The organism is Pseudoduganella guangdongensis (genome assembly GCF_009857475.1).
In the GTDB taxonomy this organism is placed as follows: Bacteria; Pseudomonadota; Gammaproteobacteria; order Burkholderiales; family Burkholderiaceae_D; genus Rugamonas; species Rugamonas guangdongensis.
This window is the reverse complement of record NZ_WWCJ01000010.1, coordinates 57,672-111,996: the sequence shown is the minus strand read 5'-3', so window position 1 is coordinate 111,996 and position 54,325 is coordinate 57,672. Positions and strand designations below refer to the sequence as shown.

At 64.3% G+C, this 54,325-nt stretch carries 58 protein-coding genes and 1 other RNA gene (2 of these 59 only partly in view); 34 read left to right on the top strand and 25 right to left on the bottom strand.

Annotated elements, in window-relative coordinates:
* Positions 1-478: the 5' portion of a 4-hydroxybenzoate octaprenyltransferase gene (gene ubiA / locus GTP41_RS15530; protein ID WP_161026616.1), read on the bottom strand. Its footprint begins 377 nt before the window's first position; 478 of the gene's 855 nt are visible here — the first part of the coding sequence; its start codon is at positions 476-478; its stop codon lies beyond the left edge, outside the window.
* A 30-nt stretch (positions 479-508) separates the two neighbouring features.
* Positions 509-1,447, bottom strand: a complete 939-nt coding sequence (locus GTP41_RS15525; protein ID WP_161026482.1) for a hydrogen peroxide-inducible genes activator — start codon at positions 1,445-1,447, stop codon at positions 509-511.
* A 96-nt stretch (positions 1,448-1,543) separates the two neighbouring features.
* On the opposite strand from GTP41_RS15525, the gene GTP41_RS15520 reads away from it, so the two are divergent.
* From GTP41_RS15520 to GTP41_RS15510, 3 genes are read left to right on the top strand one after another with little or no spacing between them, the layout of a single operon-like run.
* A complete protein-coding gene (locus tag GTP41_RS15520) occupies positions 1,544-2,734 on the top strand; it encodes a PilT/PilU family type 4a pilus ATPase (RefSeq protein ID WP_161026481.1) in 1,191 nt (396 codons plus the stop codon).
* On the top strand, positions 2,731-3,213 hold the full coding sequence (locus tag GTP41_RS15515; protein WP_161026480.1) for an adenylyltransferase/cytidyltransferase family protein: 483 nt from the start codon (positions 2,731-2,733) through the stop codon (positions 3,211-3,213). Before GTP41_RS15520 ends, GTP41_RS15515 begins: the two co-directional genes overlap by 4 nt.
* 9 nt (positions 3,214-3,222) lie before the next feature.
* Positions 3,223-3,477 carry a hypothetical protein gene (locus tag GTP41_RS15510; RefSeq protein ID WP_161026479.1) on the top strand — a complete coding sequence of 85 codons (255 nt, stop codon included), beginning with the start codon at positions 3,223-3,225 and terminating at the stop codon, positions 3,475-3,477.
* Here GTP41_RS15510 and GTP41_RS15505 read toward each other — a convergent pair.
* The 4 genes from GTP41_RS15505 to GTP41_RS15490 all read right to left on the bottom strand — a co-directional run bounded on the left by GTP41_RS15505 (position 3,474) and on the right by GTP41_RS15490 (position 6,317).
* The gene (locus GTP41_RS15505; RefSeq protein WP_161026478.1) at positions 3,474-3,932 is read right to left on the bottom strand and encodes a DUF421 domain-containing protein; all 459 of its coding nucleotides are present in this window, start codon (positions 3,930-3,932) and stop codon (positions 3,474-3,476) included. The two genes, GTP41_RS15510 and GTP41_RS15505, sit on opposite strands and share 4 nt — an antisense overlap.
* A 64-nt stretch (positions 3,933-3,996) precedes the next feature.
* Positions 3,997-5,010 (bottom strand): RpnC/YadD family protein, encoded by a 1,014-nt coding sequence (locus GTP41_RS15500; protein WP_161026477.1) that lies wholly within the window; start codon positions 5,008-5,010, stop codon positions 3,997-3,999.
* Between the two features lie 71 nt (positions 5,011-5,081).
* Positions 5,082-5,552, bottom strand: coding sequence for a tRNA (uridine(34)/cytosine(34)/5-carboxymethylaminomethyluridine(34)-2'-O)-methyltransferase TrmL (trmL, locus tag GTP41_RS15495; protein WP_161026476.1), 471 nt, complete (start codon positions 5,550-5,552; stop codon positions 5,082-5,084).
* 9 nt (positions 5,553-5,561) lie between these two features.
* On the bottom strand, positions 5,562-6,317 hold the full coding sequence (locus GTP41_RS15490; protein WP_161026475.1) for a ComF family protein: 756 nt from the start codon (positions 6,315-6,317) through the stop codon (positions 5,562-5,564).
* Positions 6,318-6,377: 60 nt separating this feature from the next.
* On the opposite strand from GTP41_RS15490, the gene GTP41_RS15485 reads away from it, so the two are divergent.
* The 7 genes from GTP41_RS15485 to GTP41_RS15460 all read left to right on the top strand — a co-directional run bounded on the left by GTP41_RS15485 (position 6,378) and on the right by GTP41_RS15460 (position 12,218).
* The gene (locus GTP41_RS15485) at positions 6,378-7,301 is read left to right on the top strand and encodes a methyltransferase domain-containing protein (RefSeq protein ID WP_161026474.1); all 924 of its coding nucleotides are present in this window, start codon (positions 6,378-6,380) and stop codon (positions 7,299-7,301) included.
* Positions 7,302-7,608: 307 nt separating this feature from the next.
* Complete coding sequence (gene coxB, locus GTP41_RS15480; RefSeq protein ID WP_161026473.1) at positions 7,609-8,829, top strand: cytochrome c oxidase subunit II; 1,221 nt, start codon at positions 7,609-7,611, stop codon at positions 8,827-8,829.
* A gap of 13 nt (positions 8,830-8,842) precedes the next feature.
* Positions 8,843-10,450 carry a cytochrome c oxidase subunit I gene (gene ctaD, locus GTP41_RS15475; RefSeq protein WP_161026472.1) on the top strand — a complete coding sequence of 536 codons (1,608 nt, stop codon included), beginning with the start codon at positions 8,843-8,845 and terminating at the stop codon, positions 10,448-10,450.
* A gap of 44 nt (positions 10,451-10,494) precedes the next feature.
* A complete protein-coding gene (locus tag GTP41_RS27415) occupies positions 10,495-10,605 on the top strand; it encodes a cytochrome oxidase small assembly protein (RefSeq protein WP_229502901.1) in 111 nt (36 codons plus the stop codon).
* A 1-nt stretch (position 10,606) separates the two neighbouring features.
* Entirely contained in the window at positions 10,607-11,143 is a 537-nt protein-coding gene (locus tag GTP41_RS15470; protein WP_371867361.1) for a cytochrome c oxidase assembly protein, read from the top strand.
* A complete protein-coding gene (locus GTP41_RS15465; RefSeq protein WP_371867360.1) occupies positions 11,140-11,325 on the top strand; it encodes a DUF2970 domain-containing protein in 186 nt (61 codons plus the stop codon). Before GTP41_RS15470 ends, GTP41_RS15465 begins: the two co-directional genes overlap by 4 nt.
* A gap of 29 nt (positions 11,326-11,354) precedes the next feature.
* The gene (locus GTP41_RS15460; protein WP_161026471.1) at positions 11,355-12,218 is read left to right on the top strand and encodes a cytochrome c oxidase subunit 3; all 864 of its coding nucleotides are present in this window, start codon (positions 11,355-11,357) and stop codon (positions 12,216-12,218) included.
* 108 nt (positions 12,219-12,326) lie between these two features.
* Here the strand turns inward: GTP41_RS15460 and GTP41_RS15455 are convergent, their stop codons facing one another.
* The gene (locus GTP41_RS15455) at positions 12,327-12,527 is read right to left on the bottom strand and encodes a DUF2909 domain-containing protein (RefSeq protein ID WP_161026470.1); all 201 of its coding nucleotides are present in this window, start codon (positions 12,525-12,527) and stop codon (positions 12,327-12,329) included.
* 40 nt (positions 12,528-12,567) lie between these two features.
* Between GTP41_RS15455 and GTP41_RS15450 the strand changes: the two genes are divergently transcribed.
* Genes GTP41_RS15450 through GTP41_RS15425 form a run of 6 tightly spaced genes read left to right on the top strand, consistent with a single transcriptional unit; the run spans position 12,568 to position 17,589 of the window.
* Positions 12,568-13,302, top strand: a complete 735-nt coding sequence (locus GTP41_RS15450; protein ID WP_161026469.1) for an SURF1 family protein — start codon at positions 12,568-12,570, stop codon at positions 13,300-13,302.
* A 37-nt stretch (positions 13,303-13,339) separates the two neighbouring features.
* Positions 13,340-13,891 (top strand): SCO family protein, encoded by a 552-nt coding sequence (locus GTP41_RS15445; protein WP_202419759.1) that lies wholly within the window; start codon positions 13,340-13,342, stop codon positions 13,889-13,891.
* A gap of 9 nt (positions 13,892-13,900) precedes the next feature.
* Positions 13,901-15,046, top strand: a complete 1,146-nt coding sequence (locus tag GTP41_RS15440) for a COX15/CtaA family protein (RefSeq protein ID WP_229502899.1) — start codon at positions 13,901-13,903, stop codon at positions 15,044-15,046.
* 2 nt (positions 15,047-15,048) lie between these two features.
* Complete coding sequence (gene cyoE, locus GTP41_RS15435) at positions 15,049-15,924, top strand: heme o synthase (protein WP_161026467.1); 876 nt, start codon at positions 15,049-15,051, stop codon at positions 15,922-15,924.
* Between the two features lie 5 nt (positions 15,925-15,929).
* A complete protein-coding gene (locus tag GTP41_RS15430) occupies positions 15,930-16,508 on the top strand; it encodes an SCO family protein (protein WP_161026612.1) in 579 nt (192 codons plus the stop codon).
* Positions 16,509-16,545: 37 nt separating this feature from the next.
* Entirely contained in the window at positions 16,546-17,589 is a 1,044-nt protein-coding gene (locus tag GTP41_RS15425; RefSeq protein ID WP_161026466.1) for an AI-2E family transporter, read from the top strand.
* 9 nt (positions 17,590-17,598) lie between these two features.
* Here the strand turns inward: GTP41_RS15425 and GTP41_RS15420 are convergent, their stop codons facing one another.
* Genes GTP41_RS15420 through GTP41_RS15410 form a run of 3 tightly spaced genes read right to left on the bottom strand, consistent with a single transcriptional unit; the run spans position 17,599 to position 20,703 of the window.
* A complete protein-coding gene (locus GTP41_RS15420) occupies positions 17,599-18,414 on the bottom strand; it encodes a substrate-binding periplasmic protein (protein WP_161026465.1) in 816 nt (271 codons plus the stop codon).
* Positions 18,401-19,738, bottom strand: a complete 1,338-nt coding sequence (locus GTP41_RS15415; RefSeq protein ID WP_161026464.1) for a hemolysin family protein — start codon at positions 19,736-19,738, stop codon at positions 18,401-18,403. Before GTP41_RS15415 ends, GTP41_RS15420 begins: the two co-directional genes overlap by 14 nt.
* A 35-nt stretch (positions 19,739-19,773) precedes the next feature.
* Positions 19,774-20,703 carry a LysR family transcriptional regulator gene (locus tag GTP41_RS15410; RefSeq protein WP_161026463.1) on the bottom strand — a complete coding sequence of 310 codons (930 nt, stop codon included), beginning with the start codon at positions 20,701-20,703 and terminating at the stop codon, positions 19,774-19,776.
* Positions 20,704-20,808: 105 nt separating this feature from the next.
* On the opposite strand from GTP41_RS15410, the gene GTP41_RS15405 reads away from it, so the two are divergent.
* On the top strand, positions 20,809-21,846 hold the full coding sequence (locus tag GTP41_RS15405) for a DUF475 domain-containing protein (protein WP_161026462.1): 1,038 nt from the start codon (positions 20,809-20,811) through the stop codon (positions 21,844-21,846).
* Between the two features lie 6 nt (positions 21,847-21,852).
* Entirely contained in the window at positions 21,853-22,551 is a 699-nt protein-coding gene (locus GTP41_RS15400; RefSeq protein ID WP_161026461.1) for a TIGR00266 family protein, read from the top strand.
* Positions 22,552-22,623: 72 nt separating this feature from the next.
* Here the strand turns inward: GTP41_RS15400 and GTP41_RS15395 are convergent, their stop codons facing one another.
* The 4 genes from GTP41_RS15395 to GTP41_RS15380 are packed head-to-tail and all read right to left on the bottom strand — an operon-like array spanning position 22,624 to position 27,083.
* Entirely contained in the window at positions 22,624-24,957 is a 2,334-nt protein-coding gene (locus GTP41_RS15395; protein WP_161026460.1) for a CPBP family intramembrane glutamic endopeptidase, read from the bottom strand.
* Positions 24,954-25,688: an ABC transporter ATP-binding protein gene (locus GTP41_RS15390; RefSeq protein ID WP_161026459.1), complete on the bottom strand. Its 735-nt coding sequence runs from the start codon at positions 25,686-25,688 to the stop codon at positions 24,954-24,956. Before GTP41_RS15390 ends, GTP41_RS15395 begins: the two co-directional genes overlap by 4 nt.
* Positions 25,685-26,356 (bottom strand): signal peptidase I, encoded by a 672-nt coding sequence (gene lepB / locus GTP41_RS15385; RefSeq protein ID WP_161026458.1) that lies wholly within the window; start codon positions 26,354-26,356, stop codon positions 25,685-25,687. Before lepB ends, GTP41_RS15390 begins: the two co-directional genes overlap by 4 nt.
* 49 nt (positions 26,357-26,405) lie before the next feature.
* Positions 26,406-27,083 carry an ArsR/SmtB family transcription factor gene (locus tag GTP41_RS15380; protein ID WP_161026457.1) on the bottom strand — a complete coding sequence of 226 codons (678 nt, stop codon included), beginning with the start codon at positions 27,081-27,083 and terminating at the stop codon, positions 26,406-26,408.
* Between the two features lie 77 nt (positions 27,084-27,160).
* Here GTP41_RS15380 and GTP41_RS15375 point away from each other — a divergent pair, with 77 nt between their 5' ends.
* Entirely contained in the window at positions 27,161-28,138 is a 978-nt protein-coding gene (locus tag GTP41_RS15375) for a cytochrome P450 family protein (protein ID WP_161026456.1), read from the top strand.
* Positions 28,135-28,479: an antibiotic biosynthesis monooxygenase family protein gene (locus GTP41_RS15370; RefSeq protein WP_161026455.1), complete on the top strand. Its 345-nt coding sequence runs from the start codon at positions 28,135-28,137 to the stop codon at positions 28,477-28,479. Before GTP41_RS15375 ends, GTP41_RS15370 begins: the two co-directional genes overlap by 4 nt.
* Here GTP41_RS15370 and ggt read toward each other — a convergent pair whose 3' ends face one another.
* From ggt to GTP41_RS15330, 8 genes are all read right to left on the bottom strand, one after another.
* On the bottom strand, positions 28,480-30,246 hold the full coding sequence (gene ggt / locus GTP41_RS15365) for a gamma-glutamyltransferase (RefSeq protein ID WP_161026454.1): 1,767 nt from the start codon (positions 30,244-30,246) through the stop codon (positions 28,480-28,482).
* 6 nt (positions 30,247-30,252) lie between these two features.
* On the bottom strand, positions 30,253-30,705 hold the full coding sequence (locus tag GTP41_RS15360) for a hypothetical protein (RefSeq protein WP_229502897.1): 453 nt from the start codon (positions 30,703-30,705) through the stop codon (positions 30,253-30,255).
* 160 nt (positions 30,706-30,865) lie between these two features.
* Positions 30,866-31,438 carry a PEP-CTERM sorting domain-containing protein gene (locus tag GTP41_RS15355; RefSeq protein WP_161026453.1) on the bottom strand — a complete coding sequence of 191 codons (573 nt, stop codon included), beginning with the start codon at positions 31,436-31,438 and terminating at the stop codon, positions 30,866-30,868.
* 197 nt (positions 31,439-31,635) lie between these two features.
* Positions 31,636-32,526 carry an RNA polymerase sigma factor RpoH gene (gene rpoH, locus GTP41_RS15350; protein ID WP_161026452.1) on the bottom strand — a complete coding sequence of 297 codons (891 nt, stop codon included), beginning with the start codon at positions 32,524-32,526 and terminating at the stop codon, positions 31,636-31,638.
* A 210-nt stretch (positions 32,527-32,736) separates the two neighbouring features.
* Positions 32,737-33,651, bottom strand: a complete 915-nt coding sequence (ftsX, locus tag GTP41_RS15345; protein WP_161026451.1) for a permease-like cell division protein FtsX — start codon at positions 33,649-33,651, stop codon at positions 32,737-32,739.
* Positions 33,648-34,307 carry a cell division ATP-binding protein FtsE gene (locus GTP41_RS15340; protein WP_161026450.1) on the bottom strand — a complete coding sequence of 220 codons (660 nt, stop codon included), beginning with the start codon at positions 34,305-34,307 and terminating at the stop codon, positions 33,648-33,650. The genes ftsX and GTP41_RS15340 overlap by 4 nt, the downstream gene beginning before the upstream one ends.
* A gap of 21 nt (positions 34,308-34,328) precedes the next feature.
* Positions 34,329-35,384: a signal recognition particle-docking protein FtsY gene (gene ftsY, locus GTP41_RS15335; protein WP_161026449.1), complete on the bottom strand. Its 1,056-nt coding sequence runs from the start codon at positions 35,382-35,384 to the stop codon at positions 34,329-34,331.
* A 50-nt stretch (positions 35,385-35,434) separates the two neighbouring features.
* Positions 35,435-36,370: a MerR family transcriptional regulator gene (locus GTP41_RS15330; RefSeq protein WP_308700856.1), complete on the bottom strand. Its 936-nt coding sequence runs from the start codon at positions 36,368-36,370 to the stop codon at positions 35,435-35,437.
* A gap of 372 nt (positions 36,371-36,742) precedes the next feature.
* On the opposite strand from GTP41_RS15330, the gene GTP41_RS15325 reads away from it, so the two are divergent.
* Together GTP41_RS15325 and GTP41_RS15320 are read left to right on the top strand one after the other, a co-directional pair.
* Complete coding sequence (locus GTP41_RS15325) at positions 36,743-37,822, top strand: porin (protein ID WP_161026447.1); 1,080 nt, start codon at positions 36,743-36,745, stop codon at positions 37,820-37,822.
* 61 nt (positions 37,823-37,883) lie between these two features.
* On the top strand, positions 37,884-38,339 hold the full coding sequence (locus GTP41_RS15320) for a hypothetical protein (RefSeq protein ID WP_161026446.1): 456 nt from the start codon (positions 37,884-37,886) through the stop codon (positions 38,337-38,339).
* 5 nt (positions 38,340-38,344) lie between these two features.
* On the opposite strand, the gene GTP41_RS15315 is transcribed toward GTP41_RS15320, so the two are convergent.
* From GTP41_RS15315 to GTP41_RS15305, 3 genes are all read right to left on the bottom strand, one after another.
* Complete coding sequence (locus GTP41_RS15315; RefSeq protein ID WP_161026445.1) at positions 38,345-38,521, bottom strand: hypothetical protein; 177 nt, start codon at positions 38,519-38,521, stop codon at positions 38,345-38,347.
* Positions 38,518-38,736, bottom strand: coding sequence for a hypothetical protein (locus tag GTP41_RS15310; protein ID WP_161026444.1), 219 nt, complete (start codon positions 38,734-38,736; stop codon positions 38,518-38,520). The genes GTP41_RS15315 and GTP41_RS15310 overlap by 4 nt, the downstream gene beginning before the upstream one ends.
* Before the next feature lie 133 nt (positions 38,737-38,869).
* Positions 38,870-40,567 carry a thiamine pyrophosphate-binding protein gene (locus tag GTP41_RS15305; protein WP_161026443.1) on the bottom strand — a complete coding sequence of 566 codons (1,698 nt, stop codon included), beginning with the start codon at positions 40,565-40,567 and terminating at the stop codon, positions 38,870-38,872.
* A 96-nt stretch (positions 40,568-40,663) separates the two neighbouring features.
* On the opposite strand from GTP41_RS15305, the gene rnpB reads away from it, so the two are divergent.
* The 12 genes from rnpB to GTP41_RS15245 all read left to right on the top strand — a co-directional run.
* Positions 40,664-41,003, top strand: an RNA gene (gene rnpB, locus GTP41_RS15300) — RNase P RNA component class A.
* A 137-nt stretch (positions 41,004-41,140) separates the two neighbouring features.
* The gene (locus GTP41_RS15295; protein WP_161026442.1) at positions 41,141-42,532 is read left to right on the top strand and encodes an alpha/beta hydrolase family protein; all 1,392 of its coding nucleotides are present in this window, start codon (positions 41,141-41,143) and stop codon (positions 42,530-42,532) included.
* 18 nt (positions 42,533-42,550) lie between these two features.
* Positions 42,551-43,699, top strand: a complete 1,149-nt coding sequence (locus GTP41_RS15290) for a sensor histidine kinase (protein ID WP_161026441.1) — start codon at positions 42,551-42,553, stop codon at positions 43,697-43,699.
* Positions 43,700-44,464: a LytR/AlgR family response regulator transcription factor gene (locus GTP41_RS15285; RefSeq protein ID WP_161026440.1), complete on the top strand. Its 765-nt coding sequence runs from the start codon at positions 43,700-43,702 to the stop codon at positions 44,462-44,464. It begins immediately after the preceding gene.
* A 3-nt stretch (positions 44,465-44,467) separates the two neighbouring features.
* Complete coding sequence (gene glpK, locus GTP41_RS15280; RefSeq protein ID WP_161026439.1) at positions 44,468-45,958, top strand: glycerol kinase GlpK; 1,491 nt, start codon at positions 44,468-44,470, stop codon at positions 45,956-45,958.
* Positions 45,955-46,725, top strand: coding sequence for a helix-turn-helix transcriptional regulator (locus tag GTP41_RS15275; protein ID WP_229502896.1), 771 nt, complete (start codon positions 45,955-45,957; stop codon positions 46,723-46,725). Before glpK ends, GTP41_RS15275 begins: the two co-directional genes overlap by 4 nt.
* A 103-nt stretch (positions 46,726-46,828) precedes the next feature.
* Positions 46,829-49,057, top strand: a complete 2,229-nt coding sequence (locus GTP41_RS15270; protein WP_161026437.1) for a M9 family metallopeptidase — start codon at positions 46,829-46,831, stop codon at positions 49,055-49,057.
* Between the two features lie 478 nt (positions 49,058-49,535).
* Positions 49,536-49,964: a division/cell wall cluster transcriptional repressor MraZ gene (mraZ, locus tag GTP41_RS15265; RefSeq protein WP_161026436.1), complete on the top strand. Its 429-nt coding sequence runs from the start codon at positions 49,536-49,538 to the stop codon at positions 49,962-49,964.
* A 12-nt stretch (positions 49,965-49,976) separates the two neighbouring features.
* Positions 49,977-50,942 (top strand): 16S rRNA (cytosine(1402)-N(4))-methyltransferase RsmH, encoded by a 966-nt coding sequence (gene rsmH / locus GTP41_RS15260; protein ID WP_161026435.1) that lies wholly within the window; start codon positions 49,977-49,979, stop codon positions 50,940-50,942.
* Positions 50,939-51,211 carry a cell division protein FtsL gene (gene ftsL, locus GTP41_RS15255; protein WP_161026434.1) on the top strand — a complete coding sequence of 91 codons (273 nt, stop codon included), beginning with the start codon at positions 50,939-50,941 and terminating at the stop codon, positions 51,209-51,211. Before rsmH ends, ftsL begins: the two co-directional genes overlap by 4 nt.
* Positions 51,208-52,998 carry a peptidoglycan D,D-transpeptidase FtsI family protein gene (locus GTP41_RS15250; RefSeq protein ID WP_161026433.1) on the top strand — a complete coding sequence of 597 codons (1,791 nt, stop codon included), beginning with the start codon at positions 51,208-51,210 and terminating at the stop codon, positions 52,996-52,998. The genes ftsL and GTP41_RS15250 overlap by 4 nt, the downstream gene beginning before the upstream one ends.
* A 9-nt stretch (positions 52,999-53,007) precedes the next feature.
* Positions 53,008-54,325, top strand: partial view of a UDP-N-acetylmuramoyl-L-alanyl-D-glutamate--2,6-diaminopimelate ligase gene (locus tag GTP41_RS15245; RefSeq protein ID WP_371867362.1) — the 5' portion only. The gene runs 215 nt beyond the window's last position; only the first 1,318 of its 1,533 coding nucleotides appear in the window; its start codon is at positions 53,008-53,010; the stop codon falls past the right edge of the window.

Below are 54,325 nucleotides of genomic sequence, written 5' to 3'. Positions count from 1 at the left end.
GCACCGTGCCCTGCACGGCGGCGAAGGCCATGGGCATGCCGAAGCCGAAGGCAATGCCAAGGTAGGCCTGCGGGATGGCGAAGAAGCGCTTGAAGTAGGGGTAAGTGCCGGCAATGATGAGGGCGGCCACGCTGAGCTGCTTGACCAGGGCGTTCAGTGGCTGGATCAGCAGGAAGGCGAGCAGCGCCAGGCCGGCGGCGATGGCCAGGGCTTCCTTGCCGCTGACGCGGCCGCTGGTGATGGGGCGCTCGGCGGTGCGCTTGACGTGCTTGTCGAAATCCTGGTCGGCGTAATCGTTGACGGCGCAGCCGGCCGAGCGCATGAGGAAGGTGCCGAGCGAGAAGATCAGCAGCAGCTTCCAGTCCGGCACGCCGCCGGAGGCCAGCCACAGCGCGGCCAGGGTCGGCCACAGCAGCAGCACGGTGCCGATCGGCTTGTCCAGGCGCACCAGGCGGAAATACAGTTCGAGTTTGCTCAGGGGTGGGGTGGTCGCTTCCATCCCGCCATTTTACTCTGCGTGGCTGTTCAGCATGCGGATGCCGGGCAGCTGGCAGTCGCCCACCGCTTCCACAATGGCGTCGATGGCGGCCTTGCGCGTAAAACTCTTGCGCCAGACGATGACCACGCGCCGGTTCGGTTCCGGGTTTTCGAAGTAGCGGAAGGCCAGCATACCGTCGCGCCCTTCCATATCCGGCACCGAGGCGCGCGGCAGCACGGTCAGGCCGATGCCGCTGGCTACCATGTGGCGGATGGTTTCCAGCGACGAGCCCTCGAAGGTGCGCTGCATGCCATTGCCGGGTGAGGAGAAGCGTGCCATTTCCGGGCATACTTCCAGCACCTGGTCGCGGAAACAGTGGCCATTGCCCAGCAGGAGCATGGTCTCGGTTTTCAGCAGTTCGGCCGGCACGCTGGTGCGGCCCGACCAGGGGTGGCTCTTGGGCATGGCCACCACGAACGGCTCGTCGTACAGCGGCTGCACGGCCATGCCGTGTTCCGGCAGCGGCAGCGCCATGATGGCCGCGTCCAATTCGCCCTGGCGCAGCATTTCCAGCAGCTTGACGGTGAAATTCTCTTGCAGGATCAAGGGCATTTGCGGCGTCTTCTCGATCATGCGCTTGACCAGCGGCGGCAGCAGGTAGGGGCCGATGGTGTAGATGACGCCCAGGCGCAACGGCCCGGCCAGCGGGTCCTTGTTTTGTTTGGCCAATTCCTTGATGGCGGCCGTCTGCTCCAGCACGCGTTCAGCCTGGGCCACGATCTGGGCGCCCAGCGGGGTGACGGAGATTTCCGCCCCGCCGCGCTCGAACAGGACGACGCCGAGCTCGTCTTCCAGCTTCTTGATGGCGACCGACAGGGTGGGTTGGGCCACGAAACAGGCTTCGGCGGCATGGCCGAAGTGTTTCGCTCTGGCAACGGCTACGATATATTTGAGCTCGGTCAGTGTCATGAATCCATTTGAACACAGGTGTATGCCTTGGTGCAATGCCGCGAATGGGGGATGGCGCTGGCTATAATGAGCAGCAATCAACCCAACGAGGCGAATATGTCATCCACACTAGGCCACGAAGAAGCCCAGGCGTATATCCATAAATTATTGACGGCGATGCACCAGGTCGGCGGTTCGGACTTGTTCATTTCGGCGGACTTCCCGCCCAGCATCAAATCCCAGGGTGCCATGCGGGCCCTCAGCCAGCAGCGCCTGACGCCGGACGTCACGCGCGCCCTGGCCTATGCCATCATGAACGAGAAGCAGCGGCGCGAGTTCGAGACTGAACTGGAATGCAATTTCGCCATTTCGCTGCCCAATGTGTGCCGTTTCCGCGTCAATGTCTTTGTGCAGCAGCAGGCGGTGGGCATGGTGATCCGTACCATTGCCTCGGAAATCCCGAATTTCCAGAAGCTGGATTTGCCGGATGTGCTGAAGGACGTGGTGATGACCAAGCGCGGCCTGGTGCTGGTGGTGGGCGGCACCGGTTCCGGCAAATCGACCACGCTGGCGGCCATGATCGATTACCGCAACCAGAATTCGGCCGGCCACATCATCACGGTGGAAGATCCGGTGGAGTATGTGCACAAGAATAAGAACTGCCTGATCACCCACCGCGAAGTGGGCGTGGACACCCTGTCCTGGCACCATGCGCTGAAAAACACCCTGCGCCAGGCGCCGGACGTGATCCTGATCGGCGAGATCCGCGATACGGAAACCATGGAGCACGCGATCGCCTTTGCCGAAACCGGCCATTTGTGCCTGGGCACCCTGCACGCGAACAATGCGAACCAGACCATGGACCGCATCATCAACTTCTTCCCGGAAGAGCGCCGCAACCAGCTGCTGATGGACTTGTCGTCCAACCTGCGCGCCATCGTGTCGCAGCGCCTGATCCGCACCGAGGATGGCAACGGGCGCAAGGCCGCGATTGAGATCCTGCTCAACACCCCGACCATCGCCGAGATGATCTTCAAGGGCAATTTCCACACCATCAAGGAAATCATGGCCAAGTCGCGCGAACTGGGCATGTGCACCTTCGACCAGGCCTTGTTCGAACTCTATAATAAGGGCTATATCGGCTACGAAGAGGCCTTGCGCAATGCCGATTCGACCAATGGCCTGCGCCTGCAGATCAAGCTGCACGGCAACCGTCCGCCGCCGGACGCCAGCGAGGCGGCGGCGCCGGTCAAATCGGGCGGCCTGAGCATGCAACTGGATGAAGAAGAGGAAGAAGACGGTCAATGATCGATTTTGAGAAGAAGATGTGTACGCGCGCCGAATTGGCGGCGCGCGTGGCGGCCCTGCCGAAACCGGTGGTGATGACCAATGGCGTGTTCGATATCCTGCACCGTGGCCACGTGACTTACCTGGCGCAGGCGCGCTCGCTGGGCGCCTCGCTGGTGGTGGCGGCCAATACCGATGCGTCGGTGAAGCGCCTGGGCAAGGGCGACGACCGCCCTTTGAACAATTGCGAGGACCGCATGGCGCTGCTGGCGGCGCTGGAATCGGTCAGCCTGGTGGTCCCGTTCGACGAGGACACGGCGCTGGAGGCGGTGCTGCAGGCGCGGCCGGAAATCTATGCCAAGGGCGGCGACTACGATATGACCGCGATTCCGGAAGGGCAGGCGGTGCTGGCCTACGGCGGCAAGGCGGTGGCCATCGATTTCGAGCACGACCGCTCGACCACCAAGCTGCTGGCCAAGGTGCGCATGTTTGGACAATAGGAGGCCGTCATGGCTTTTGGTGTGCTGCTGACCGATGAGGGCGTGGCGGAGCTGGGCGCCGTGCTCAAGGACTACTTGACTGATGGGCCATCCGGCAAGTATTTGCCGTGCAAGGAGGCAAATCCGGACCGCAGCTTCTTCCACCTCATCGCCGAGATGCGCAACGCGGACGGCGTTGCGGCGGAGCTGGAACTGTATGTCCCCAACCGCTACATCAAGCTGGTGATGTCGGGACTGGAGCGCAAGCACATCGGCTTTCTTTAATGCTGCAGGATGGTGATCTTGCCATCCGCTTCCAGGAAGGCGTATTTCATTTTCTCGCGCGGGCAGTCGGCTTCGCGCAGAGATTGTTCGAGTTCGCTTTCGGCGATGTGGTTGCGGCGCAGGGCGTCCATGAAGATCCTGCCGTCGCGGCCGAGCAGCACGGCAGTGCCCTCCACCAGGCTGGCGGCCTTGCGGCTGCGCGCCGTGATGGAGGCGATGCCGACGTTCAGCGCGACCAGGGTCAGCGCCACGATCAGGCCGCCCGCCAGCGATTCGTCGCCGCCGGTCAGGCCGGGTGAAACCGATTCACTAAGCAGCATCACCACCAGCAGGTCGAACGGCGTGAACTGGCCGATGGTGCGCTTGCCACTCAGGCGCACCATGACCAGCAGCGCCGCATAGGTGGCTGCGCCGCGCACGATATATTCCCACCAGGGCAGGTTGAGGTCGAACATGAACGCCTCCTTCCTGCCCGGTTATACGGTATTCCAGGCGTGCGCGCCCACACGCTACCTTGGGTCAATCCAACAGCTCGTCAATCGAGTTGGCTTGCCAAAAGCGCTCGAGCCAGCGCTGTAATTCTTCCGGTCTGGCTGAGTGGAGTCGTGCGGCGGCGCCTGCCGGCAGCATACCGAAGCGTTTTTGTGCCAAGTCAATTAGCATCAGCCGCTGGGCTTCCACACGGCCTTCTGCGCGGCCTTCTTCCCGGCCTTCTTCGCGGCCGGTTCGGAAGCTGTACGCAGTTGTGCGCTCAAGTATGCGACGAACGTGGTCGTGATGGAGTCGCTGTATGAGTGTCAACATATGTGTTCCTTTCATGTTTCTGATGTGTTCGCGATACTTTGCATCCAGTTTTGGCTGCAAAGGCATGATCCGGTCGAGCAGTTCGAGCATTTTCGCCAGGCGGGTTTCCGGCCAGCGAAAGTCGCACAGGATGCGGGTCAGCCTGCATTTGGCAGCGAGCCGCTCGAATGGTTCCCCTTTCGTTTGCATTATTTCGAGGTGGGCGGCAGCGAATAGTGCGAAGCCGTTGCCGGATTGCAGTAGCGCGGGAAGGGCGGGCTTCAGGTCGAGCAGCTTGACGGTGGCGAAGCTCAGGGTCAATTCGCAGCCGCCGAAGCCGTATTCGAAGTCGCACGGCCGCCACGTGGCCGATCCGTCTCCCAGGATTGCCAGGCTGATGACGGGAATCTTGTGCCGGGCGTAGAGGAGTGAGTGGTAAATGAACATGCGCTGGGCGAAATGCTCATCATGCTGGCATTGGACTTCGACATGCAGGCAGACGGCGTGCCCGTCGCGGGTAAAACACTGGTAGACGCGGTCGGCGTGGCAGGCGTTGCTGGTGGGGATGGTTCCGTCGCTCGGCTGGTGCAGTTCGCTGTCGAGGATGGTGAACGGGCGCGACAAATCCAACACTGCGGCCAGGGCGGGGAAGCAGGTGAGGATGCACTCCCCGATCAATTGGTCGAGCGCGCACTTCCAGGCGCTGTCGAGCTGGTCGGGGGCGTGGCTAGGAGCGGGGGAGTGGGCCATGCGCGTTGGAGCGCTGGCCGGGTGCCGGGTTCCGCGCCGGGCAGGGGCGGGGTTTGTGCTAGATCAAACTTTTACGCGCCGCCGGCGTAACCATGCTGGCGCCAGGCTTCAAACACCACCACGGCCACGGTATTGGACAGGTTGAGGCTGCGGTTGCCCGGCATCATCGGCAGGCGGATGCGCTGCTGCGTCGGGAAGGATTCGCGGAACGCGGGCGCCAGGCCGCGCGTTTCGCTGCCGAACACAAACACGTCGCCCGGCTGGAAAGCCAGTTCGGCGAACGGACGCGAGCCATGCGTGGTCATGGCAAACATGCGGCTGGTGTCCGGTTGCACGGCGGCCAGGAAGGCGGCCCAATCCTTGTGCACTTTCATTTCGGCGTATTCGTGGTAATCCAGCCCGGCGCGCCGCATCTTGGCGTCGTCCAGCGGAAAGCCGAGCGGCTCGATCAAGTGCAGCTGGGCGCCCGTGTTGGCGCACAGGCGGATCACGTTGCCCGTGTTGGGAGGGATTTCCGGGTTGACCAGCACTACATGAAACAAATTCTTCTCCTAATTAATAGTCGGCGGCGTGCGGGCGAACACATAGTTGGTCACCCGCGCAGCGCCGTGGCGCTTCAGCGTCGCGGCCAGTTCCTGCAGGGTCTGGCCGCTGCTCATGACATCGTCCACCAGGCCGATATGCCGGCCTTCCACCAGCGCCCGGTCGGGGATGGCGAAGGCGTGCGCGATATTGGCGTGGCGCGCGCCTTGCGGTGTGCTGCTTTGCGCGCGGGTGTCGCGCACCCGCACGGCCAGGCCGGTATGGAGCGCGATGCCAAGCTGCTTGCCAAGCGGGCGGGCGATCTCCAGCGACTGGTTATAGCCGCGCTCGGACAGGCGCTGCAGGCCCAGTGGCACTGGGCAGAGCAGGGCGGGGCGGCTGGCCCCGCTGTGCTGCACGGCGTCGGCCAGCAGGGTCGCGAACAGGCGCGCCAGCGCGAGCTGACCGGCGAATTTTAACTGAAGGACCAGGCGGTCCACCGGAAGCGCGTAGGCGGCAGCCGCGATGGTGGCGTCGAAGGCGGGCCGATCGGCCAGGCAGCGGCCGCACGCCAGCGTGGCGCCGGTGTCGCCCGCCGGCGGCGCGGCGGGTTGGTGGGCGGGGAGCGGCAGCGGATTGGCGCAGATCGGGCAGCGCGGCAGCCGGTCGCTGAAGAACTGGGCGCGGCAGCCGGGGCAGAGCAGGGACGCGCCGCTGGCGCTGCACAGCACGCAATTACAAGGCAGCAGGGCGGCCAGCAGGCCGCCGGCAAATGCAGAAGCCATCGCAAATTCCCGCGAGCGAGTAAACTGCTCGGATTATCCCACCCCAACACGCTATTAAATATGCAAGTCCCAGCAAAACCGCCGAAATTGAGCGCTCCCATTGACCTGGATCTAGTCCGTCAGCTGTTTGCCGACCCGGCCCGCGTGGCCGAGGCCGATTTCCTGCGGCGCGAGATCGCCAGCCGCATGCACGAGCGCCTGCAACTGGTAAAAGTGAACCCGCTGCGCGTGCTCGATGCCGGTTGCGGCACCGGCCCCGATTTGCCGGTCTTGCAAAAAAGCTATCCCGCCGCCCAGGTCCTGGGCGTGGACACCTCGCCCGCCATGATCGCCGCCGCGCGCGGCCAGGCCGCCAAGTCCGGCCTGAGCCAGCTGATTGGCAAACTGCTACCAGCAAAATCCGGCATTGACTACCTGTGCGCCGATATGGCCGACCTGCCGCTGGCGCGCCACAATGTGGACCTGGTCTGGTCTAACCTGGCCCTGCACTGGCACCCGCAGCCGGACCGCGTGTTCGCGGAATGGCACCGGGTGCTGAAGGTGGGCGGCTTGCTGATGTTCTCCTGCTTCGGCCCGGATACGCTGCAGGAGCTGCGCGCCGCCTTCGCCGAGGTCGACCTGGCGCCGCATACGCTGCCCTTCGTCGACATGCACGATTTCGGCGACCAGCTGGTGGAAGCCGGCTTTGCCGAGCCGGTGATGGATATGGAAAAGATCACGGTCACCTACGACCACGCCGACAAGCTGCTGGCCGACGCGCGCGCCCTGGGCGGCAACCCGCTGCAGTCGCGCCGCAAGGGTCTGCTGGGCAAAGACGCCTACGCGCGCCTGAAAGCCGGACTGGAGAAACAGCGCCGGGCCGACGGCAAGCTGGCGCTCACGTTTGAAGTGATCTACGGCCATGCCTTCCGGCCGGCGCCGCGGGTGACCAGCAGCGGGGAAGCGATCATTCGTTTTGATTTGCCACGGAAGCCTAAAAATTAGGCAAAAAACAGTGGAAATACAGTGGTTTACCACACCTCGGGGGTACTTTCCCTTGATGTAGGACATGTTCACTGATTATAATCATTGACTAATTTTGCCAGTATTTTGCCCAGACGAACGCATCCAGGCGCTCCCGGGCCGGCAACATAGCTACCGCTGATGTTAGGTCGTCGGCAGCGATTACAAGGTTCCAGCACAGTCGTTTCATGAATTTTTTCGTGAGGCACAGGCTCGGAACCTTTAGGTGTTTAGCGTGCGACGGGGACGAAGCACACCAATTTATTTTTTTTGGGTGGTTGGGGAAAACATGAAACTTGCGAAACGACTTCAATCGTTGATGCTCGGCTTGGCCGTCACCGCCGCGAACGCGGCGTGGGCTGGTCCCGCGGCAACAGCGGCTGTTGATTACAAGACCGCGACCGGCGGCACCGGCGGTCCGATGGTGAACCAGTTGAACCTGCAGGCGCCTGCAACGCAGATCGCGGCTGATATCTACAGCCTGCACACACTGATGATGGTCATCATCATGGTGATCTTCGTTGCCGTGTTCGGCGTGATGTTCTACTCCATCTTCAAACACCGCAAGTCGCTCGGCCACAAGGCCGCCACCTTCCATGAATCCACCGCCGTCGAGATCGCCTGGACCGTCGTCCCGTTCCTGATCGTGATCGGCATGGCGCTGCCAGCGACCAAGACCGTCGTGGCCATGAAGGACACCTCGAACGCCGACATCACCATCAAAGCCACCGGCATGCAGTGGAAATGGGGCTATGACTACCTGAAGGGCGAAGGCGAAGGCATCTCCTTCCTCTCCAATCTGTCGACCCCGCGCTCCCAAGTGGGCCAGCCGGGCGAAGCGCCAACCGAGCAGCGCGGCGAAAACTACCTGATGGAAGTGGACAACGAAGTCGTGGTCCCGGTCGGCAAGAAAATCCGTATCGTCACCACCGCCAACGACGTGATCCACGCCTGGATGATCCCGGCCTTCGGCGTCAAGCAGGATGCGATCCCGGGCTTCGTGCGCGACACCTGGTTCAAGGCGGAATACACCGGCACCTTCCGCGGCAACTGCGCCGAGCTGTGCGGTAAAGAGCACGCCTTCATGCCGATCGTGGTGCGCGTGGTGACCGCTGAAGAGTACACCGCCTGGGTCAATGGCAAGAAGAAGGAAATGGCTGCCCTGGCAGACGATCCGAACAAGACCTGGACCATCGATGAACTGAAGACCAAGGGCGAGAAAGTCTATACCGCCAACTGCGCCGTCTGCCACCAGGCCAACGGCAAGGGTGTGCCGAACGCCTTCGCGGCCCTGGACGGCTCGGCCATCGTGACCGGCCCGAAAGCGGAACAGATCAAGGTGCTGCTGCACGGCCAGAAGACTGGCAAGTTCCCATCCGAAATGCCGGCATGGAAGCAACTGTCCGACACCGATATCGCGGCTGTGATCACCTACACCCGCAACACCTGGTCGAACAAGCCAGCGGAAAACATCGTCCAGCCAGCCGAAGTTGTGGCTGCACGCAAGTAATTAGGAGCTTTAGATGAGCACTCACGATCACGCACACGATCACGCCCACGGCGGCCACGCCCACGACGATCACGCTCACGACCACCCACACGGCCTGAGCCGTTGGCTGTTCGCGACCAACCACAAGGACATCGGTACCCTGTACATGTGGTTCTCGTTCATCATGCTGCTGTCCGGCGGCGTGCTGGCACTGATGATCCGTACCGAACTGTTCAAACCAGGCCTGCAGTTCTTCCAGCCTGAGTTCTTCAACCAGCTGACCACCATGCACGGCCTGGTGATGGTGTTCGGCGCGATCATGCCGGCCTTCGTCGGCTTCGCCAACTGGATGATCCCGCTGCAGATCGGCGCCTCCGACATGGCGTTCGCGCGCATGAACAACTTCTCGTTCTGGCTGCTGCCGCCAGCGGCGATCCTGCTGGCCGGCTCGTTCTTCGTGCCGGGCGGCGCCACCGCCGCCGGCTGGACCCTGTACGCTCCGCTGTCGACCCAGATGGGTATCGGCATGGACATGGGTATCTTCGCCATGCACATCATGGGCGCGTCGTCCATCATGGGTTCCATCAACATCATCGTCACCATCCTGAACATGCGCGCGCCTGGCATGACCCTGATGAAGATGCCGATGTTCTGCTGGACCTGGCTGATCACCGCCTACCTGCTGATCGCTGTGATGCCGGTGCTGGCAGGCGCCATTACCATGACCCTGACCGACCGTCACTTCGGCACCTCCTTCTTCAACGCCGCCGGCGGCGGTGACCCGGTCATGTACCAGCACATCTTCTGGTTCTTCGGTCACCCAGAGGTCTACATCATGATTCTGCCGGCCTTCGGCATCGTGTCGCAGATCATCCCGGCCTTCTCGCGCAAGCAGCTGTTCGGCTACGCGTCGATGGTGTACGCCACCGCGTCCATCGCGATCCTGTCGTTCATCGTCTGGGCCCACCACATGTTCACCACCGGCATGCCGGTGACCTCGCAGCTGTTCTTCATGTACGCCACCATGCTGATCTCCGTGCCGACCGGCGTGAAGGTCTTCAACTGGATCGCGACCATGTGGAAAGGCTCGATGACCTTTGAAACCCCGATGCTGTTCTCGGTCGGCTTCATCTTCGTGTTCACCATGGGCGGCTTCACCGGCCTGATGCTGGCGGTGACCCCGGTCGACATCCAGCTGCAAGATACCTACTACGTGGTGGCGCACTTCCACTACGTGCTGGTGGCAGGCTCCCTGTTCGCGCTGTTCGCCGGCTTCTACTACTGGGCGCCGAAGTGGACCGGCCACATGGTCAACGAGACCATGGGCAAGGCGCACTTCTGGCTGTCGCTGATCACCTTCAATATCACCTTCTTCCCAATGCACTTCCTGGGCCTGGCCGGTATGCCGCGTCGTTACGCCGACTACCAGGCGCAGTTCACGGACTTCAACTCGATCGCCACCATCGGCGCCTTCGGTTTCGGTCTGTCGCAGGCGTTCTTCCTGTTCGCGGTGGTGCTGCCGACCATCCGTGGCGGCAAGAAAGCGGAAGCCAAGCCTTGGGAAGGCGCGGAAGGCCTGGAGTGGACCGTGCCGTCGCCGGCGCCGTTCCACACCTTCGAAACCCCGCCGACCGTCAAGTAAACCGTTTTAGGGGGCGGCTGATCCCGCCCCCAGGGAAGCAGCAAATGTCTGATCCGAAGAAACCGAACAACATGCGCCTGGCCCTGATCCTGGGGTCGGTGGCACTGGTGTTCTTCGCGGCAGTGATCGCGAAACGCTGGATCCTTGGGGCCTGAAGTGAGCACCGGGGATTCCAACCGCAAGATGCTGGGCAAGCTGCTGGTGATCGCGGTGATGATGTTCGGCTTCGGTTATGCGCTGATTCCGGTCTACAAGCACTTGTGCGAGGTGCTCGGCATTAACGTGCTGACGCAGCGCGACGGCGAAGCCGACCCGGAGAACACCCAGGTCGACAAAACCCGCAGCATTACCGTGGAGCTGGACAGCAACGTGCAGGGCACGCTGCGTTTCCGCCCCACCCAGAACAGCATTACCGTGCATCCGGGTGAAATGGTGACCGTGGTGTACGAGGTGGTGAATAGCTTGCCGCGCCTGGTGAAAGCCCAGGCCATCCCGAGCTATACCCCGCAAAGCGTCACGCCGCATTTCAGGAAAGTGGAGTGCTTCTGCTTCAAGGAGCAGACCCTGAAGGCGAACGAGGCGCGGCAAATGCCGGTCATGTTCTACATCGATCCGGCGGTGCCAAAGGAGATCAAGGTAATGACGATGTCTTACACCTTCTTCGAAATCGGTGGAATGGATAAGAAATCGTGAAGTCGTTCCTGTATTCGATGAAAGCAGTGCTGTGGTCGTTTGTCGGCCTGCGCCGCAAAGGCGATTTTGACCAGGATGAGCAGAAGCTGAGCATCTTCCACGTCATCCTCGCCGCCTTGCTGGGCGCGGCCCTGTTTATCGGCCTGCTGGTATCGATCGTCAAATTGGTAGTTCCAAAGTAAAATTTGCAAGAATAATTGGGGAGAACAAGATGAGCTCTAACAACGCCGCGGCACCGTACTACTTTGTGCCTGGTCCTTCCAAATGGCCGATGTTCGCAGGCATTTCCCTGCTGGTCACCATGACCGGCGCCTCCGCCTGGGTCAACGATGCCTCCTGGGGCATGGCGGTTTGCCTGGTCGGTATCGCCATGACCCTGGCCGTGCTGTACAGCTGGTTCGGCGACGCCATCGCCGAGTCGGAAAAAGGCCTGTACTCGCACCGTATCGACCTGTCCTACCGCTGGTCGATGGGCTGGTTTATTTTCTCGGAAGTGATGTTCTTCGGCGCCTTCTTCGGCGCCCTGTACTATGCCCGTTCCATCACCTTCCCGTGGCTGGCCGACCTCGACCACAAGCTGATCTGGCCGGACTTCAGCGGCGTCTGGACCAATGGTGTCGGCCCGGCCGGCACGGTGGAATCCTACACCCCGGTCGAGGCGTTCGGCATCCCGACCCTGAACACCGCGCTGCTGCTGGCCTCGGGCATGACCCTGACCATCTCGCACCACGCGCTGCAAGCGGCCAACCGCGCCAAAGCCATCACCTGGCTGGCGGTGACCGTGCTGCTGGGTGCCACCTTCATGGGCTTCCAGGCCTATGAGTACATGCACGCGTACAGCGACCTGAACCTGAAACTGACCTCGGGCATCTACGGTTCGACCTTCTACCTGCTGACCGGCTTCCACGGCTTCCACGTGACCATGGGCGCGATCATGCTGGCCGTTGTGCTGTACCGCCTGATCCGCGGCGACATGAGCGCCGAACACCACTTCGCCTTCGAAGGCGCGGCCTGGTACTGGCACTTTGTCGACGTGGTCTGGCTCGGCCTGTACGTCGTCGTCTACTGGATGTAAGACGCAGGTATAATTTAGCCGCATTAAAAAGCCGCATCGGCCAGAACGCGTCCTAGGTCGCGCTCTGTGCGGATGCGGCTTTTTGCATTTGGCGCGGACCCGGTCCGTTCAGCGGATGCCGGTCGGCTTGATGTAGCCCAGCTTGGCCAGCACCAGGATGGTGAGGAACAGGAAGATCGAGAAGCCAACGCGCAGCGCGAAAGCGCGCACCATCTTCGGGTTGGCCGATTTGCTGCGCATCATGCTGATGAAGGCCGAAGCCAGGCTGCCGATGATCAGCACGAAGGCGATGGCGACGAAGTATTTCATGGCAATTAAGTAGGAACTAAGGAAGATAAGGTCTCATTGTATGGCATTCCGCTTTCGGCTGATCCCCTTCCTGGCGACCGTGGTCCTGGTCGCCATTGGCGTTGCCGCCGGACGCTGGCAGGACGGCCGCGCGGCGCAGAAGCTGGCGCTGGAAGCGCGCCTGGCGGCCGGCAATGCGGCGGCGCCGCTGGCGCTGGGCGCGGCGCCGGTGGCGGCGGCCGAGGTTGAATTCCGCCGCGTGCGCCTGCAGGGCGAGTGGGTGGCCGGCTGGCCGCTCTACCTGGACAACCGCCCGCACGCGGGGCGCCCGGGCTTTTACCTGTTGATGCCTTTGCGCCTGGCCGGCAGCGAGATGCACGTGCTGGTGGCGCGCGGCTGGCTGCCGCGCGACATGGCCGACCGCAGCAAGCTGCCGGCGTATGCCACGCCGGCCGGGCCGGTGACGGTGGAGGGCATCGCGCGCCTGGCGCCGGGCCAGGTCATGCAGCTGGGCCAGGCGGCGCCGCTGGCGCCGGGCGCCATCGTGCAGAATGCCGACGCGGCGGCGTTCGCGGCAGCGACCGGATGGCGTTTCCAGCCGCTGGTGGTGGAGCAGGCGACGCCGGACGCGGCGGCCGGCGCGGGCGCGCCAGCGGAAGTGCTGCAGCGCGACTGGCCGGCGCCGGCGCTGGGCGTGGACAAGCATAAGGGTTATGCCTTCCAGTGGTATGCGCTGGCGGCAATGGCAGTTCTATTCTTTGTATTCACTGGGTTGAGGAAAAGTGCAAAACACTAATCAAGTCGAGAAGCAGCGCCGCCGTGGGCGCTGGAGCATGTTCGCGGTGCTGCTGGTGTGCGCGGCGCCGATCATCGCCTCCTACGTCACCTACCACTTCATCAAGCCGGAAGGGCGCACCAACTACGGCGACCTGCTCGACCCGCGCCAGCACCCGATCCCGGCCATGGCCAGCACCACGCTGGACGGCCAGCCGCAGAAGCTGGAAGATTTCAAGGGCAAGTGGATCATGGTCAAAGTCGGCGGCTCGGCCTGCGCCCAGGACTGCCAGGACATGCTGTTCAAGATGCGCCAGCTGCGCACCATGCAGGGCAAGGAGGCCGACCGCATCGAGCGCGTCTGGCTGATCACCGACAACGAGCCGCTGGAAACCTTCATGCTGCGCGTGAACGACGGCACCCGCTTCCTGCGCGCGCCGGCCGAGGCGGTGGGCAAGTGGCTGCCGCTGGCGCCGGGCGGCAGGGTGGAGGAGCATATCTACCTGATCGACCCGCTGGGCAACCTGATGATGCGCTTCCCGAAAGACGCCGACCCGTCCAAAGTGAAGAAGGACATGTACAAGCTGCTCAAGGCTTCGGCCATCGGCTAAGGCGGCGCAATGGACCACAACTCCCTCGCCCACATGGCAATCACGGCGCTGCTGGTGGCGGCGCTGCCGCTGTCCATCGTCTGGATTTCGCGCGACACGAACAAATACCGCAAGCTGGTCTGGATCTCGGTCTTCCTCACCTTCGACCTGATCGTGTTCGGCGCCTTTACGCGCCTGACCGACTCGGGCCTGGGCTGCCCGGACTGGCCGGGCTGCTACGGCGAAGCCAACCCCTTCATCGCGCACGAGCAGATCCGCGCCGCCGAAAGCTTGCTGCCAACCGGCCCCGTCACCATGGTGAAAGCCTGGATCGAAATGATCCACCGCTACCTGGCCATGGGCATCGGCGTGCTGATCGTGGCCATGATGGGCGTGGCCTGGTGGCGCTGGGCCGGCCGCCGCGGCAGCGGTGCCCCGTTCGCGCCGGCCGCGCGCGGCGTGGCGGCGCCGGGCTTTTCCACTTTCCTGTTCTTCTTCGTCTGCCTGCAGGGCGCTTTCGGCGCCTGGACCGTGACCCAGAAGCTGCAGCCGATCTTCGTCACCGGCCACCTGGTGCTGGGCATGTCGCTATTGGCCTTGCTGGCCTGGTTTGGCGGCCGCCTGGACCAGCTGCACGCGCCGCTGCCGCGCGCCGCCGGTTCCGAATCGGCGCGCCTGGGGCGCATCCGCCTGCTGGCGGCCTTGTCCGGCCTGGTGCTGCTGGTGCAGCTGGCGCTGGGCGCCTGGGTCAGCTCGAACTACGCCACCCTGGCCTGCATGGAATTCCCGCAATGCGGCGGCGCCTGGGTGCCGGAGATGGATTTCGAGCACGGCTTCCACCTGTGGCGCGACCTGGGCAAGACGGCCGCCGGCCACTACCTGCCATTCTCCGCCCTGACCGCGATCCACTGGGTGCACCGCAACTTCGCTGCCGTGGTGCTGCTGGTGCTGGGCCTGACCGCCTGGCAAGCGTGGCGCGTGGGCGGCCTGGCCAGCCATGCGCGCTGGCTGGCGGCCCTGCTTGCGCTGCAGGCGCTGAGCGGCGTGGCGACCATTTATTTCAACTTCCCGCTGGCCATCGCGGTGGTCCACAACGCGGGGGCGGCAGCCCTGGTGCTGGTGCTGACCATGATAAACTACCGGGCCAAGTACCTCGCTGCCCCCGCATACCAATAACAATGAAATCCTCCACCTCCCGCATGGCCCAGTATTGGGCGCTGACCAAGCCGCGCGTGACGCAGCTGGCCGTGTTCTGCGCCGTGATCGGCATGTTCCTGGCGACCGACGGCCTGCCCGACTGGCGCGTGGTGATCGCCGCCACCGCCGGTATCTGGCTCTTGTCCGGCGCCGCCTTTGCCGTCAACTGCCTGGCCGAACGCGAGATCGACGCGCGCATGGCGCGCACCGCGCGCCGCCCGATGGCGATGGGCGATATCGGCGTCAAACAGACCGTGGTGTTCTCGCTGGTGATCGGCGGCGCCGGCATGTGGATCCTGCACGAGCTGGTGAACCCGTTGACCGCCTGGCTGACCCTGGTGACTTTCGTCGGCTACGCCGTGATCTACACCATGATCCTGAAGCCGGCCACGCCGCAGAACATCGTGATCGGCGGCCTGTCCGGCGCCATGCCGCCGGCCCTGGGCTGGGCGGCCGTCGCCAACGACGTGCCGATGCAGGCCTGGCTGCTGGTGCTGATCATCTTCGTCTGGACCCCGCCGCACTTCTGGGCCCTGGCCATGTACCGCAAGGCCGACTATGAGCGCTCCGGCCTGCCGATGCTGCCGGTGACGCACGGCATGGGCTTCACCGCCTTCCATATCTGGCTGTACTCGATCATCCTGGCCGCCACCACCTTGCTGCCCTTCGCGGTAAAGATGAGCGGCCTGATTTACCTGGCCAGCGCCGTGGTGCTGAACGCGGTCTTCCTGTATTACGGCTGGCGCATCTACAAGCACTACAGCGATATCGTGGCGCGCAAGGCCTTCACCTGGTCCATCATCTACCTGTCGCTGCTGTTCGCGGCGCTGCTGGTCGACCACTACTTCAAGTTCTGACCATGATGAAAAAACTGTTTGCGGCGCTGTTCATGCTGGCGGCCCTGGCGGGCTGCGGCGAGCAGCAGCTCAAGTTCGAAAACACCGACCTGACCGGCCTTGGCTACGGCAAGGGCTTCGCGCTGAACGACCACAGCGGCAAGCCGGTCACGCTGGAGACCTACAAGGGCAAGGTGGTGGTGCTGTTCTTCGGCTTCACCCACTGCCCGGACGTCTGCCCGACCACCATGGCAGAAATGTCGGCGGTGATGAAGGAGCTGGGCCCGGATGCGGACAAGGTGCAGGTGCTGTTCGCCACCCTCGACCCTGAGCGCGACACCAAGGAGCTGCTGGCGCAGTACGTGCCCGGATTCGATCCGCGCTTTGTCGGCCTGGTCGGCACGCCGGAACAGGTCGCCGCCACCGCCAAGGAGTTCAAGGTGTTCTACCAGAAGGTGCCGGGCAAGACCGAGGGCAGCTATGTCATCGACCACACGGCCGGCAGCTATGTGTTCGACAAGAGCGGCAAGATCCGCCTGTTCCTGCGCCACGGCGGCGGTACCGCGCCCATCGTGCATGACCTGAAACTGTTGCTGGCTTCTTAAGGTCACACTAAGCTGAAATTTTGTTAAGCTGTGGGGCATGGAAAAACGATTTCAGCCCTATAGCCGGCTGGCAGCCATTGTCTTCCTCGTCATCGGCTGCCTCTACGTCCTGCGCCCCTTCCTGGCCGGCATCCTGTTTGCCGCCGCCATCGCCATTTCCTCCTGGCCGCTTTACCAACGCTTGCTGTCCCGCCTGAAAAACCGCCACACGCTGGCGGCCGCCGTGATGACGATATCGCTCATCATGCTGATCCTGCTGCCGCTGTCGCTGGTGACCTGGAATATCGCCGACAGCGTGACCCACTTCTACCATGGCGCGCGGGATGCGCTCGATTCCGGCCACCTTGAGCCGCCGGCCTGGCTGCGCGAGCTGCCGCTGCTGGGGGAGTCGGTCGACGCCTACCTGCGCCAGATCATGAGCAGCAAGGAAGAACTGGTGGCGCTGGCCAAGCGCTATATGGAGCCGGTGCGCGATATCCTGCTGAACAGCGGCATTGTGCTGGGCTCGGGCGTGGCGCAGGTCAGCCTGGCCGCTTTTGTCGCCTTCTTCCTGTACCGCGACGGGCACAATATCGTGGCGGCACTGGAAACGGGCATGCACAAGATCATGGGCGAACATGCGGTGGAGGTGGCGGAAACCGTGAGCCGCACGGTCACCGGCGTCATGTACGGCATGCTGGGCACGGCGCTGGCGCAGGCCGGGGTGGCGGCGATCGGCTTCCTGATCGCCGGCGTGCCGGCCGTGGCGCTGCTGTCGGTGGCGACCTTCATCTTCTCGCTGGTGCCGGTGGGGCCACCGCTGATCTGGGGCGGGGCCTCGATCTGGCTGTTTTCGCACGGTGCGACCGGCTGGGGCATCTTCATGCTGGTGTACGGCATGGTGATCATCAGCGGGGTCGATAACGTGGTCAAGCCAATGCTGATCTCGCGCGGATCGAGCCTGCCGTTCGCCCTGGTGCTGCTGGGCGTGATGGGCGGCGTGCTGGCCTTCGGCTTCGTCGGCCTGTTCATCGGTCCGACCTTGCTGGCGGTGGCCCTGGGCCTGCTGCGCAACTGGACGGAAGTGAAACCGCTGGCCTGACGGCCCGGCTTAGCGCGCCAGCATCACCTGGGCGCGCTCGTGGCTGACGTGGCGCTCCATGATGGCCTTGATGGTGCCGTCCTCGCGCATGGCGCGCAAGGCTTGCTCCAGCTTGGCGGCGTGCGCCTCGGCGACCAGGCGCGAAATCACCAGCGCGCCCACCACATTCTCGCGCGGTACCAGGTCCAGCACGCGGAAGCGGCCGGCCAGCGCCGTGTCGCGCTGCAGCGCGTCGATATTGCTGCTGAGCTGCAGGATGGCCTGCACCCGGCCATACTGGAACAGGCGCACCAGGGTGGCATAGTCGGGCGCCTCGTGGACGCGGCCTTGCTTGCGCAGGCGCTCCAGCCAGGCGTCGTAGGCGGCGCCATGCTTGAAGCCTTTGATCACGGCCACTTTCAGCTCGGGCTGGGCGGCGATCTGCTCCAGCGTGGCGGCGCCGCGCGCGGCGTCGTTGCGCAGCAGGAGCATATTGCGCGCCTGCAGGTAGGGCGTGAAGCGCGCAAAGCCCTCGCGTTCCGCGGTCGGGATGCCGGACATGGTCATGTCCAGCGTGCCTTCTTTCAACATGGTCCAGATGCGGATGCGCGAATCGCGCGTCATGCGCAGCTCGCAGCCGGTGCGGCGCGCCAGCTCGTCGACGATATCCTTGTCGATGCCGGCCCATTGCTCGCCCTGGCGGTAGTACAGGGCGCCATGCTCGTACATGGCCACCGTCAGCGGGCCGCAGGGCGCGGCCGCAGCGCGCCCCATGCCCGCGCTGCAAGCAAGGCCAAGGGCGGTGGCGGCAAGGGCGCGGCGCAGCGGCATATCAGTCCTGTTCATCCGATTCCAGCGGCAGGTGGCGCGGGATGACCTTGACCAGCAGGATGCGCGGGCCGTTCATCTTCTTCACCACCAGGTCGAAGGCGTCGAACTCGACGCGCTGGCCCTGTTTCGGGATGTCGCCCAGCTTGAGCATGATCAGGCCGCCCACCGACTCCACTTCTTCAAGGCCCATTTCCTCGTTCTCGATATCGACCCCCAGGGTGCGCTCGAGCGAGAAGATGGGCAGGCTGGCCTTGCCGACCAGGGAGCCATCGGGCTGCTTCAGCCAGTCGTTCTCATTGAGGCGGAATTCGTCGTGGATTTCGCCCACCATGGCGCCCAGCAGGTTGTCCAGGGTCAGGAAGCCGACCGGGCGCTTGCCCTTTTCGCCGATCAGGGCGAAGTGCGGCGCGCCGTCCTTGAAGCGGCGGAACAGCTCCAGCGCCGGGGTGCGGGCCGAGATGGTTTCCACCGGGCGCAGGAAGCCGGACAGGTTCTTGATGTCCTTGCGCGACTGCAGCGCGAAGAACAGGTCCTTCAGGTGCACCACGCCCAGCACGCTGTCGCCTTGCTCGTCGAAGTAGGGGTAGCGGCTGAAGCGGTTGCGCACCACGGTGTCGAGGTTGTCGTCGATGGAGCGGTCGGCGTGCAGCGCGATCACTTCATTGATCGGGCGCATCAGGTCGGCCACGCGCAGCTGCGAGAAGTCGAGCGAGTTGGCCAGCACATTGCGCTCATCCTTGTTGAAGGCTTCCCCCGGCTGGCTGGTGCGCAGGATCATCTTCAGTTCCTCGGTGGAGTAGTGCGATTCGTGCCCGCCCGCTTCGCCCAGGCCGGCCAGGCGCAGCACCCCGTTGGCGCTCTGGTTCAGCAGCCAGATGGCCGGGTACATGGCCCAGTAGAAGGCGTACAGCGGGAGCGCGCACCACAGCGCGACGGCTTCCGGAATGCGGATGGCGAGCGATTTCGGCGCCAGCTCGCCCACCACGATGTGCAGGAAGGAGATGGTGACGAAGGCGAAAACAAAGGAAATGCCGTGCACGATCTCGGGCGCGCTAATGCCGAGCAACGTCAGGAGCGGCTCCAGCAGGCCGGCAAAAGCGGGCTCGCCGACCCAGCCCAGGCCGAGCGAGGCGAGCGTGATGCCCAGTTGGCAGGCGGACAGGTAGGCGTCGAGTTGGCCGTGGACCTTGGCCAGGATGCGGCCGCGCAGGCCCTGGGTCTTGGCGATGGCGCGCACGCGGGTGCGGCGCAGGGTGACGATGCTGAATTCTGCGGCGACGTAAAAGCCGTTCAATGCTACGAGGAAGAGTGCAAAAATGACCAGTAAAAGGTTGTCCATAGGCGCCGCAGGGCGGGGAGTCGAAAGCCTCTATCTTAGCCGACGCGGCTGCCCTTCCGGATATTTTTGGAGATTTCCTTCGGGAAATCCCGCAGCATCAGCTCCACCACCGGATGGCTGATGCGGCGTTCGCTGGAGATGGCGTAAAACTGTTCGCGCAGCTCCGGCGCCGGGCCCACCGGCAGGGCGCTGAATTGCTCCAGCATGTCGTCCGCCAGCGCGGCCGGCGCGAAAAACATGCCCATGCCGCTGCGGCCGAAGGTGTTGAGCATGGCGCTGTCCTCGAATTCGCCCACCACGTCGGGCCGCACGCCGTGCTCCAGCAGCCAGGCGTCGATGCGTCCGCGCAGCGCCGTATTGCGCGTCGGCAGCAGCAGCGGCGCCCCGTGCAGGCCGGCCGGGAAGTCCTTGCCGTACTGGCGCGCCAGGGCGCGCACGCCGAATAGCTGCATCTCGCTTTCCCCCAGCAGGTGGCTGAACACGCGCAGCGAGGCGTTGCCGCGCACCGGGCGGTCGGTCAGCACCACATCAAGTTTGTGCAGGGCCAGTTCGGCCAGCAGGGCATCGAACTCGCCCTCGGTGCAGACCAGGCGCACCGGCGTGTCGGGCGGCAGCGCGGCCTGCAGGTAGTGCGCCCCGATCAGCTTGGGCATGGAGTCGGAGATGCCGACCGCCAGCCGCACCTTGCCGGCGTCGACTTCCTGCAAGGCTTCCTGCAGGCGGTCGCCGAGCTGGAAGATTTGCTCGGCGTAGGTGAGGGCGACGCGCCCGGCCTCGGTCGGCACCAGGCGGCGCCCCTGCTGGGTCAGCAGGGATTTGCCGATGTGCTGCTCCAGCGAGGCGATTTGCGTGCTGACGGTCTGGATCGCCAGGCCCAGGCGCTCGGCCGCGCGCGTGACGCTGCCCTCGGCGGCCACCGTGCGGAAGAAGTAGAGGTGGCGGAAATTCAGGCCGCTGGTCTTCATGGTTCGGTTTTTTCGAAGTAATGTTTCGATTATCTTCTATTTTTAAAAGATCGTGCTAGCCTTAGACTTGTCCGGTTATTCAATATATAAAAAAGGGGAAAACCTATGAAGCACTTCAGAATATCCTTCCTGGTCTCTTTCATCTGCCTGGCGGTCGCCGGCTGGTGGGGCTACCAGCATACCGGCTGGAGCGGCATGTTCGCGGCCCTGTGGATCGCCTTCATCCTGAGCGTGATGGAAGTATCGCTCTCGTTTGACAATGCGGTGGTCAATGCCTCCGTCCTGAAAACCTGGGACGAGTTCTGGCAAAAGCTGTTCCTCGGCGTCGGCATCATCATCGCGGTGTTCGGCATGCGCCTGGTGTTCCCGCTGGTGATCGTGGCGGTGGCCGCCGACCTCAGCATCCCGGACGTGTGGACGCTGGCGATCAACGACCCGAAACAGTTCTCGACCCACCTGACCAACCACCACGCGGAAGTGGCGGCCTTTGGCGGCATGTTCCTGCTGATGGTGTTCCTGAACTTCATCTTCGACCATGAGAAGCAGATGCACTGGCTGGGCAACGTCGAGCGCAAGCTGGGCGCGCTGGGCAAGGTGTCCTCGATTGCGATCATGATTTCCATGGGCGTGCTGCTGGGCGCACTGGGCATCGTTGACGAGTCGCAGAAATTCATCGTGCTGGTGGCCGGCATGTGGGGCTTGCTGATCTACGTCGGTGTCGATGCGCTGTCGACCTGGCTGGAGAAGGAAGAAGAAGGCGGCGTCAACGCCGGCGAGATGGTCAAGCGCGGCGGTATCGGCGGCTTCCTCTACCTGGAAGTGCTGGACGCCTCGTTCTCCTTCGACGGCGTGATCGGCGCGTTCGCGATCACCAGCGACGTCGTGATCATCATGCTGGGCCTGGCGATCGGCGCGATGTTCGTGCGTTCGATGACGGTCTACCTGGTGCACAAAGGCACGCTGGAAGAATACGTCTACCTGGAGCACGGCGCGCACTACGCGATCGGCATCCTGGCAGTGATTATGCTGGCGAGCATGAAGTTCCATATTCCGGAAGTGATTACCGGCCTGATTGGCGTGGCGTTCATCGTGGCATCGCTGTGGTCCTCGATCCGTCACAAGAAACTTGAACTGAAAGCCTGAGGAAACATGACGACATTTACCGTAACCGGGGATATCGACCCCTTCCTGCAAGTCTCGATGCAACGCGGCGAGCGCATTTTCTGCGAATCGAACGCGATGGTGATGATGGACTCCACGCTCGAGCTGAAAGGCAAGATGCGCGGCGGCCTGGGCGGCGCGCTGATGCGCTCCCTGGCCAACGGCGAGTCCTTCTTCCAGCAGAACATCGAAGCGACCGGCGGCGACGGTAACTGCCTGCTCTCGCCCAACCTGCCGGGCGCCATGCGCGTGCTGGAGCTGGGCGAGCAGCAGTACATGATCAGCGACGGCGCTTTCGTCGCGGCGAGCGACGGCATCGATTTGAAAGTGCGCACGCAGAACGTGGGCAATGCGCTGTTCGGCCAGAGCGGCGGCTTCTTCATCACCGAATCGTCGGGCCGCGGGCAGCTGGTGGTGTCGGGCTTTGGCGCCCTGCATGAAGTGCAGGTGGAGCCGGGCAAGGAAGTCGTGATCGACAACGCCCACGTGGTGGCCTGGGACAGCGCGCTGCGCTACGACCTGGCGGTGGCGACCCGCTCCAGCGGTGGTTTGCTGGGCAACCTGGTCAACTCCGTCACCAGCGGCGAAGGCATGGTGCTGCGCTTCTCCGGGCGCGGCAAGGTGCTGATCTGCTCGCGCAACCGTGAAGCCTTCGTGGCCTGGATGATGTCGCGCCAGGCAAACTGATCGAATTTAACTGTTTAACGCCCCCATGGCGTTCTTCCTTGCGGTGGCCCTGGAAACAAGGCCACCGTTTTTTTATTGCAGCACCAGCATGCCCGCGTTGTACAGCGCGTGCGCCAGCATCGGCGCCAGCAGGGACTTGCCGCGCTCCGCCGCGTAAGCGGCGCACAGGCCCAGCGCGAACACCGGCAGCATTGCCAGCGGCGGATGGATGACCGCGAACAGGGCGGCGCTGGCGGCCATGGCGGGCAGCAGCGGCAACGAGCGGCGCAGGCCGCCGAACACCTGGCCGCGGAAAATGAACTCCTCGAAGAGCGGCGCGGCCAGCACGGCCAGCGGCGCCAGCCAGGCCAGTGCTGCCGGCGGCGGCGCGGCGGGCGCCATCCCGGCATGGCGCAGGAACGCCAGCCACAGCGCCCCGGCAGCCAGTGCCGGCAAGGCCATCAGCACACCCCAGCCCAGCGCAGCGCGCCATGCCGCGTGCCAGGGGCCGTGCCACAGGCGCGGCACGCCGCTGGTGCCGCTGCGCCAGTATAGCAGGCGCGCCAGCCCGTAGACCATGGCGCCGGCGGCGGCGAAGGCGAACGTCACCGTCTGCAGCGAGAGCGGCTTGCCGGCCAGGTGCAGCCCGCCGGCAATCAGCAGCTGCAGCAGGAAGAACGCAATGGCGGCCATGATGCCGTCCGACGCCGAGACGCGCGGCGGCGGCGCGGCGCTCGGGTCGAGCAGGTAGGGCAGGGCGTCGCGTGCACGCTGCCACAGCGACAGCGCCAGTGCCGCGAGCAGCACGGTGGCGGCCAGCCGCACGTGCCATTCGCGGCTGTTCAGCGCATAGGTGTAGAGCGAGGACAGGATCAGGTAGGCGTAGGCGAAGCTGGGGCGCACGCGTGCGTGCATGTCCTGCGCCAGCGGGTCACAGGCCCACACGCCCAGCGCCACGGCGATGGTGGCGAAGATCGGTATGCCGGCCAGCACCAGCACCAGCTGCGACAGCAGCGCGCCGTCGGCCGGCACGCCGAACCACAGGCCCATGCCGAACACCGCCAGCGGGTAGACCAGGGCCAGCACCGACCAAAGCTGCGCCTTTTGGGCCAGCACGCTGCCGATGCTGTGCGGGTAGGTGTAGAGCATCCACAGGGCGTGGCCTTCCGTGTTGATGGCCTGGAAGGCGGATAGCATCAGCACATAGGCGCCCAGGCCGAAGGCGACCGAGGACAGCAGGGCGGGGTTGCTGAGGAATTCGTCCATGTCCCGCACCTGGCCGTTCAGCACCAGCTGGCTGCCGAAAATGATGAGGGGGATGAGCAGGCTTTGCACCAGGAAGTTGCGGTCGCGGCTCAGCAGGCGCAGCTCGCGCCGTTGCAGCGCGGTGCCGATGGCGAAGCGCGCTGCCTTGGCGCTCGCGCGGCCGGCATCGCGTCCCGTCTCGCGCGCGCCGGTGGCCACCACGCCGTCGGCCAGCAGTCCTTGCAGCAGGCGCAGTCCAAGCCAGAGCAGCAGCGCGGTTTGCGCCGCCAGCAATGCGCCGAAGCCCAAGCCGCGCCAGGCTTCGCGCGCATTCAGGGCCTGCATCGCCAGGCCGGGCGGCGTCCACAGCGGCCAGGCCGGGAACTGGGCGGCCCAGTCCAGGGTCAAGGTGGCGGTCGGCATGGCGAGCGACATGGCCAGGTACATCAGCGGCATGCTGGCGACCGAGGCGATGGCCTGCAGGTTGCGCAGCTGCGACGGCGCCAGGCGCAGGCGCAAGCCGGTGTCGGCCACCGTGCGCAGCGTGGCGGCGCAGGCCAGCAGCGGCAGGGCGCAGGCCGCGCCAAGCGCGGGTGCGCTCCAGCGGTAGCCCGAGTGCCAGGCCACCGCCGTGCACATCGGCCAGAGCGCCAGGATGCCGGACGGGTTGGCCAGGGTGCGCTCCGCAATGCGCGCCAGCAGCAGCGTGCGGCGCGGCATGGGCAGGGTGACCAGCCATTCCAGGTCCCAGTCCGGCTGCGCCAGTTCCTTGCTGCCCAGCGGCAGCAGGAAGGCGATGGCGAACAGCAGGCAGGCCTGCATCACCACCGCCCGCATCAGCACCGGCTGGAAGGGCGCCGCCTGCAATTCCTTGCGCGCCACGCGCATGGTGGCGAGCGGCGCGGCGCCGCTTGGCGCGGCAGCGCACTGGCTGCCGGTCGGCAGGCGGCACTGCATGTTCAGCAAGGCCGTGCTGGCGGTATTCAGGAAGGCGAGCAGCATGAAGGCCGACAGCAGCGCGGCGACGATCCAGCGCACGCTTTTCTTGGCCGGCGTGGCCTGGCGGCTGGCGCCGAACCAGCCCTTGCGGAAGCGCAGGCCATGGGCGATGTTCAGCAGCCGCAGCATCCGCAGCCGTGCCAGCAGCCAGAATGCCCGGGGTGCGCTGGGCAGCTCCATCATGCCGCCAGGCTGTCTTCGTCGGTGAACTTGAGGAACAGCTCTTCCAGCGTGCTGTTGTCGCTGCTGGCGCCGCGCAACTCCGCCAGCGTGCCGGTGGCGACCACAGCGCCACGGTTAATAATGCCGACCCGGTTGCACATGCGCTGCGCCATGTCGAGCAGGTGGGTGGAAACAAAGATGGTCTTGCCGGCGGCGGCGCTGGCGATCAGGCGGTCCTGCACTTCGCGCGCGGCGCGCGGGTCGAGGCCGTTGATCGGCTCGTCGAGGATCAGCACCGCCGGGTCGTGCACCAGGGCGCACGCCAGGCCGAGCTTTTTCTTCATGCCCATCGAGTAGTTGACGGCGAATTCCTCGCTCACGTCCTGCAGCGCGAATTCGTGCAGCAGCTGCGCCGCGCGCGCTACTGCGTCCTGGCGCGGCATGCCGTGCATCTCCGCCACGAACTGCAGGATTTCGCGCCCGCGCAGGAAGTCGTAGAAGATGGGATTGTCGGGCAGGTAGCCGACGTGGCGTTTCACCTGGGCGGCATCGGCCTGGCAATCGAGGCCGTCCACCAGCACGCGGCCTGCGCTGGGCACCAGGATGCCCATCATCATGCGGATGGTGGTGGTCTTGCCTGCGCCATTTGGTCCAAGGAAGCCAAACACTTCGCCGCGCCCCACGTTCAGCGTGAGCGGCTGCACGGCGGGAAAGTCGCCGTAGTGCTTGGCCAGTCCCTGGAATTCGATCATGGCCGCAGGCTCATGCCGATACGCTCCGTGCGCGGCATCCAGTTGCTGGTGATATCGGCCGAGACCAGCACGCGTTCCGCGCGCCCGATCAGCAGCGCGCGCGGCACAAAGCCGATGAAGCGCGAATCGTGGCTGTTGTTGCGGTTATCGCCCAGCATCAGGTAGCTGCCTTGCGGTACCGTGACGGGGCCGAAGTTGCGGCTGGCGCGCACCTGCGGCAGCACCTGGATGCTGTAGCTGGCGCTGGCGTTCTGTTCGCGCAGTTGCAGCGCCTGCAGGTCGCCAACCTGGTCGATATGCTCGACGGCGTCGCCCAGCACGGCGTATTCGGATTCCTTGCCGTTGATGACCAGGCGCTCCTCGCGGATCTCGACCCGGTCGCCGGGCAGGGCGGCCACGCGCTTGATCAGGCGCGTGCGGTCCTTGGGCGAGAAGAAGGTGACCACGTCGCCGCGTTGCGGCTCGCCCAGGCGGCTGACGGAGATATCGGTCAGCGGCAGCTTCAGGTCATAGGCGACCCGGTTGACGAAGACCACGTCGCCTTCGAGCAGGTTGGGGTGCATGGAGGCCGAGGGAATCGGGTTCCAGTCGGCGATGGCGCTGCGGAATACGCCGAGCGTCAGCAGGAAGACAATGAAGCCCTTGTTCTGGCGGATGAGATTTTTCATGGCGGGAGTCTCCGGTCGGTTCAGGAAACTGCATCATCTTAGCAAAATCTTAAGCACTACTTAGACCGAAGGCCGCCAGCATCTGGCGCTGTCCTTTGGCCGGCACGTGCAGCGCGCGGCTGTCCAGGTCCTGCTCCACCCAGCCGCGTTTCAGCGCCAGTTGCAGCAGGGCCGCGCCGAGCGCGCCGCCCAGGTGCGGCTTGCGTTCGCTCCAGTCCAGGCAGGGGCAGGCGAAGCGGCGCCGCAGCTTGCGCAAAGCCGCCAGGTCCAGCCCGAGCCGGGCGAATTGCTGCGCGCCCTGGGTGCTCAGCTCATAGCCGTCGGCCGCTGTCTCCAGCCAGCCCTGCGCCGCGAAATGGTCGTGCAGCCGGACGGCGACGCTGCCGGCCATGTGATCGTAGCAGGTGCGCGCATGGCGCAGGCGGTCGGGCGTGCTGGGCTGGAAGGCGCTGCGTGGCGTGCCCGCAACCACCAGCAGCGCTTCCAGGGCACTCGCCACTTGCTGGCTGGCCAGTTGGTAGTAGCGGTGCTTGCCTTGCGCCAGCTGCACCAGCAATTGTTGGTCCTTCAGGCGCGCCAGGTGGGCGCTGGCGGTGGATGGGCTGACTTCCGCCACCACGGAAAGTTCGGTGGCGGTGCGGGCGTGGCCGTCGAGCAGGCAGCACAGCATGCGGGCGCGCGCTGGTTCGGCGATGGCGCCGGCGATGCTGGCCAGTTTGGAATCCATAGTTCGTTTGTGGGCGAAGTGTGTGTGTGGATTCTTCAGGATACTGCAATTTCTTCAACGATGGCGGAGGAAATGCGATGCAGGAACTGGAATGGGATGCTGGCCGTGGCGTGTGGATCGCGGCTGGCAGCGCGCTGGTGGAGGAAGTGCTCGGGCACCCCGCTTTGCGCGTGCGTCCGCCAACGGAGGCGGTGCCGCAGGCGCTGGCCGGCGGCAGCGCGGGCGAGGTGTTCGGCGCGCTGGTGCGCATGAACGACGGCGAACGCCATGCCGTGCCCAAGCTGGCCCTGCAGCGCGCACTCGCCGCCTGCGCGCACAGCGTGGCCCGGGCGCGCGCACACGAAGTGGCGGGCCGCCTGCTGGCGCAGGGCAGCGCCTTCGGTGCCTGGACTTTCGCAGCGCCGGTCAGCACCGTCGCGAGCCTGCTCGGTTTCAGCGATGCGCAACTGCCCGCCGTGGCGCGCTGGATGGGCCACTTCGTGGCTTGCCTCTCGCCGCTCAGCAGCGCGGCGCAAATCGATGCAGCCCACGCGGCCAGCCTGCGCCTGCTGGCCGCCATGCGCGAGCTGCTGCAGGCGGCGCCGGCAGGATCGCTGGCTGCTGCCGTGGCGCACGAGGCGCAGGCAGCGGGCTGGAACCACGACCACGCCGTCCTGGCCAACCTGGTCGGCTTGCTGTCGCAAACGTATGAAGCCAGCGCGGGCCTGCTCGGCAACTGCCTGGTGGCGATCCAGCACGGCGCCGACCGCAGCGATGCCGCGCGGCTGGCGGCGCAGGTCATGCTGGCCGACCCGCCGATCCTGAACACGCGCCGTTTCGCCGCTGAACGCTGCCAAGTGGCCGGGGTGACAGTGGAAGCAGGGCAGGCCATACTGGTGATGCTGGGCGATGCGCAGCGCGGCTTTGGCCATGGCCGCCACGCTTGTCCCGGCCAGCAGCTGGCGCTGCAGATCGCCGCCGGCTGCCTCGAGGCGCTGGGCGGCACGCCGCTGCCGCAGCTGACATGGACCTACCGCGCGTCGCTGAACGCGCGCATCCCGGAGTTCCAGCAATGATTGCCGTGATATTTGAAGTGACGCCAGCCGAAGGCTGCAAGGACGCCTACCTCGACCTTGCCGCCGCCTTGCGGCCCGTGCTGCAGCAAGTGGACGGCTTCCTCAGCATCGAGCGTTTCCAGAGCCTGGCCAATCCCGGCAAGATACTGTCGCTATCCTTCTTCCGCGACGAACAGGCGGTGCAGCAATGGCGCCGGCTGGAAGCGCACCGCGCCGCCCAGCAAGCCGGGCGCGAACGCCTGTTTGCCGATTACCGCCTGCGCATCGCCAGCGTGGTGCGCGACTACGGCCTGCATGAGCGCGAGGAGGCGCCGGCCGATAGCCGCGCGCGCCACGGTTGATCAGTGGCCGCGCTTTTGCACCAGCGCGCTGCCCACGCCATGCCGTTTGCCTTCGCTGACCGCCGTCACCGTGCCGTCCGGGTTGAAAACGATGGCGTTGGCGGCGCCGATTTCCTCCACCGAGGCGTCCCAGCGCTGGCCGAAGCCCTCCAGCGCCCTGGCTTGCGCGCTGCCCGCGAAACCGGGCTCGATGGAAGTGGCCAGGCCGTTGCGCTCGGAAATGCGCGGCGCATCAAGCGCCTGCGGCATCGGCATGCCGAAGTCGATGTGGTTGACGATGGTTTGCAGCACGGTGGTGATGATGGTGCTGCCGCCCGGGCTGCCGATGGTGAAGGCGGGCTTGCCGTTGCGGAAGGCGATCGTGGGCGACATGCTGCTGCGCGGCCGCTTGCCCGCTTCCGGCACGTTCGGATGCGGGCCGCTGAAATCAAAGTCGGTCATCTCATTATTCAGGATGAAACCGTAGCCAGGCACGGTGATGCCGCTGCCGCCCCACGATTCAATGGTGAAGGTGTAGGCGACGATATTGCCGTCCTGGTCCGACACCGCCAGGTGAGTGGTATGCGCGCTTTCCGACAACAGCCTGGCCTTGCCGCTGGCGGCCGGGCGCAAAGGCACGCTCGGGTCCTGCTGGTAAGGGTAAGGATCGCCCGCCTCGGCATGGTGGCGGGCCCGGGTCGGGTCGATCAGTTCGCGCCGCCGCGCGGCGTATTCCTTGCTGAGCAGGCCCTGCACCGGCGCCTCCACAAATTCGGGATCGGCCAGGTAGGCATTGCGGTCGGCGAAGGCCAGGCGCGCCGCCTCCAGGTACAGGTGTTCCGCCTTCGCGCGCGGCATGGACGCCAGGTCGAAGCCTTCCAGGATATTCAGGGCCTGTGCGATCGCCACCCCGCCGCTGCTGGGCAACGGCATGCCCACCAGTTCATAGCCGCGATAGCTGCTGCGTACCGGCTGGCGCCAGCGCGCCTCGTAATTGGCCAGGTCGGCCAGCGCCATCCGGCCGGCGCGGGCCGTGGCGCCCGCCGCCACTGGCGGCTGGTTGACGGTATCGACGATGGCGCGCGCCAGCTTGCCCGAGTAGAAAGCCTTGACGCCGCCCTGGGCCAGCAGGCGGTAGGTTTTCGCCAGGTCGGGATTGCGCAGCAGCGTGCCGGCCGGCAGCGGTTTGCCGTCCTTCAGGTACTGCGCGGCGGTGGCGGGGAACATGGCAAACTTTTTCTCGTTCTCTTTCACCAGCGCGACGAAGTTGTCGTTGATGCGGAAGCCGTCCTGCGCCACTTTGATGGCGGGCGCCAGCACCTGCTTGAAGGACATGGTGCCGTAGCGCTCCAGCGCATCGTGCCAGCCGCGCACCGTGCCGGGCACGCCGACCGCCATGCCGCTGGCAATCGCGGTGTCGTAATCCATGGCCTTGCCGCCGGGCGCGAAGGCGCTGGACTGGAACGCCGCCGGTGCGGTTTCGCGATGGTCGAGCGTGATGACGCGGTTCTCGCGCGCCAGGTAGATCACCATGAAACCGCCGCCGCCCACGCCGCAGCTGAAAGGATCGGTCACGCCCAGGGCCGCCGCCGCCGCCACCGCCGCATCGACCGCATTGCCACCCTTGTTCAGGATCGCCAGCGCCGCCTGCGAGGCCGGTGCGCTGATGGTCGCCACGGCGCCGCCGCTACCGCTGGCGAGCGGGGACTTGGCCCAGGCCGGGACGCTGAATGCCAGCGCAATGATGATGGTGGAAGTCAGGCGTCGAGGCTGGGCGGTGGGTGTCATGGGCGGCTAGCTGGGCTGGGAAATATTTACCCGCAAGCTTACCCGATAATCCGGCGCCGCCGCCTTGGGCGTGGGCGGCTCGGCCGGCTCCAGCCCCAGCAAGGTGAAGGTCAGGCCGTTGCGCGTGACGGCCTTGCTGGCGCCCGGCATGTCCTCGGCCAGCAGGAAGCTGGTGCTGCCTTGCTGGTTCGTCAGCACAAAGTTGTAGCTGATATAGCCGGCCCAGACGCAGACCGCGCCTTTTTTGCAACGGCTGTCGTTCACGCGTTCCAGCTTGAGCGTGACGGCTGGCGCCAGCGTCACCGTTTCCCCCTGGGCCAGCACGTAGCTGGCGCTGGTGCGCGGCGGCGGACGGTTGCCGGCTTCGGTCTGGTCTAGCGTGTTGCGGCTGGAACCGCAAGCGGAGGCAATGGCGAGGACCAGGCCCGCCATGCCAAGGCAGATCAGTCTTGGATGCATGATGTTCTCCTCTGGCCTGAGGGTAGCTTAGCAAATTGACACGTCCCGCGTTGCACTGTTGAGTCCACTCAACTGTTGAGATCACTCAGCTGTAAGAAATTTCGACAGCAAAAAAAAAGCGCCCCGCAGGGCGCCAGATTTTGTTATTGCTTTTAGCAACTTATTGGTCACGGCGACGTGCCAGGCCGAGGCCCAGCAAGCCGAGGCCCAGCAGGCCCAGCGAGGCGGGTTCCGGCAGCTCCAGTGGCGGCAGCGGCGGGTCTTGCGGGTCGGTCGGCGTATCGTTGGCGCTGCGTGCCAGCAGGTCGATATCGGTGTTGGCCGCGTTGTCGTGGACGTTGAACGCCATCAGGGTGAACAGGTAGTCCGTGCCCGAGTTCAGGGTGATGTTGTCATAGTAGGACACCATGCCGGGAGCGCCGACATCGAACTGTTCCTGGCCGTTGATGAACAGCTTGAAGTCGAAGTTCTGCACATTGCCGCTGTTGGGGGGCGCCAGGCCAAAGTCGAAGGTGGTGGTGCTGGCGACGGCCACGTGCAGGGAGGCCATCTTTTCCAGTTCGGCCCACACCCACAGGCCGGGCCCGGGAGGATCCCATTTGATGTCGATATGCGAACCCACCGAAATCATGAACGGGTTCGCGGCTGTTTCACCCGGTTTGGGCGGTGGCGCGGCAAAGACTGAACCCAGCGCCAGTGCACAAGCGGCAGTCACAAAGAGCTTTTTCAACATGGAAACCTCCTTTGGATTTGCTCAACACCTATGCATCAAGCGTGCCTGCCACGCCGCTTTCAATCGAATCAATGACTTAGCATTCGCTAGCGAGGACTTGCCGTATTGAATGTAAGAATTCCCGACATTAACTAGCGCTGACCAAAGAAAAAGCGCCGTACCTTGCGGTAACGGCGCTTGCGGGGGGCGTGCCCGGTTTAGATGTAGGCAGCCAGGGAAGTTTTCATTTTCTTCAACGCGGCCGCCTCGATCTGGCGGATGCGCTCGGCGGACACGCCGAATTCTTCCGCCAGAGTGTGCAGGGTGGCGCCGGAACCGTCGTCATTGGCCAGCCAGCGCGCTTCCACGATGCGGCGCGAACGGGCATCGAGTTTGGACAGGGCGGTCTCCAGGCCTTCGGACTGCAGGCGCACCACTTGTTCCGCTTCCAGCACCTTGGTCGGCTCCATATTGTCCGAAGACAAGTAGGCGATCGGCGAGAACTTGTCGTCTTCGTCGTCGGAAGGGGCTTCCAGGGCGATGTCGCGGCCGCTCAGGCGGGTTTCCATTTCGATCACATCTTCGCGCTTCACGTCCAGGGTCTTGGCCAGTTCGTCGATCTGGGCCGGCGACATGGCGTCCAGGCCTTGCTTGTGGCTGCGCAGGTTGAAGAACAGCTTGCGCTGGGCCTTGGTGGTGGCCACTTTGACCAGGCGCCAGTTCTTCAGGATGTATTCGTGGATCTCGGCCTTAATCCAGTGCATGGCGTAGGACACCAGGCGCACGCCCTGGTCCGGGTCGAAGCGCTTGACGGCCTTCATCAGGCCGATATTGCCTTCCTGGATCAGGTCGCCGTGTGGCAGGCCATAGCCCAGGTAGCCGCGCGCGATCGACACCACCAGGCGCAGGTGGGACGTGACCAGCTTTTCCGCGGCCTTGATATCGTTCTTTTCCTTCAGGCTCTTGCCCAGCGCCACTTCTTCCTCCTGGGTCAGCATAGGCAGGCGATTGACGGCCGAGATATAAGCGTCCAGGTTGCCCAGGCTCCCGCTGAAGCCAAGGGTCAGCGCGTTGCTGCCGGCAGGTACCAGTGCGTTTGTTGCGGTCATCTTATCTATCCTCGCTTGAAGGGAATTCTTTTCAGAGTTACCAGCATGCACGACTGAGCTTAAATGATTCTTAACCTGAAAATCGTGCTGTTCTGTAAACAATCTGAACATATATTAGCACTCTCCATCGGAGAGTGCCAATCGCTGGAAAACTATGGGAGCGATAGTTTTGCGCCAGATCAAATAAGTTCGGGGTTAACCCCGAATCTTTTAATTCAGGCGCGAGAGGTGGCGCTGGACGGAGAGCAGGGCGCCGATCAGGCCCAGGCTGGCGGACAGGGCCAGCAGGCCGCCGACGGCCAGCGGGTCGAGCGGCACCAGCTGGAATTCGGAGGCGTACAACCTTGCAAATTCGGCAATGGCGCGGTTGAGCGGCTGCAGCGCCAGTGCCACGGCGCCCAGGGCGACGCCGCCGGCGCACAGGCCCAGCAGGGCGCCGGTGTAGTAGAAAGGACGATGGATGAAGCTGTCGGTGGCGCCAATCAGTTTGGACACCAGGATCTCTTCGCGCTGGGTCATCACCTGCAGGCGGATGGTGTTGAACACCACGGCCACCACCACCGTGCCCAGGGTCGCGGCCAGCAGCAGCAGGGCCAGGCGCAGCACGCCCAGCAGGGCGGCCAGGCGCTTGACCCAGGCGGAATCGACTTGCACCGACTCAACACCCGGCAGGGCCCGCATCTGGTCGGCGATGGCGTCGATCTGGCCACCCTCGCTGGCGTTCTGGAAGGCGTTGAGCTTGATCACATAGCTGTCGGGCAGCGGATTTTCGCCCAGCGTGGCCAGCACGTCGGACAGGCCGTTCTTGGCATTCAGCTGTTCCAGCGCTTTTTCGCGCGGCACGAAGATGATCTTGGCCTGCGGGGCGATGCTGCGCAGCGGGCTGGCCAGGCCGCTGGCCTGTTCGCGCGCGGCATCGGCTTTCAGGAAGACGCTGAGCTCGGGCTCGACCGCCATTTGTTCCGACATCGGGCGCACATTGTCGAGCAGGGTCACGCCCATGAAGGGCAGGGCCAGGGCGATCGCCACCACCAGGATATTAAAGAGGAATGAGCCCGGCGCGCGGCGCACATGCACCAGCGCGGCGCCGAGGGCGAACAGATGGTGGCGCAGCCAGGTGCTCATGCGGCCTCCTTCATCAATTCGCCGCGTTCGAGGTGGATCACGCGCGCGGCCGCGTCCAGGATTTGCTCATCGTGCGAGGAGATCAGGCACGTCACGCCCACCGAATGGAAGGCGTGCAGGGCGTCGATCACCTTGCTCGCGCTGGCGCGGTCCAGGTTGGCGGTCGGCTCGTCGGCCAGGATGATTTGCGGACGGTTGACAATGGCGCGCGCGATGGAGACGCGCTGCTGCTCGCCGCCGGACAGGGCCAGCGGCTGGGCGTCGGCGCGGTCCAGCAAGCCGACCTTGTCGAGGGCGGCCCGGGCGCGCTGCTCGGCGGCGCCGCGCGCGGAACCGGTCACCAGCAGCGGCATCATGACATTGGCCAGTACGCTGCGGTCGTTCAGCAGGCGTTGCTCCTGGAAGATCAGGCCCAGGTTGCGGCGCAGGAAGGGGATGCCGGCGCGCTTCAGGGCGCCGATATCCTGGCCATTGACCAGCACCTTGCCCGAGCTCGGCCGCTCCATGGCGGCAATCATCTTCAGCAGGGTTGATTTGCCGGCGCCGGAGGGGCCGGCCAGGTAGACCAGCTCGCCTTTGGCGATGGTGAAGGACAGGTCGCGCAGGGCGACGCCGTCCGCGGAGTATTGTTTGCTGACGTGCTGGAATTCGATCATGTAGGCCGGAATTCGATCTTGTTAGGCGAGCAGGGCTTCAACAAATTCAGCCGCGTTGAACGGCTGCAGGTCTTCGATTTTCTCGCCGATGCCGATGAAGTACACCGGCACCGGGCGCACGCGCGCGATGGCGGCCAGGATGCCGCCCTTGGCCGTGCCGTCCAGCTTGGTAATGATCAGGCCGGACAGTTGCAGCGCGTCGTCAAAGGCTTTCACCTGGGCCAGGGCATTCTGGCCGGTGTTGCCGTCGATCACCAGCAGGGTTTCGTGCGGGGCGCCTTCCAGGCCCTTGCCGATCACGCGCTTGACCTTCTTCAGCTCTTCCATCAGGTGCAGCTGGGTCGGCAGGCGGCCGGCGGTATCGATCATCACCACATTGGTGCCGCGCGCTTTGCCCGACTGCACGGCGTCGTACGACACGGCGGCCGGGTCGCCCGATTCCTGGGAAATCACGGTCACGTTGTTGCGCTGGCCCCACACCATCAATTGCTCGCGGGCGGCGGCGCGGAAGGTGTCGCCGGCCGCCAGCAGCACCGACTGGCCGTGCGCCTGCATATGCTTGGCCAGCTTGCCGATGGTGGTGGTCTTGCCGGCGCCGTTGACGCCGGAAATCATCATCACCAGCGGCTGGTGGCGGCCCAGCTCGAAAGGCTTTTGCAGCGGCTCCAGCAGTTCGATCAGCAGCTGCTTGAGCGCTTCCTTCACGGCGGCGGCGTCCAGCAGCTTGTCTTCCTTGACCTTGCGCTTGAGGGCGTCCAGCAGGTATTGGGTGGCGTCCACGCCGGCGTCGGACATCAGCAGCGCGGCTTCCAGCTCGTCATACAGCTCGTCGTCGATCTTGGCGCCGACGAACAGGATGGAGAGGTTGGCGGAAGTCTTCGACAAGCCGGCCTTCAGGCGGCTCATCCAGCTTTGCTTGGGTTCCGGCCGGGCGGCGGTCTCGACTTCAAAAGCCAGCGCTGCGGCAGGTTCGGCGGCAGCCGGGGCGGCCGGCGCCGTGGACGCGGCCGGAGCGATGGGCGCGGCGGCGGGCGCCGCTTCCGGTGCAACTGGTTTCTTCTTGAAAAAGCTGAACATGGACAGGTTGGCAGAGGGTCCTTCAATCGAACCGCGTATTCTACCAGAGGCTAGCTGGCGAATTGCCGCTGGCGCTGGCGCCATTGCGCCACGGCCGGGGTGATGTCGGCCAGCTCGCATACCTGGACATAGCCGGGCGGCCGCTTGCGCAGCGCGGCATTGCTGCCGCCGACCCAGATTTCCACGTGCTCGGGCAGGCGCGCGCGCAGTTCGCGCAGGCTGTCGCCGACGTGGCGCGGGTTCATGGTGGTGGAGAAGGACAGGGCCACGATATCAGCGTGCATGGCGTGCGCGCCATCGACGATCTCGGGCAGCGGGGTCTGCACGCCTAGCGGAATGCAGTGCGCGCCTTCCGCCGCGAAGACGGCCTCCGCCATGAGCAAGCCCAGGCCGTGGCGCTCCTGGGGCAAGGTGGTGAGCAGCACGCGCGGACGGGGCGTGCCATGCTGGTGGTTGACCTGCGGCACCGAAAATACGGCGCCGCGCAGCACGACCTGTACCGATTCGGCAAACAGATGTTCCTCGAACACGGCAAACTGGCCGCAAGCCCAGGCCTCGCCGACCTGGGTGGTGAGCGGGGCGACCAGGTCGATCACGAAACTCTTCAGGCCCATCACCAGCATGGCCTGGGTCAGCTTGCGGCGGAAAGCCTCCATCTGGTGGCTTTTGCACAGGTCCAGATAGCTGTGCAGCTCGGGGTGGCCGCGCGCCGCTTCGGTTTTGCCGGCGGCGCTGGATTTTTGCGCCAGGGCCTGCAATTCGTCCGCGCTATAGCCAATGACTTTGCCGGGACGATACCCCAGATCAATCAATCTCTTGATCAATCTCAATTTAATTACCTGGTCGCTTGGGTAGACTCGCTCCCCGAATGTGTCGCGTTCAGGACGGGGAAAGTCGTAACGGCGCTCCCAAACCCGCAAAGTTTCCTTTGCCAGGCCGGTATCCCGCTCCACGTCACTGATGGTGGACGCAATTGTTACAGACATCGCACTCGTTTTCATTCGCCGACAGGGCCTCAAGATTGATAAGCGAGCTGCATTCTAACGCCGAATTTCGACACAAAGTTGCGCTTAGCTTAAGTCGGTTTCACTATGAAAGCGAGGTGCCCGAGTTTGTCCATGACACATTCTTTATGTTACTAGTTTAATCGCTCAAAGCAGCAAGCGCGGTGACAATGTCCTGGACAGCAATAAAGAAAAGACGGCGAATTTTTATTTAACGCAAAATGGCATGTGACGTCATCTTGCAATACGTATTACTACGTGCTTAGCAGGAAATATTGACTTCATATAGAATGTCCTGCAACCAATGCCGTAGAGCACTGGTGATCGATAACAAAGAAAAGGAAGAAGCACATCATGAAGAAGACCTTGATTTCCCTCGCGATCCTGGCAGCCACCGGCTCCGCCTACGCCCAATCCAACGTCACCATCTACGGCATCATGGATGCTGGCTTCGTTGGCGAGCGTGGCGGCAAGAACGGTAATGTCAGCAAAGTTTCCGCCGGCGTGGCCAATGCTTCCCGTATCGGCTTCAAGGGTACCGAAGACCTGGGCGGCGGCCTGTCCGCTGTGTTCCAGCTGGAAACCGGTATCAAGGGCGACACCGGTGAACTGGACGCCAACAACACCCTGTTCAACCGCCAGGCCTTCGTCGGCCTGTCCTCCAAGACTGCCGGTACCCTGACCCTGGGCCGCCAGTACACCCCTTGGTACAATGCCTTCGTGCAAGTGGGCGACCCGTTCCAGGCCGGCCTGTCCGGCTCGGCGAAGAACCTGTTCCCGGCCAACGGCATCAACGTGCGCAACTCCAACTCCGTGTACTACAAGTCCCCGGACTTCAGCGGCGTACAGGCTGAACTGTTCTACGGCTTCGGCGAACAGAAAGGCAACTCGACCGGCCGTCAGCTGGGCGCTTCGATCGCCTACCAGAACGGCCCGCTGAACGCGCGCCTGGCGTACAACTACCGCAACAACGACGCCGCCAGCGGCAACGTGGTGACCCAGAACCAAAGCGGCCACAACAGCCTGCTGGCCGTCAACTACGACTTCAAGGTCGCCAAGGCCTTCTTCATGTACGGCGCCAACCAGGGCCGCAACAGCGTCGCTTACCCGTCCGGCAGCGACACCGCTTACAGCACCGCGCGCGTACTGCCGTCGACCGACAGCAAGAACCTGCTGCTGGGCGCGACCGTGCCTGTGTCGCCAGTGGGCTCGGTGGTGGTTTCCTGGTCGTCGGTGGATGACAAGACCGCGCCGAACCACGATGCGGACCAGTACGCAATCGGCTACCTGCACTCGGTATCCAAGCGCACCACCCTGTACACCTCGTACGGCAAGATCAAGAACAAGAACGGCGCTTCCTTCACCGTTGGTAACAACGCTGAATCGGGCTCCGGCGACGCCGCTTACAACGTCGGTATCCGCCACACCTTCTGATCTGCACCAGTTCCTGGTTAAAACGGCTGCCTTGGCAGCCGTTTTTTTTTACAATGTACCTATGAGAACAATCGCCCCGCTCCTGCTCATCCTCGCCGCCACCGTGCCCAGCGCCGTCGCCGCCACCAAGCCGGCCGGTGTGCCGCGCCATGGCGTGGTGGTGTATTCCGACCTGTGCGTCCATGAAGGCAGCGGCGAGTATGGCGGCCAGCGCATAACGCTGCAGCGCTTCACCGAAGTCGATACCGTGATTTACGAGTACACGGCGGGCGGCCTGAGCTGGCCGCTGGTGGCCACCGATGTCAATGTCGACCCGCGCGGCAAGATGATGTACTTCACCGTGCAGGAAGGCGAGGAGGAGCGCACCCTGAGCGGCAAGTTTTCGCCGGACGGCAATACGCTGACCCTGGATGGCGCCTATTGCGAGGACCAGTCACAGCCCATGGTGCTGGCCAAGGTACGCGACTTCAGCCGCAAACCGCGCGCCTGCAAAGCCTGTCCCGTGCCAAGGCGCTAGTAATGTTATAGGTTGTAGCTGCCAGGATGTTGTTTTTCATCCCATTTGGTGACTATGGCGCCGATGATGGCCCCCCCCAATGCCGGAAAGAAATGCGGTAAGGAAAGAGTCGGGTGCCAGAATTGCGGAAGCAAGTCATTGGATGGGCCAGGTGGTGAATCTCCGCTTTGTGCGTTTTTCATATAACTCCTCCCCTTGCAAAATACCCTATAGCCAGGATCGAGCTTGAAAGTATCGCAGCCATCAGTTTCATCCGCCGTGGTGGCGTCCAGTCCGCTTTCACGCCGCGAGTATGCATCGATGCAAACAACAGCAAGCCGACAAGGAGGTAGAGTCCGCCCGCGCCAAATAGCGCGGCGATGCCTTCGATTAGCAACCATTGCATTGCTTCGTTCATCTTACGCCTTCGTACGGGAGGGCGATGTAGCGAACTTACTGCCGAATGGTGTTGCGCGGTAGCGGAAAAAGCAAAGGGCTGGCCGCGCGGAGGCGGGGCCAGCCCTGGTGCCGGGTGGGCGCTGTGCCGGGGCTTATTTGCCGGCGGCGATGGCTTGCTGGCGCAGGGTTTCCAGCGTGGCGCCCGGGGTGATCAGGTTGCCGTCGTAGCGCAGCTCGATGATGGCCGGCAGCGATTGCTCGCGGGTGAAGGCCAGCGCGCGCTGCAGGGCCGGGCCGAATTCCTCGGTGGCCGAGACGGTTTCGCCATGGCCGCCAAAGGCGCGCGCGACAGCGGCGAAGTCCGGGTTGTGCAGCGTGGTGCCGGACACGCGGCCCGGGTACTCGCGCTCCTGGTGCATGCGGATGGTGCCGAACATCTGGTTGTTGAACACGATGATGACCACGCCTGCCTTGTACTGCACGGCGGTGGCCAGTTCCTGGCCGTTCATCAGGTATTCGCCGTCGCCGGCAAAGGTCACCACCGTGCGCGCCGGGTCAATGATCTTGGCGGCCACGCCGGACGGTACCGAGTAGCCCATGGCGCCGCTGGTCGGCGCCAGCTGCGTGCGCATGCCGCCGTACGGCCAGTAACGGTGCGCCCAGGTGGCGTAGTTGCCGGCGCCGTTGGTGATGATGGTGTCAGCCGGGCACTGGGCCTTCAACTGCTGCACCACTTGCCACAGGTTGAGCGGGGCGCCGTTGTCGGCGAAGACGGTCGGCTCCTTCTGCCAGGCGGTGTATTCGGCGCGCGCTTGCGCCACGCTGTCGCGCCAGGCGCTGGCATCGACCGGTTCCATGGCGGCCAGCATCGCCGCAGCCTGCGGCATGCCGGAGGCGATCATCAGCTCGCCCTGGTAGACGCTGCCCAGTTCTTCCGGGCTGGCGTGGATGTGCACCAGGCGCTGTTGCGGCACCGGCGAGGCGATGATGGAGTAGCCGCTGGTGGTCATCTCACCCAGGCGCGGGCCGATGGCGACCAGCACGTCGGCGTCTTTCACGCGCGCGGCCAGTTTCGGGTTGATGCCGATGCCGACGTCGCCCACGTAGTTCGGGTGCGCGTTGTCCAGCAGGTCCTGGAAGCGGAAGGCGCAGCCGACCGGCAGGTGGTTGGCTTCGGCCCAGCGCTGGATGTCGGCCGTGGCCTGCGCGTTCCAGCCGCCGCCGCCCAGCAGCACCAGCGGGCGCTTGGCTGCGGACAGCATCTGGCGCAGCTGCGCGATTTGCGGCGCGGATGGCGAACCTTGCGTCGGCACGTAGGCGCGCGTGTCGGCCACGCTGGCTTTGGTGGTCAGCATGTCTTCCGGCAGGGCCAGCACCACCGGGCCCGGGCGGCCGCTGGTGGCGACCTGGTAGGCGCGGGCAATGTATTCCGGGATGCGGTCGGCGCGGTCGATCTGGGCCACCCACTTGGCCATCTGGCCGAACATGCGGCGGTAATCGACTTCCTGGAAGGCTTCGCGGTCCATGAAATCGCTGCCGACCTGGCCGATGAACAGGATCATCGGGGTCGAGTCCTGGAAGGCGGTGTGCACGCCGATCGAGGCGTTGGTGGCGCCCGGGCCGCGCGTCACGAAGCAAATACCCGGCTTGCCGGTCATCTTGCCGTAAGCGTCGGCCATGAAGGCAGCGCCGCCTTCCTGGCGGTTGATGATGAAGCGGATGCCCGATTCGTGCAGGGCGTCCAGTACGTCCAGGTAGCTTTCGCCGGGTACGCCAAAGGCGGTATCGGTGCCGTGGACTTTCAGCGCATCGACCAGGATCTGGCCGCCGGAACGAGGGATTTGCGTCATGGTACTTGCCTTCTTATACAGGGATTTGGCATTCTATGCCTCCCCTAGGGAAATAGCTTTCGGTTTTGCGACGCGAGATTTGGTAAAATACCGCCCGAAGCAAGCCAGACAGCCGCTGGTCCGTGTAGCAATGCATGGGCGGGAGGAAGGTCCGGACTCCATAGAGCGGGGTGACGGTTAACGGCCGTCCGCTGAAAGCCAGCAATGGTATAAGGCGAGGAATAGGGCCACAGAGACGAGCGTATTAAGTTACGGTGAAACGCGGTAACCTCCACCTGGTGCAATTTCAAATAGGCACGCGATGATGCTGCTCGCGGAGCGTGCGGGTAGAAAGCTTGAGCGGCGGAGTAATCCGTCGCCTAGAGGAATGGCTGTCATAGCGCCGACCGCAAGGAAGGCGCCGTAACAAAATCCGGCCTATCGGCTTGCTTCACTTAATTTCACGGCAGGTTTTCATCCCAGGAAACCCGCATTTCATGACGGTAGCGGGGCGATTCGCCGCAAAGGCCGGCGCCGCCCCGGGTGGATCTTTAGATTGGCGTCTCCATCAGACCCAAGCCACCAGGCCCCATCATGAAAAAACTTCTCCTTACGCTGGGGCTGTGCGCCAGCATCTCAATCCCATTCACCGCGCAAGCTGGCATCCTGAAAAGTCACCAGGGGCGCTGGATGGGCGATCTTGTTATTCCCAACGGGTCAACCCTGAAATTGGGGATCGATATTTTCACGCGCGCCGACGGGTCGGCCTGGGCCAGCTTTACATCGCCGGACCAGGGGGTGTATCACGTGCCCGTCGTATCGGTGCTGGAGAAAAGCGACAGCGTCCAGCTGAACCTGGGCTTCGGTGCGATGTCGCTGGCATGGAAGGAGGGGCGAATGCAAGGCGAATGGAGACAGGGCAGCGCCGCCTTTCCCTTGGAACTGAAGCCGGTAGCGGCCTTTCCACGCAAAGCGCGTCCGCAAGATCCGCAGCCATCCGCCAGCTACGTGGATGAAACGCTGGCCATCAGCAGCGTGGATGGCGTGACTCTAAGCGCCACCTTGTCCATACCAGTCGGCGTGCGTTCGCCGAATCTGGTGATCCTGGTGCATGGCAGCGGTCCCGCCACCCGCGATGAGGAAATCGAAGGACATTGGCCGTTCGCGGTTTTGGCCGACCATTTGGCGCGTCAGGGCGTCGCGGTCCTGCGCTACGACAAGCGCGGCATCATGCATTCCACTGGCGACTTTGCGAGCCATACCCAGGCGCAGTTGGCGGACGACTTGTATGCCGTGATCCAGGCGGCGCGTGCCCGCCAGCAGTTCCGTCGTGTCGGTGTTGTCGGCCACAGCGAAGGGCCGATGATTGCCGCCCGTGTCGCGGGCCAGCATCCCCATGCCGTCGATTTCCTCGTTTCCATGGCCGGCGTCGGGCTGCCGGGCAAAGAATTGATGCTGATGCAGGATCGGCTTTCGGCGCAAGACAAGGGCGCGACAGGGGCCGAGCTCGATCGCCTGGCGCTCTATGAACGCCAGTTTTACGACACGGTCATCGCGCACGAGGAACCCGCTGCCCGGATCACGGCATTGAAGCAGGTCCTCGCCAGCCTGTCGGCGCAAGACAGCGCCCTGGTTAAAAAGTACAAGATGAATATCGGCACCCTGTCGCTGAATATGGCGCAGGAACCAGCGCTGCGCGTGATGTTGATGTCCGACGCGCGCGGCGACTGGCGGAAGATCCGCTGCCCGGTGCTGGCGCTGAATGGCACGCTCGACCACCAAGTTCCTGTTGAGAGCTTGGACGGTATCGTCAAAGCCCTGCGTGAAGGCGGCAACCAGCAAGTGGAAGGGGTGCCCATGCCCTCGTTGAACCATCTGTTCCAGACCGCTAAAACCGGGGCTGAAGATGAGTACGGGAAGATCGATGAGACGATCGCGCCCGCAGTGCTGGAACGGATTGCCCGCTTCGCCAAACAGCAGCAGTAGTCCCGGTATACTTGCGCGATGAAAGAACATCCTATCCCTGCCCGCCTGGCAGGACAACTGGCAGGCTGGTCGGCGAAGGCGCAACAGTATCCTGTGTTCAGCCGCACCTGGTATGCCTACCGCGTCCGTTCGTTTGCCTGGCCGTTCGCGATTTTTACGGCCTTCCAGCTATTGATTGCCGCGCTGACGCCTGGCGGCCTGGCGCGTTTGCAGACCTGGCTGCCGATGACCGCCTTGTGGTTCCTCGTTGCAGTGGCGTTGCTACTCGGGCGCTGGCTGGCGGTGCTGGTCTGCCGGCGCAACTGGCCGCCTGCCAGGGAGGCCGCGGGTGTCGTGTTGGCGCTGTTGGCGGGGATGGCGGTGGCCGGATGTTTTGCGCCTTATACTCGCGTCCAGAATGATCCAGCCGATTACTGGATCAATGGGCTGGTCTGGCTGACCATCCTGCTATGGTTGGGCGGTACCGGCGACCTGCTCAGCTATGTGCGGCAGCGCCGGAGCCTGCAGGACGCCCGCATGCTGGAGCAAATGGAGCGCTACCGGGATGAACGCAACCAGGTGGCGATGCGCTTGTCGGTACTGGCCAGCCAGGTCGAGCCGCACTTCCTGTTCAACACCTTGTCCGGTGTGCGCGCCGCCATTCTCAGCGACCCGGCGCGTGGCGTGGCCATCATCGACCACCTTGTCGATTACCTGCGTGCCACCATCCCGCAGGTGCGCGACGAGGGGGCGCAACTGCTGGTCGAGCTGGGCGCGCAGCTCGATGCGGCGCGCGCTTATCTCGGCGTGATTCATACGCGGTTGCCGCGCCTGGCCTATCGGGTTGAATGCCCGGACGATCTACGCCGTTGCGCTATCCCGCCGCTGATGCTCATTTCGCTGGTGGAGAATGCGGTCAAGCACGGCATCGAGCCGAAGAAGGGCGCGGTCGAAATCATCGTCAGCGTGGCGCGGCGCGGTGACAGCCTGGTGCTGTCCGTGGCGGACGACGGCGTCGGCTTTGGCGGCAGCAGCAGTGGCAGCGGAATCGGCTTAAGTAATGTCCGTGAGCGCCTGCGCCACCTGTACGGTGGGCAGGCTGCGCTGACACTGACCGCGCGTGAACCAGGGGGCCTGGAAGCATGCATCGTGCTACCTTTGCAGGCCTTGCCAGGAAAGGAAGCTTGAATGCCGACCGCTGTCATTGCTGATGATGAAGACCTGCCGCGCGGCGACCTGCGCCGTATGCTGGCCCAGGCCTGGCCGGAGCTGGCCATTGTGGCCGAATGCGAGGATGGGGGAGATGCCTTGGCGGCGATTGCGGCGCATCGCCCGGATGTCGCTTTTCTTGATATCCGCATGCCCGAACTGAGCGGGCTGGATGTGGCGCGCGCCAGCGAAGGGCGCTGCCGTGTTGTCTTCACCACCGCTTACGATGCGCATGCGATCGAGGCTTTCGGCCTCGGCGCGCTCGACTACCTGCTCAAGCCCATCACGCCCGAACGCCTGGAACAGAGCGTGGCGCGCCTGCGCAGCCAACTGGCCGCCGGCCTCGCCATGCCGGACCTGATGCGTATGATGGCCGACTTCGATCGCCAATTGAGCGCCAGCCGGCAGGCCGAGCGCATCAAGTGGATTAGTACGACCGCAGGTAACAACATCAAGCTCTTCCCGATCGATGACGTCCTGTTTTTCGACGCTGACTCGCGCTACACGCGCGTGGTCAGCGCTACCGACGAAGGCGTGGTGCGAACCACCATCCGCGACCTGCAAAAGGGCCTTGACCCTGACCAGTTCTGGCAGGTCCACCGCGGCACGCTAGTCAACGCGCGCGCCATTGCCGGCGCCCAGCGTGACGAAATGGGTAACCTGCACGTCCTGCTGCGCGGTCACGCGGAACGGTTGAAGGTAAGCCAGAGCTATCTTTGGCGTTTTCGCCATGAGGTACAATAAAATATGACCCAATACATCCTCGCCCTGGACCAGGGTACCACCAGTTCGCGCGCCATCCTGTTCGACCACAGCGGGCATATCGCAGGATGCGCGGCGCAGGAGTTTCCCCAGCATTTCCCCCAGCCAGGCTGGGTTGAACACGACCCCAACGAAATCTGGAATAGCCAGATCACCGTCGCCCGCAAGGTCCTGCACGAGCACCAGGTCGACCCCAGGCAGGTGCGCGCCATCGGCATCGCCAACCAGCGCGAAACCACCGTGGTGTGGGACCGCAAGACCGGCGAGCCGATCGCGCCCGCCATCGTCTGGCAGGACCGCCGCACCGCCGATTACTGCGAGGAGTTGCGCGCCGCCGGCAAGGCGAAGATGATCTGCGATGCGACCGGCCTGGAACTGGACGCCTACTTCTCCGCCACCAAAGTCAGGTGGATTCTGGACCACGTGCCGGGCGCGCGTGAGCGTGCGCGCAAGGGTGCGCTGTGTTTCGGCACCATCGACTCCTGGCTGGCCTGGAAGCTGTGCGGCGTGCACGTCACCGACGTCTCGAACGCCTCGCGCACCATGCTGTTCAATATCCACCTGATGCGCTGGGACGCGGACCTGCTGCACCTGTTCGACATCCCGGAGGAGATGCTGCCGCAGGTTGTCTCTTCCAGCGAGGAAGTCGGCACCACGCGCGAAGCCCTGTTCGGCCATGCGATCCCGGTGGCCGGCATCGCTGGCGACCAGCAGGCGGCCACCTTCGGCCAGGCCTGCCACCAGCCCGGCATGGTGAAGAACACCTACGGCACTGGATGCTTCATGCTGATGCACGCCGGCCGCCACCCGCGCACCTCGCACAACCGCCTGCTGTCCACCGTGGGCTGGCGCGTCGACGGCGCCACCGAATACATGCTGGAAGGCTCGGTCTTCATGGGCGGCGCCACCGTGCAGTGGCTGCGCGACGGCCTGGGCATCATCCAGCAATCGAGCGAGGTGGAAGCGCTGGCCAACAGCGTGCCCGATAGCGGCGGCGTGTTCCTGGTGCCGGCCTTTGTCGGCCTCGGTGCGCCGCACTGGGACCCGTACGCGCGCGGCACCATCGTCGGCCTGACGCGCGGCAGCAACAAGGCGCATATCGCGCGCGCCGCCGTGGAATCGATCGCCTACCAGAGCGCCGAACTGCTGGCGGCCATGCAGAAGGACGCCGCCATGCCGGTGACCGAGGTGCGCGCCGACGGCGGCGCCGCCCGCAACGACATGCTGATGCAGTTCCAGTCCGATTTGCTGGGCGTGCCGGTGCTGCGCCCCAAGGTCACGGAAACCACCGCCCTGGGCGCCGCCTACCTGGCCGGGCTGGCCGTGGGCTTCTGGGAATCGCAGGAGGAAATCGCTACCCAGTGGGCGTGCGAGCGCAAATTCACGCCAAACATGGGGGGTGACCAAAGGTCCGAGTTGCTGGCAAAATGGAATCGCGCCACAGAGCGCGCCAAAGCTTGGGAGACACCTTTATGACGGACCGTCCGTGGAATGTGGAACTGGACGCGATCGAAAAACTGTTCGACGCGCTGACTGAAGTAGCCTTCTTTGTGAAGGATCGCGATGGCCGCTATGTGGCCGTCAACAACACGCTGGCGCGCCGCTGCGGCCTGCGCAGCAAGACCGATATCCTCGGCAAAACGGTGATGGACGTGCACCCGCGCCCGCTGGCCGCCGCCTATGAGGAGCAGGACCGCCAGGTGATCCAGGGCGGCGCCACCATCCACAAGCACCTGGAGCTGCACCTGTACCCGAACCGCCGCCGTGGCTGGTGCCTGACCCATAAGACCCCGCTGCGCAACGAGCAGGGCGAGATTGTCGGCCTGGTCGGCACCTCGCAGGACCTGGGCCTGGTGGACGAGCAGCACCCGGTGTACCGCCAGGTGGCGCGCATCGCCGAGCGTATCCGCGAGAACTTCCACCTGCAGCTCAACCTCAATGAGCTGGCGCGCGAGGAGGGCCTGTCGCTGGCGCGCGTTGAGCGCCTGTTCCAGAAGGTGTTCCATTACAGCCCGCGCCAGCTGCTGCTGCAATCGCGCCTGGAAGGCGCGCTGGCCCTGATCGAGGCGCACCCCGGCCGCAGCATCGCCGACATCGCGCGCGAGTGCGGGTATACCGACCACAGCGCCTTCAGCCGCCAGTTCAAAGCCATGACCGGCTACACGCCAAGCCAGTTTCGCAACGGTTCGCGCCCCGCACCTGTGGCTTTTTCGCCCGTATCCTGTGCAGTTCACGCGGCCTGAGCGGGTGAAATCGCACTAACGCCGCGCACGTTTGAATGCGCTCCACGCCTCCTCGTTAGCATGGGCTCTCCCATCAAACAGTAGTTAAAAGAGGAGTGGAGACATGATGTTGAAAACTATCGGCGTAGCAGCCTTGCTGCTTGCCGCGCAAGCCCATGCGGACAGCGGCGACAAGCTGCACCAGGCGCCGGCCCCACACCAGCGCCAGACCCTGCCGCCTTCGGCGGAGCAGGCCAAGTACGACCTGGCGCCTTCGCGCAAGCCGCGCAACGACCTGATGCCGCGCCAGATGAAGTCCAGCATGAAAGCCATGGCGGCCACGCCGGCCTGTTCCAACATGAACACGCTGGCCAGCTACAGCGGCGCCGCCCTGGCCGAGTACATCGCCACGCTGCCGGACTTCGAATGCACCTACCCTTTGTTCTCGGTCGCCAACCCGCTGGCGACGAACATCTATTCCGCCGCCAATGTTAGCGCTGTCACCACCCGCCTGCAAAGCGAGGCGGCCAGCTACAACGCCAGCAATATGAAGCTGGTCAACCTGGTGCTGTACCTGCGCGCCGGCTACTACCAGGCCAGCGGCGGCTCCATCCCGGCACTGACCGAAAGCGTGCGCGCCCCGCTGCGCGCTTCGCTGCATAGCCTGGTGCAAGGCAATCCCCTGTACGTCGACAACACCTCGGCCTACACCACGGCCAATGAAGTGTGGAAGCTGGTCACCAATATGAACGACGAGGTGCAGTTCCTGCCGGACGCGCGCGCCACGGTGGAACGCTTTACCGTGCGCCCTTCCGCGCCCAACGCCGCCGAGCCGCTGAAGCAATACAGCGCAGGCGGCGGCATGACCGGCGCGCTGACGGTGCTTTTCCGCGCCCACACCATGCCGAATGTCGGCACCGCCATGTCGAACGACATCTCCTACGCCAACGCGCTGAATGCCTTCATCACCAATAGCAAGGCGGCCCTGCTCAATACCAATGCCAGCGCCCACCTGGTCGATGCCTCCAATGAAGCGTTCCGCTTCATGCAGTATTCGGCGCTCAAGGCCCAGGTCAAGCCGATGGTGCAGAACGTGCTGAACACCACCACCATGCTGGGCGCCGACCAGGGCATGTGGCTGGCGGCGGCGGCGGCGGTGAAGTGGTATGACAGCGAGAACTGCGCGCAGTATGGCGTGTGCAATTACGAAGAGCAGCTGGCAGCCGCCGTGCTGAAGACCACTCATAATTGCAGCCCGACCCTGCGCCTGCGCGCGCAAGACGTGACGCCGGCCCAGGTGCAGGAGATCTGCGCCACGCTGGCGAATGGCGAGGGCTACTTCCACACCATGCTGCAGACCAACCGCACTCCGGTGGCGCACGACAACAATACTGCGCTGGAACTGGTGGTGTTCGATGACTACGCCAACTACAGCAAATACGCCGGCCTGCTGTACGACATCCCGACCGACAACGGCGGCATGTACCTGGAAGGCAATCCGGCGCAGGCAGGCAACCAGGCCCGCTTCATCGCGCACGAAGCATCCTGGCTGCGCCCGACCTTCAAGGTCTGGAACCTGGAGCATGAATACGTGCACTACCTGGACGGCCGCTTCAACCTGTACGGCGATTTCGGCGCCTCCACCTCGGTGCCGACGGTGTGGTGGATCGAGGGCATTGGCGAGTACCTCTCGCTGAAGAACAACAACCAGCCGGCCATCGACATGGCGCGCAGCCGCAAATACCGCCTGAGCGACATCTTCGGCAACACCTACCAGATGTCGGACTATTCGGACCGGGCCTACCGCTGGGGCTATATGGCGACCCGGTTCATGATGGAACGCCACCGCGCCGACGTGGACCAGGCGCTGGCCAAGCTGCGCGTGGGCGACTACACCCGCTATAACGACTTCATGCGCAGCATCGGCACCCGTTATGACAGCGAGTTCGCGACCTGGGCCGATGCCGCCACCACGGCCGGCGAACCGCCGTTGCCGGACAGCGTCTCCAGCCTGCCGGCTTGCAGCGGCCAGGCTTCGCCGACCTACCTGGGTAAGAATTGCGCGATCCGCAATATCGCGTCCGGCAGCCAGACTTACGCCTACCTGCACCTGATGGTGCCGACCGGCGCCAAGAATGTGAAGCTGATGAGCGCGGGCGGCAGCGGCAATATGGACATGTACGTGGCCCTGGAGCGCTACCCCAGCACCAGCTCCTACGACCTCATGTCCGCCAATGCCGGCAACAGCGAGAGCATCAGCATTCCCGCGCCGGCCGGCTACCGCTGGTATTACATCGCCCTGCACGCCAAACAGCCGTTCGGCGGCGTCACGGTTGGTGTAACTTACGATTGAAAACCGGCGCACGCCGTATAATATAGGCAAGCAGCGGTCACGCTATTTGTCTATACAAGTTGCCGCCCAGCTCCCTGGGCGGCATGTTTTTTTTAGAGGGTCCCGATCGCGCGCAAAGCGTGTCAGGCAGTAATTCTCCCCATCCCACCGGGTCTGCGCCCCTTGTTGCTATTTCGTGCAAGGCGCGTTGTCTTCAGGCAACCAAACGACGATTTCAAAATTTATTTTTAGGCATTTTTCTCCCGTTTGGCACTGGCTGCACGTGAAGTAGCACTTTCACTATCTTTCATAAGTATCTAATTTCTCGACGGTTTTTACTTCGGTCATTTCTCAAGGAATGGCGCTAAGTCCTTAATTTCATTGGACAAATCGCGGTTTTCGTCAGGGAAATTCGCTTGACCGACCTGTAAGCATCCTCTAAAGTGGGCGATAGTGTGAAAAAGTGTAGTTTTGTGGGATTTTTTAGATAAGGTAAAACGTGTTCCAAGGCGCGTCCGCGATCACTCTCGATGCGAAAGGCAGGATGTCCATCCCGGCCAAGCATCGTGACGCACTGCTGATCCAGTGCGAAGGACGCCTCACGCTTACCAAACACCCGGACGGCTGCCTCTTGATGTACCCGCGCCATGTCTGGGAAACCAAACGCGACCAGATCGCCCAGTGGCCGATGTCGGCCCGCGGCTGGCAGCGCATCCTGCTGGGCAATGCCGCCGACGTTGAGATGGATTCCGCCGGCCGCATCCTGGTCGGCCCCGAGCTGCGCGAGGCTGTCGGCCTGGGCCGCGAGGTCGTGCTGGCCGGCATGCTGACCCACTTTGAAATCTGGGACCCGGTCAAACGGGCCCAGAACGAGCAAGCCACCATCGAGGTGGGCATGCCCGATACCCTTTCCGATTTTTCCTTCTGAGGCCGACATTAAATGACGACGACCTCGGTGCCCGAATTCCAGCATCGTACGGTGCTGTTAGATGAAGCGGTCGATGCGCTCGACCTGAGCGGCGCGCGCGCCAACGGTATCTATATAGATGGCACATTCGGCCGCGGCGGCCACTCGCGCCTGATCCTGTCGCGCCTCGGTCCCGCGGGGCGCCTGGTGGCCTTCGACAAAGACCTGCAAGCGATCGCCAACGCCGAGACCATCGGCGATGCGCGATTCACCATCGTGCACGACAGCTTCGCCACCATGGCGGATGCGCTGGCCGAACGCGGCATTCCCGCCGTGGACGGCATTTTGATGGACCTTGGCATTTCGTCTCCCCAGGTGGACGACGCGGCGCGCGGGTTCAGCTTCCGCAACGATGGCCCGCTCGACATGCGCATGGATACCACGCGCGGCATCTCCGCTGCCGAGTGGCTGGCCACGGAATCAGAAAAAACACTGGAAAAGGTGATAAGGGAATATGGGGAAGAACGGTTTGCTTTTCAGATTGCAAAGGCGATTGTTGCTCGCCGGGCAATCGAACCAATTTCAAGCACACGACAGCTTGCCGGTATCGTGGCAGGCGCGGTCAAGACTCGCGAAAAGGGCAAGGACCCTGCGACCCGCACCTTTCAGGCTATCCGGATTTTCGTCAATAAAGAGCTTGAGGACCTTGAATCGGCCCTGAGCCAGGCCTTCCATGCCTTGAAGCCGGGCGGCATCCTGGCCATCATCAGCTTCCACTCGCTGGAAGACCGCATGGTCAAGCAGTTCCTGGCGTCCAAGGCCAAGGTGGAGCAGCCCGACCGGCGCCTGCCGATCCGGGCGGTCGACCTGCCGCAGCCGGAACTCAAGCTGCTGGCGCGCGTCAAGCCGTCCGATAAGGAAGTGGAAGAAAACCCGCGCGCGCGTTCCGCCGTGATGCGCGTGGCCATGCGCCTGCCGCCTGCCGGGGGCGTGCCATGAGCAACAAACTCAATATCGTGCTGACGGCGTTGCTGGTCGCTTGCGGCCTGTCGCTCGTTAACGCGCAATACCGCGCGCGCCACCTGTTCGTCGACAAGGAGCGCGCCGAGAGCCAGGCGCGCCAGCTCGATATCGAATGGGCGCAGCTGCAGCTGGACCAGTCGACCCTGGGCAAGCACGCCCGTATCGAGGAAATCGCGCGCCGCGAGCTGAATATGACCCCGCTCACGCCGAACCGCACCCAGTACCTGACGGAGGGCGCCCAATGATGCGTTCCAGCGGCGGTAACGGAACGGCGCGCGTGGCGCGCTCAAAAGGCGTGTCCTTCTCCAAGAGCCCGGTGCTGGCGGTGCGCCTGCCGACCTGGCGCTCGCGCGTGGTGCTGTTCGTGCTGTTCGTCGCGTTCGCGGCGCTGGCGGCGCGCGCCGTCTGGCTGCAGGGCACCTCCAGCCAGTCGCAATTCCTGCAGGAGCAGGGCGCCAACCGCTACCAGCGCACGCAGGAACTGCCGGCCATCCGCGGCAAGATCACCGACCGCAACGGCCAGGTGCTGGCGACCTCGATCCCGGTGCGCGCCATCTGGGCCTCGCCGGACGACCTGCTGGCGGCGCCCAAAGACAAATTCCGCGCCCTGGCCGGCCTGCTGGAAATGAGCGAGGCCGAGCTGCGCAAGAAGCTCGACTCCGACCGCAACCTGGTCTACCTGAAACGCCAGGTCGAGGTGGAAACCGCCGACAAGATCAAGGCGCTGGACCTGGACGGCATGGACATCCGCCCCGAGTACAAGCGCTTCTACCCGCAAGGCGAAGTCATGACCCACCTGGTCGGCTTCACCAACGTGGACGACAAGGGCCAGGAATCGATGGAGCTGGCGCAGCAGGCCAACCTGGTCGGCCGCCCCGGTTCGCGCCGCGTGATCAAGGACGGCCGCGGCCGCGTGGTCGAGGATATCGGCGGCAAGGTCGAGCCGCACAACGGCAAGGACGTCACCCTGTCGGTGGACAGCAAGATCCAGTACATCGCCTACACCCAGCTGAAACAGGCGGTCGAGCATTTCGGCGCCAAGGCCGGCGGCGCGGTGGTGCTGGACGTGCACACCGGCGAAGTGCTGGCGCTGGCCAACTACCCGAGCTACGACCCGAACGACCGCCGCAACCTGACCGGCGCGCAGCTGCGCAACCGCGTCATGACCGACTCCTTCGAGCCGGGCTCCACGCTCAAGCCGATCACCGTGGCGCTGGCGCTGGACAGCGGCCGCGTCAAGCCGTCGACCCTGATCGACACCGGCAACGGCCGCTATACCATCATCGACCGCACCATCTCGGACACCAAGGCGCACGGCGTGATCGACGTGGCCAAGATCATCGAGACCTCGTCCAATATCGGCACCGCGAAGATCGCGCTCAGCATGCCGCCGCAGGAGATGTGGGAGATGTTCACCAAGGTCGGTTTCGGCCAGCAGCCCAAGTGGGGCTTCCCCGGCGCGGTGGCGGGACGGGTGCGGCCGTACAAATCCTGGCGGCCGATCGAGCAGGCCACCATGAGCTACGGCAACGGCATTTCGGTCTCGGTGATCCAGCTGGCCCGCTCCTACATGATGTTTGCCCGGAATGGTGACACCATTCCTTTGTCGTTTGAAAAGGTCGACAAGGAGCCGCTCGGCCAGCAGATCATCAAGCCGCAGACCGCCGCGCAAATGCGCGAGATGCTGGAGAACGTGGTATCGGGCAAGGAAGGCACCGCCAAGAAGGCCCAGATCCCGGGCTACCGCGTGGGCGGCAAGACCGGCACCGCCTACAAGGTGGAGAACGGCCGCTATGCGATCCCGCGCAAATACATCGGTTCCTTCGTCGGCATGGTGCCGATGTCGGCGCCGCGCTTTGTCATTGCAGTCATGATCGACGAACCGACCCAGAACGGCCACTACGGCGGTTCGGTCGCTGCACCCACCTTCGCGGCTGTCGCAATCAACGCGTTGCGCGCCTCCAATGTGCCTCCCGACTCCAACGTCACCGAAATCGTGGTGCCGACGGACACTGGACCGGAGGCCATGTAAATGACGAACATGACCCACCAAGACATTATCAGCTGGATGCGCGCCGCCGCGCCGAACGCGCAACTGGCTTCGGACTCGCGCCGCATCCAGGCTGGCGACATCTTCTTTGCCTATCCGGGCGACGCCAAGGACGGCCGCACCTTCATCGGCACCGCGATCGAGAATGGCGCCGCCGCCGTGGTGTACGACGACAGCGCTTACGCCTGGGACGCGGCGCACGCGGTGCCGCACCTGGCCGTGCCCGGCCTGAAAAAGGAGGCCGGCCCGATCGCCCACGCCTGGTACGGCCAGCCCGACGCCGGCATGTTCACCGTGGCCGTCACCGGCACCAACGGCAAGACCAGCTGCGCGGTGTGGACCGGCCAGGCCCTGGCCAAGATCGGCGAAACCGCCGCCGTGATCGGCACGCTGGGCGTGGGCATGTTCCGCGCGCGCGGCGAGGTGGAATTCGACGAAACCGGCTACACCACGCCGGACGCGGTGCTGCTGGCGCGCAAGCTGCAGCAGGTGCACGCCGACGGCGCCGGCGCGCTGGCGATCGAAGCGTCCTCCATCGGTCTGCATCAGGGCCGCCTGGACGGCATGCATTTCGACGTGGCGGTCTTCACCAACCTGACGCGCGACCACCTGGACTACCACGGCGACGAAGCCAACTACGAAGCGGCCAAGACCATCCTGTTCGACTGGCCCGGCCTGAAGCACGCCGTGGTCAACCTGGACGACCCGATGGGCCAGCGCCTGGTGGCGCACATCAAGGCGAAAAAGGGCGCGCGCCCGGCCATCATCGGCTACACCCTGAAGGACGCCAAGGCGCAGCCCAACGTGCAGGGCATCTCCATGCTGCGCGCCAGCGCGCTGCGCAGCCGCAATCTGGGCACTGAATTCAACCTGGACTCGAGCTTCGGCCACGCGCATGTGCGCACCCAGCTGGTCGGCCCGTTCAATGTGAGCAATGCGCTGGCCGTGCTGGCCGCGCTGCTGGCCAGAGGCGTTGCCTTCCGCACCGCGATCGACGGCATCGAATCGCTGCTGCCGGCCCCGGGCCGCATGCAGCAGATCGGCGGCCAGGAAGCGCCGATGGTGGTGATCGACTACGCGCACACGCCGGATGCGCTGGAAAAAACGCTGCAAGCCCTGCGCTCGGTGGCCAACGACCGTGGCGGCCACCTGTGGTGCGTGTTCGGCTGCGGCGGCGACCGCGACCCGGGCAAGCGCCCGCAAATGGGCCGTATCGCGCAGATGGCCGAGCATGTGCTGGTCACCAGCGATAACCCGCGCAGCGAAGAGCCGGCGGAGATCATCCGCCAGGTGGTGGCCGGCATGGACG

What these genes read in the sequence shown, in the direction of transcription:
- GTP41_RS15520 (WP_161026481.1), top strand. Translation starts at nt 1,544, where the DNA reads ATGTCATCCACACTAGGCCACGAAGAAGCCCAGGCGTATATCCATAAA.
- GTP41_RS15515 (WP_161026480.1), top strand. Translation starts at nt 2,731, where the DNA reads ATGATCGATTTTGAGAAGAAGATGTGTACGCGCGCCGAATTGGCGGCG.
- GTP41_RS15460 (WP_161026471.1), top strand. Translation starts at nt 11,355, where the DNA reads ATGAGCTCTAACAACGCCGCGGCACCGTACTACTTTGTGCCTGGTCCT.
- GTP41_RS15405 (WP_161026462.1), top strand. Translation starts at nt 20,809, where the DNA reads ATGAAGCACTTCAGAATATCCTTCCTGGTCTCTTTCATCTGCCTGGCG.
- ggt (WP_161026454.1), bottom strand. Translation starts at nt 30,246, where the DNA reads ATGACACCCACCGCCCAGCCTCGACGCCTGACTTCCACCATCATCATT.
- glpK (WP_161026439.1), top strand. Translation starts at nt 44,468, where the DNA reads ATGACCCAATACATCCTCGCCCTGGACCAGGGTACCACCAGTTCGCGC.
- rsmH (WP_161026435.1), top strand. Translation starts at nt 49,977, where the DNA reads ATGACGACGACCTCGGTGCCCGAATTCCAGCATCGTACGGTGCTGTTA.
- cyoE (WP_161026467.1), top strand. Translation starts at nt 15,049, where the DNA reads ATGAAATCCTCCACCTCCCGCATGGCCCAGTATTGGGCGCTGACCAAG.
- coxB (WP_161026473.1), top strand. Translation starts at nt 7,609, where the DNA reads ATGAAACTTGCGAAACGACTTCAATCGTTGATGCTCGGCTTGGCCGTC.
- ctaD (WP_161026472.1), top strand. Translation starts at nt 8,843, where the DNA reads ATGAGCACTCACGATCACGCACACGATCACGCCCACGGCGGCCACGCC.
- GTP41_RS15295 (WP_161026442.1), top strand. Translation starts at nt 41,141, where the DNA reads ATGAAAAAACTTCTCCTTACGCTGGGGCTGTGCGCCAGCATCTCAATC.
- GTP41_RS15375 (WP_161026456.1), top strand. Translation starts at nt 27,161, where the DNA reads ATGCAGGAACTGGAATGGGATGCTGGCCGTGGCGTGTGGATCGCGGCT.
- ftsX (WP_161026451.1), bottom strand. Translation starts at nt 33,651, where the DNA reads ATGAGCACCTGGCTGCGCCACCATCTGTTCGCCCTCGGCGCCGCGCTG.
- GTP41_RS15270 (WP_161026437.1), top strand. Translation starts at nt 46,829, where the DNA reads ATGATGTTGAAAACTATCGGCGTAGCAGCCTTGCTGCTTGCCGCGCAA.
- GTP41_RS15445 (WP_202419759.1), top strand. Translation starts at nt 13,340, where the DNA reads ATGTTCGCGGTGCTGCTGGTGTGCGCGGCGCCGATCATCGCCTCCTAC.
- GTP41_RS15395 (WP_161026460.1), bottom strand. Translation starts at nt 24,957, where the DNA reads ATGATGGAGCTGCCCAGCGCACCCCGGGCATTCTGGCTGCTGGCACGG.
- rpoH (WP_161026452.1), bottom strand. Translation starts at nt 32,526, where the DNA reads ATGACCGCAACAAACGCACTGGTACCTGCCGGCAGCAACGCGCTGACC.
- GTP41_RS15355 (WP_161026453.1), bottom strand. Translation starts at nt 31,438, where the DNA reads ATGTTGAAAAAGCTCTTTGTGACTGCCGCTTGTGCACTGGCGCTGGGT.
- GTP41_RS15450 (WP_161026469.1), top strand. Translation starts at nt 12,568, where the DNA reads ATGGCATTCCGCTTTCGGCTGATCCCCTTCCTGGCGACCGTGGTCCTG.
- GTP41_RS15340 (WP_161026450.1), bottom strand. Translation starts at nt 34,307, where the DNA reads ATGATCGAATTCCAGCACGTCAGCAAACAATACTCCGCGGACGGCGTC.
- GTP41_RS15370 (WP_161026455.1), top strand. Translation starts at nt 28,135, where the DNA reads ATGATTGCCGTGATATTTGAAGTGACGCCAGCCGAAGGCTGCAAGGAC.
- GTP41_RS15320 (WP_161026446.1), top strand. Translation starts at nt 37,884, where the DNA reads ATGAGAACAATCGCCCCGCTCCTGCTCATCCTCGCCGCCACCGTGCCC.
- GTP41_RS15325 (WP_161026447.1), top strand. Translation starts at nt 36,743, where the DNA reads ATGAAGAAGACCTTGATTTCCCTCGCGATCCTGGCAGCCACCGGCTCC.
- GTP41_RS15315 (WP_161026445.1), bottom strand. Translation starts at nt 38,521, where the DNA reads ATGAAAAACGCACAAAGCGGAGATTCACCACCTGGCCCATCCAATGAC.
- GTP41_RS15415 (WP_161026464.1), bottom strand. Translation starts at nt 19,738, where the DNA reads ATGGACAACCTTTTACTGGTCATTTTTGCACTCTTCCTCGTAGCATTG.
- GTP41_RS15310 (WP_161026444.1), bottom strand. Translation starts at nt 38,736, where the DNA reads ATGAACGAAGCAATGCAATGGTTGCTAATCGAAGGCATCGCCGCGCTA.
- GTP41_RS15410 (WP_161026463.1), bottom strand. Translation starts at nt 20,703, where the DNA reads ATGAAGACCAGCGGCCTGAATTTCCGCCACCTCTACTTCTTCCGCACG.
- GTP41_RS15440 (WP_229502899.1), top strand. Translation starts at nt 13,901, where the DNA reads ATGGACCACAACTCCCTCGCCCACATGGCAATCACGGCGCTGCTGGTG.
- GTP41_RS15285 (WP_161026440.1), top strand. Translation starts at nt 43,700, where the DNA reads ATGCCGACCGCTGTCATTGCTGATGATGAAGACCTGCCGCGCGGCGAC.
- GTP41_RS15420 (WP_161026465.1), bottom strand. Translation starts at nt 18,414, where the DNA reads ATGAACAGGACTGATATGCCGCTGCGCCGCGCCCTTGCCGCCACCGCC.
- GTP41_RS15305 (WP_161026443.1), bottom strand. Translation starts at nt 40,567, where the DNA reads ATGACGCAAATCCCTCGTTCCGGCGGCCAGATCCTGGTCGATGCGCTG.
- GTP41_RS15275 (WP_229502896.1), top strand. Translation starts at nt 45,955, where the DNA reads ATGACGGACCGTCCGTGGAATGTGGAACTGGACGCGATCGAAAAACTG.
- ftsY (WP_161026449.1), bottom strand. Translation starts at nt 35,384, where the DNA reads ATGTTCAGCTTTTTCAAGAAGAAACCAGTTGCACCGGAAGCGGCGCCC.
- GTP41_RS15430 (WP_161026612.1), top strand. Translation starts at nt 15,930, where the DNA reads ATGAAAAAACTGTTTGCGGCGCTGTTCATGCTGGCGGCCCTGGCGGGC.
- GTP41_RS15380 (WP_161026457.1), bottom strand. Translation starts at nt 27,083, where the DNA reads ATGGATTCCAAACTGGCCAGCATCGCCGGCGCCATCGCCGAACCAGCG.
- GTP41_RS15510 (WP_161026479.1), top strand. Translation starts at nt 3,223, where the DNA reads ATGGCTTTTGGTGTGCTGCTGACCGATGAGGGCGTGGCGGAGCTGGGC.
- GTP41_RS15485 (WP_161026474.1), top strand. Translation starts at nt 6,378, where the DNA reads ATGCAAGTCCCAGCAAAACCGCCGAAATTGAGCGCTCCCATTGACCTG.
- GTP41_RS15360 (WP_229502897.1), bottom strand. Translation starts at nt 30,705, where the DNA reads ATGCATCCAAGACTGATCTGCCTTGGCATGGCGGGCCTGGTCCTCGCC.
- GTP41_RS15505 (WP_161026478.1), bottom strand. Translation starts at nt 3,932, where the DNA reads ATGTTCGACCTCAACCTGCCCTGGTGGGAATATATCGTGCGCGGCGCA.
- GTP41_RS15490 (WP_161026475.1), bottom strand. Translation starts at nt 6,317, where the DNA reads ATGGCTTCTGCATTTGCCGGCGGCCTGCTGGCCGCCCTGCTGCCTTGT.
- GTP41_RS15425 (WP_161026466.1), top strand. Translation starts at nt 16,546, where the DNA reads ATGGAAAAACGATTTCAGCCCTATAGCCGGCTGGCAGCCATTGTCTTC.
- GTP41_RS15390 (WP_161026459.1), bottom strand. Translation starts at nt 25,688, where the DNA reads ATGATCGAATTCCAGGGACTGGCCAAGCACTACGGCGACTTTCCCGCC.
- GTP41_RS15250 (WP_161026433.1), top strand. Translation starts at nt 51,208, where the DNA reads ATGATGCGTTCCAGCGGCGGTAACGGAACGGCGCGCGTGGCGCGCTCA.
- GTP41_RS15500 (WP_161026477.1), bottom strand. Translation starts at nt 5,010, where the DNA reads ATGGCCCACTCCCCCGCTCCTAGCCACGCCCCCGACCAGCTCGACAGC.
- lepB (WP_161026458.1), bottom strand. Translation starts at nt 26,356, where the DNA reads ATGAAAAATCTCATCCGCCAGAACAAGGGCTTCATTGTCTTCCTGCTG.
- GTP41_RS15455 (WP_161026470.1), bottom strand. Translation starts at nt 12,527, where the DNA reads ATGAAATACTTCGTCGCCATCGCCTTCGTGCTGATCATCGGCAGCCTG.
- GTP41_RS15525 (WP_161026482.1), bottom strand. Translation starts at nt 1,447, where the DNA reads ATGACACTGACCGAGCTCAAATATATCGTAGCCGTTGCCAGAGCGAAA.
- ftsL (WP_161026434.1), top strand. Translation starts at nt 50,939, where the DNA reads ATGAGCAACAAACTCAATATCGTGCTGACGGCGTTGCTGGTCGCTTGC.
- GTP41_RS27415 (WP_229502901.1), top strand. Translation starts at nt 10,495, where the DNA reads ATGTCTGATCCGAAGAAACCGAACAACATGCGCCTGGCCCTGATCCTG.
- GTP41_RS15400 (WP_161026461.1), top strand. Translation starts at nt 21,853, where the DNA reads ATGACGACATTTACCGTAACCGGGGATATCGACCCCTTCCTGCAAGTC.
- GTP41_RS15330 (WP_308700856.1), bottom strand. Translation starts at nt 36,370, where the DNA reads ATGTCTGTAACAATTGCGTCCACCATCAGTGACGTGGAGCGGGATACC.
- GTP41_RS15290 (WP_161026441.1), top strand. Translation starts at nt 42,551, where the DNA reads ATGAAAGAACATCCTATCCCTGCCCGCCTGGCAGGACAACTGGCAGGC.